Annotated in this window: 52 protein-coding genes and 1 pseudogene (2 of these 53 cut by a window edge); 30 read left to right on the forward strand and 23 right to left on the reverse strand. The window is 61.6% G+C overall.

What is annotated here, in order from left to right; translation table 11 throughout:
• The 8 genes from HKK54_RS23750 to HKK54_RS23785 all read left to right on the forward strand — a co-directional run.
• Positions 1 to 6 carry the end of a transporter substrate-binding domain-containing protein gene (locus HKK54_RS23750; RefSeq protein WP_010173359.1) on the forward strand. 843 nt of this gene lie to the left of the window's left edge, so 6 of the gene's 849 nt are visible here — the last part of the coding sequence; its start codon lies beyond the left edge, outside the window; the stop codon is at positions 4 to 6.
• A 52-nt stretch (positions 7 to 58) separates the two neighbouring features.
• Positions 59 to 721, forward strand: a complete 663-nt coding sequence (locus HKK54_RS23755) for an amino acid ABC transporter permease (protein ID WP_003207993.1) — start codon at positions 59 to 61, stop codon at positions 719 to 721.
• A gap of 9 nt (positions 722 to 730) precedes the next feature.
• Positions 731 to 1,393, forward strand: a complete 663-nt coding sequence (locus HKK54_RS23760; protein ID WP_010173357.1) for an amino acid ABC transporter permease — start codon at positions 731 to 733, stop codon at positions 1,391 to 1,393.
• Positions 1,390 to 2,175 (forward strand): amino acid ABC transporter ATP-binding protein, encoded by a 786-nt coding sequence (locus HKK54_RS23765; RefSeq protein WP_169388036.1) that lies wholly within the window; start codon positions 1,390 to 1,392, stop codon positions 2,173 to 2,175. Before HKK54_RS23760 ends, HKK54_RS23765 begins: the two co-directional genes overlap by 4 nt.
• A gap of 24 nt (positions 2,176 to 2,199) precedes the next feature.
• A complete protein-coding gene (locus HKK54_RS23770) occupies positions 2,200 to 2,589 on the forward strand; it encodes a RidA family protein (protein WP_003208000.1) in 390 nt (129 codons plus the stop codon).
• A 176-nt stretch (positions 2,590 to 2,765) separates the two neighbouring features.
• Positions 2,766 to 3,530 carry an IclR family transcriptional regulator gene (locus HKK54_RS23775; RefSeq protein WP_003208002.1) on the forward strand — a complete coding sequence of 255 codons (765 nt, stop codon included), beginning with the start codon at positions 2,766 to 2,768 and terminating at the stop codon, positions 3,528 to 3,530.
• A 9-nt stretch (positions 3,531 to 3,539) separates the two neighbouring features.
• Positions 3,540 to 4,748 (forward strand): amino acid deaminase, encoded by a 1,209-nt coding sequence (locus tag HKK54_RS23780; RefSeq protein WP_169388037.1) that lies wholly within the window; start codon positions 3,540 to 3,542, stop codon positions 4,746 to 4,748.
• Between the two features lie 129 nt (positions 4,749 to 4,877).
• A complete protein-coding gene (locus tag HKK54_RS23785; protein WP_010173348.1) occupies positions 4,878 to 5,786 on the forward strand; it encodes a sugar kinase in 909 nt (302 codons plus the stop codon).
• Between the two features lie 114 nt (positions 5,787 to 5,900).
• Here the strand turns inward: HKK54_RS23785 and HKK54_RS23790 are convergent.
• The 15 genes and pseudogenes from HKK54_RS23790 to HKK54_RS23860 all read right to left on the reverse strand — a co-directional run.
• Positions 5,901 to 6,191, reverse strand: a pseudogene (locus tag HKK54_RS23790) (peptidylprolyl isomerase); the annotation flags it as partial.
• A gap of 27 nt (positions 6,192 to 6,218) precedes the next feature.
• Positions 6,219 to 8,756: a PAS domain-containing hybrid sensor histidine kinase/response regulator gene (locus HKK54_RS23795; protein ID WP_029616021.1), complete on the reverse strand. Its 2,538-nt coding sequence runs from the start codon at positions 8,754 to 8,756 to the stop codon at positions 6,219 to 6,221.
• Between the two features lie 135 nt (positions 8,757 to 8,891).
• On the reverse strand, positions 8,892 to 10,850 hold the full coding sequence (locus tag HKK54_RS23800; RefSeq protein WP_010173342.1) for an acetoacetate--CoA ligase: 1,959 nt from the start codon (positions 10,848 to 10,850) through the stop codon (positions 8,892 to 8,894).
• A gap of 194 nt (positions 10,851 to 11,044) precedes the next feature.
• Positions 11,045 to 11,818: a 3-hydroxybutyrate dehydrogenase gene (locus HKK54_RS23805; RefSeq protein WP_169388038.1), complete on the reverse strand. Its 774-nt coding sequence runs from the start codon at positions 11,816 to 11,818 to the stop codon at positions 11,045 to 11,047.
• 7 nt (positions 11,819 to 11,825) lie between these two features.
• Positions 11,826 to 13,217, reverse strand: a complete 1,392-nt coding sequence (locus tag HKK54_RS23810) for a GntP family permease (protein WP_010173338.1) — start codon at positions 13,215 to 13,217, stop codon at positions 11,826 to 11,828.
• 330 nt (positions 13,218 to 13,547) lie between these two features.
• Positions 13,548 to 14,945, reverse strand: coding sequence for a sigma-54 interaction domain-containing protein (locus tag HKK54_RS23815; protein ID WP_169388039.1), 1,398 nt, complete (start codon positions 14,943 to 14,945; stop codon positions 13,548 to 13,550).
• Positions 14,942 to 16,513, reverse strand: coding sequence for an ABC transporter ATP-binding protein (locus HKK54_RS23820; protein WP_169388040.1), 1,572 nt, complete (start codon positions 16,511 to 16,513; stop codon positions 14,942 to 14,944). Before HKK54_RS23820 ends, HKK54_RS23815 begins: the two co-directional genes overlap by 4 nt.
• An 11-nt stretch (positions 16,514 to 16,524) precedes the next feature.
• The gene (locus tag HKK54_RS23825) at positions 16,525 to 17,547 is read right to left on the reverse strand and encodes an ABC transporter permease (protein WP_010173332.1); all 1,023 of its coding nucleotides are present in this window, start codon (positions 17,545 to 17,547) and stop codon (positions 16,525 to 16,527) included.
• A complete protein-coding gene (locus HKK54_RS23830; protein WP_003208021.1) occupies positions 17,547 to 18,608 on the reverse strand; it encodes a microcin C ABC transporter permease YejB in 1,062 nt (353 codons plus the stop codon). Before HKK54_RS23830 ends, HKK54_RS23825 begins: the two co-directional genes overlap by 1 nt.
• Complete coding sequence (locus HKK54_RS23835) at positions 18,608 to 20,467, reverse strand: extracellular solute-binding protein (RefSeq protein WP_169388041.1); 1,860 nt, start codon at positions 20,465 to 20,467, stop codon at positions 18,608 to 18,610. The genes HKK54_RS23830 and HKK54_RS23835 overlap by 1 nt, the downstream gene beginning before the upstream one ends.
• Positions 20,468 to 20,607: 140 nt before the next feature.
• Complete coding sequence (locus HKK54_RS23840; protein WP_003208024.1) at positions 20,608 to 20,889, reverse strand: peptidylprolyl isomerase; 282 nt, start codon at positions 20,887 to 20,889, stop codon at positions 20,608 to 20,610.
• Positions 20,890 to 20,977: 88 nt separating this feature from the next.
• Entirely contained in the window at positions 20,978 to 21,835 is an 858-nt protein-coding gene (locus HKK54_RS23845) for a response regulator transcription factor (protein WP_169388042.1), read from the reverse strand.
• Positions 21,836 to 21,891: 56 nt separating this feature from the next.
• A complete protein-coding gene (locus tag HKK54_RS23850) occupies positions 21,892 to 23,310 on the reverse strand; it encodes an aminotransferase (protein ID WP_169388043.1) in 1,419 nt (472 codons plus the stop codon).
• 25 nt (positions 23,311 to 23,335) lie between these two features.
• The gene (locus tag HKK54_RS23855; protein ID WP_169388044.1) at positions 23,336 to 24,436 is read right to left on the reverse strand and encodes a polyamine ABC transporter substrate-binding protein; all 1,101 of its coding nucleotides are present in this window, start codon (positions 24,434 to 24,436) and stop codon (positions 23,336 to 23,338) included.
• A gap of 103 nt (positions 24,437 to 24,539) precedes the next feature.
• The gene (locus HKK54_RS23860) at positions 24,540 to 25,034 is read right to left on the reverse strand and encodes a DUF1543 domain-containing protein (protein ID WP_010173319.1); all 495 of its coding nucleotides are present in this window, start codon (positions 25,032 to 25,034) and stop codon (positions 24,540 to 24,542) included.
• Positions 25,035 to 25,142: 108 nt separating this feature from the next.
• Here HKK54_RS23860 and HKK54_RS23865 point away from each other — a divergent pair, with 108 nt between their 5' ends.
• Positions 25,143 to 25,964 (forward strand): aldo/keto reductase, encoded by an 822-nt coding sequence (locus tag HKK54_RS23865; RefSeq protein WP_010173318.1) that lies wholly within the window; start codon positions 25,143 to 25,145, stop codon positions 25,962 to 25,964.
• Positions 25,965 to 26,019: 55 nt separating this feature from the next.
• On the opposite strand, the gene HKK54_RS23870 is transcribed toward HKK54_RS23865, so the two are convergent.
• Positions 26,020 to 26,535, reverse strand: a complete 516-nt coding sequence (locus HKK54_RS23870) for an Hcp family type VI secretion system effector (RefSeq protein WP_003208034.1) — start codon at positions 26,533 to 26,535, stop codon at positions 26,020 to 26,022.
• Positions 26,536 to 27,012: 477 nt separating this feature from the next.
• Between HKK54_RS23870 and tssA the strand changes: the two genes are divergently transcribed.
• From tssA to HKK54_RS23950, 16 genes are all read left to right on the forward strand, one after another.
• Positions 27,013 to 28,566, forward strand: coding sequence for a type VI secretion system protein TssA (gene tssA / locus HKK54_RS23875; protein ID WP_169388045.1), 1,554 nt, complete (start codon positions 27,013 to 27,015; stop codon positions 28,564 to 28,566).
• Between the two features lie 32 nt (positions 28,567 to 28,598).
• Complete coding sequence (gene tssB, locus HKK54_RS23880) at positions 28,599 to 29,096, forward strand: type VI secretion system contractile sheath small subunit (RefSeq protein WP_169388046.1); 498 nt, start codon at positions 28,599 to 28,601, stop codon at positions 29,094 to 29,096.
• Positions 29,097 to 29,123: 27 nt separating this feature from the next.
• The gene (gene tssC, locus HKK54_RS23885) at positions 29,124 to 30,599 is read left to right on the forward strand and encodes a type VI secretion system contractile sheath large subunit (protein WP_010173310.1); all 1,476 of its coding nucleotides are present in this window, start codon (positions 29,124 to 29,126) and stop codon (positions 30,597 to 30,599) included.
• Positions 30,596 to 31,021, forward strand: coding sequence for a type VI secretion system baseplate subunit TssE (gene tssE / locus HKK54_RS23890; RefSeq protein WP_029616020.1), 426 nt, complete (start codon positions 30,596 to 30,598; stop codon positions 31,019 to 31,021). Before tssC ends, tssE begins: the two co-directional genes overlap by 4 nt.
• Positions 31,011 to 32,786: a type VI secretion system baseplate subunit TssF gene (tssF, locus tag HKK54_RS23895; protein WP_169388047.1), complete on the forward strand. Its 1,776-nt coding sequence runs from the start codon at positions 31,011 to 31,013 to the stop codon at positions 32,784 to 32,786. The genes tssE and tssF overlap by 11 nt, the downstream gene beginning before the upstream one ends.
• The gene (gene tssG, locus HKK54_RS23900) at positions 32,750 to 33,757 is read left to right on the forward strand and encodes a type VI secretion system baseplate subunit TssG (RefSeq protein ID WP_169388048.1); all 1,008 of its coding nucleotides are present in this window, start codon (positions 32,750 to 32,752) and stop codon (positions 33,755 to 33,757) included. Before tssF ends, tssG begins: the two co-directional genes overlap by 37 nt.
• A 12-nt stretch (positions 33,758 to 33,769) precedes the next feature.
• Positions 33,770 to 36,334 carry a type VI secretion system ATPase TssH gene (gene tssH, locus HKK54_RS23905; protein ID WP_169388049.1) on the forward strand — a complete coding sequence of 855 codons (2,565 nt, stop codon included), beginning with the start codon at positions 33,770 to 33,772 and terminating at the stop codon, positions 36,332 to 36,334.
• Positions 36,334 to 37,866 carry a sigma-54 interaction domain-containing protein gene (locus HKK54_RS23910; RefSeq protein WP_169388050.1) on the forward strand — a complete coding sequence of 511 codons (1,533 nt, stop codon included), beginning with the start codon at positions 36,334 to 36,336 and terminating at the stop codon, positions 37,864 to 37,866. Before tssH ends, HKK54_RS23910 begins: the two co-directional genes overlap by 1 nt.
• 68 nt (positions 37,867 to 37,934) lie before the next feature.
• Entirely contained in the window at positions 37,935 to 38,066 is a 132-nt protein-coding gene (locus tag HKK54_RS23915; RefSeq protein ID WP_010173304.1) for a hypothetical protein, read from the forward strand.
• Between the two features lie 18 nt (positions 38,067 to 38,084).
• Positions 38,085 to 39,266: a type VI secretion system-associated FHA domain protein TagH gene (gene tagH, locus HKK54_RS23920; protein WP_169388051.1), complete on the forward strand. Its 1,182-nt coding sequence runs from the start codon at positions 38,085 to 38,087 to the stop codon at positions 39,264 to 39,266.
• A 5-nt stretch (positions 39,267 to 39,271) separates the two neighbouring features.
• Entirely contained in the window at positions 39,272 to 39,754 is a 483-nt protein-coding gene (gene tssJ, locus HKK54_RS23925; RefSeq protein ID WP_010173302.1) for a type VI secretion system lipoprotein TssJ, read from the forward strand.
• Position 39,755: 1 nt separating this feature from the next.
• A complete protein-coding gene (tssK, locus tag HKK54_RS23930; RefSeq protein ID WP_169388052.1) occupies positions 39,756 to 41,084 on the forward strand; it encodes a type VI secretion system baseplate subunit TssK in 1,329 nt (442 codons plus the stop codon).
• Positions 41,085 to 41,088: 4 nt separating this feature from the next.
• On the forward strand, positions 41,089 to 41,949 hold the full coding sequence (icmH, locus tag HKK54_RS23935) for a type IVB secretion system protein IcmH/DotU (protein ID WP_169388053.1): 861 nt from the start codon (positions 41,089 to 41,091) through the stop codon (positions 41,947 to 41,949).
• Between the two features lie 15 nt (positions 41,950 to 41,964).
• Positions 41,965 to 45,354 carry a type VI secretion system membrane subunit TssM gene (gene tssM, locus HKK54_RS23940; RefSeq protein WP_169388054.1) on the forward strand — a complete coding sequence of 1,130 codons (3,390 nt, stop codon included), beginning with the start codon at positions 41,965 to 41,967 and terminating at the stop codon, positions 45,352 to 45,354.
• Positions 45,351 to 46,079: a PP2C family protein-serine/threonine phosphatase gene (locus tag HKK54_RS23945; RefSeq protein ID WP_169388055.1), complete on the forward strand. Its 729-nt coding sequence runs from the start codon at positions 45,351 to 45,353 to the stop codon at positions 46,077 to 46,079. Before tssM ends, HKK54_RS23945 begins: the two co-directional genes overlap by 4 nt.
• A complete protein-coding gene (locus tag HKK54_RS23950) occupies positions 46,076 to 46,954 on the forward strand; it encodes a serine/threonine-protein kinase (protein WP_169388056.1) in 879 nt (292 codons plus the stop codon). Before HKK54_RS23945 ends, HKK54_RS23950 begins: the two co-directional genes overlap by 4 nt.
• On the opposite strand, the gene HKK54_RS23955 is transcribed toward HKK54_RS23950, so the two are convergent.
• Together HKK54_RS23955 and HKK54_RS23960 are read right to left on the reverse strand one after the other, a co-directional pair.
• Positions 46,951 to 47,280: a DUF6388 family protein gene (locus tag HKK54_RS23955; RefSeq protein ID WP_010173290.1), complete on the reverse strand. Its 330-nt coding sequence runs from the start codon at positions 47,278 to 47,280 to the stop codon at positions 46,951 to 46,953. The genes HKK54_RS23950 and HKK54_RS23955 overlap by 4 nt on opposite strands.
• A gap of 24 nt (positions 47,281 to 47,304) precedes the next feature.
• Positions 47,305 to 48,621: a serine hydrolase domain-containing protein gene (locus tag HKK54_RS23960; RefSeq protein ID WP_169388057.1), complete on the reverse strand. Its 1,317-nt coding sequence runs from the start codon at positions 48,619 to 48,621 to the stop codon at positions 47,305 to 47,307.
• A gap of 233 nt (positions 48,622 to 48,854) precedes the next feature.
• Here HKK54_RS23960 and HKK54_RS23965 point away from each other — a divergent pair, with 233 nt between their 5' ends.
• Complete coding sequence (locus HKK54_RS23965) at positions 48,855 to 50,948, forward strand: PTS sugar transporter subunit IIC/EAL domain-containing protein (RefSeq protein WP_169388058.1); 2,094 nt, start codon at positions 48,855 to 48,857, stop codon at positions 50,946 to 50,948.
• Here the strand turns inward: HKK54_RS23965 and HKK54_RS23970 are convergent.
• A complete protein-coding gene (locus HKK54_RS23970; RefSeq protein ID WP_169388059.1) occupies positions 50,926 to 51,792 on the reverse strand; it encodes a LysR family transcriptional regulator in 867 nt (288 codons plus the stop codon). The genes HKK54_RS23965 and HKK54_RS23970 overlap by 23 nt on opposite strands.
• Before the next feature lie 92 nt (positions 51,793 to 51,884).
• On the opposite strand from HKK54_RS23970, the gene HKK54_RS23975 reads away from it, so the two are divergent.
• Entirely contained in the window at positions 51,885 to 52,439 is a 555-nt protein-coding gene (locus tag HKK54_RS23975; RefSeq protein WP_010173282.1) for a DUF4865 family protein, read from the forward strand.
• A 40-nt stretch (positions 52,440 to 52,479) separates the two neighbouring features.
• Here HKK54_RS23975 and HKK54_RS23980 read toward each other — a convergent pair whose 3' ends face one another.
• Positions 52,480 to 53,208 (reverse strand): CbtA family protein, encoded by a 729-nt coding sequence (locus HKK54_RS23980; RefSeq protein WP_169388060.1) that lies wholly within the window; start codon positions 53,206 to 53,208, stop codon positions 52,480 to 52,482.
• Positions 53,209 to 53,223: 15 nt separating this feature from the next.
• Complete coding sequence (locus HKK54_RS23985; RefSeq protein WP_169388061.1) at positions 53,224 to 53,436, reverse strand: CbtB domain-containing protein; 213 nt, start codon at positions 53,434 to 53,436, stop codon at positions 53,224 to 53,226.
• A gap of 198 nt (positions 53,437 to 53,634) precedes the next feature.
• On the opposite strand from HKK54_RS23985, the gene HKK54_RS23990 reads away from it, so the two are divergent.
• From HKK54_RS23990 to HKK54_RS24000, 3 genes are read left to right on the forward strand one after another with little or no spacing between them, the layout of a single operon-like run.
• Entirely contained in the window at positions 53,635 to 54,198 is a 564-nt protein-coding gene (locus tag HKK54_RS23990) for a histidine phosphatase family protein (RefSeq protein WP_169388062.1), read from the forward strand.
• 58 nt (positions 54,199 to 54,256) lie between these two features.
• Positions 54,257 to 55,012, forward strand: coding sequence for a precorrin-6A synthase (deacetylating) (cobF, locus tag HKK54_RS23995; RefSeq protein WP_010173273.1), 756 nt, complete (start codon positions 54,257 to 54,259; stop codon positions 55,010 to 55,012).
• 12 nt (positions 55,013 to 55,024) lie between these two features.
• Positions 55,025 to 55,744: an alpha/beta hydrolase gene (locus tag HKK54_RS24000; protein WP_169388063.1), complete on the forward strand. Its 720-nt coding sequence runs from the start codon at positions 55,025 to 55,027 to the stop codon at positions 55,742 to 55,744.
• Between the two features lie 10 nt (positions 55,745 to 55,754).
• Here the strand turns inward: HKK54_RS24000 and HKK54_RS24005 are convergent, their stop codons facing one another.
• Together HKK54_RS24005 and HKK54_RS24010 are read right to left on the reverse strand one after the other, a co-directional pair.
• The gene (locus tag HKK54_RS24005; RefSeq protein ID WP_169388064.1) at positions 55,755 to 56,333 is read right to left on the reverse strand and encodes a hypothetical protein; all 579 of its coding nucleotides are present in this window, start codon (positions 56,331 to 56,333) and stop codon (positions 55,755 to 55,757) included.
• Positions 56,334 to 56,405: 72 nt separating this feature from the next.
• On the reverse strand, positions 56,406 to 56,924 hold the final stretch of the coding sequence (locus tag HKK54_RS24010) for a monovalent cation:proton antiporter-2 (CPA2) family protein (RefSeq protein WP_169388065.1). The gene runs 1,290 nt beyond the window's last position; 519 of the gene's 1,809 nt are visible here — the last part of the coding sequence; its start codon lies off the right edge, out of view — the gene reads right to left on this strand; it ends in the stop codon at positions 56,406 to 56,408.

A 56,924-nucleotide genomic window follows, 5' to 3' on the forward strand; every position in this document is an offset into this window, starting at 1 on the left:
AAGTAATTCGTAAACACTGGGGCGTCGCTGACGGCGCCCCAATCAGGTACTGCCGACCATGAACTATCAGTTGAACTTTGCCGCTGTGTGGCGCGACTTCCCCAGCTTGCTGGCGGGGCTCGGCCTCGGCCTTGAACTGGCACTGCTGTCCATCGCCATCGGTTGCGTGATCGGCCTGTTGATGGCGTTTGCCATGCTGTCCAAACACCGCGCGCTACGCATCGTGGCCTCGGTGTATGTGACGGTGATCCGCAACACCCCGATCCTGGTGCTGATCCTGTTGATCTACTTCGCCTTGCCGAGCCTGGGTATCCGGCTGGACAAGATCCCCTCGTTCATCATCACGCTGTCGCTGTACGCCGGTGCCTACCTGACCGAAGTATTCCGCGCAGGCCTCTTGAACATTCCCAAGGGGTTGCGTGAAGCGGGCCTGGCCATCGGCCTGGGCGAATGGCGCATCCGCGCGTACATCACCGTGCCGGTGATGCTGCGCAACGTGCTGCCGGCGCTGTCGAACAACTTCATCTCGCTGTTCAAGGACACCTCCCTGGCGGCCGCGATCGCGGTGCCGGAGCTGACCTATTACGCCCGCAAGATCAACGTCGAAAGCTACCGGGTGATTGAAACCTGGATGGTCACGACCGCGCTCTACGTGGCTGCCTGTTACCTCATTGCCATGCTGCTCCGTTACCTGGAACAGCGTTTGGCGATTCGCCGCTAAGGAGCGCCCATGTACGAATCCCCCAGCTGGCTGCATGAGTTGTGGATCGCCCGGGAAACCCTCTGGGCGGGGTTCCAGACCAGCGTCTATTGCTCGGCCCTGGCCATTATCTTCGGCACCCTGATCGGCATCGTTGCCGGGTTGATCCTGACCTACGGCAAATTCTGGATGCGCGCGCCGTTTCGCCTGTACGTCGACCTGATCCGCGGTACGCCGGTGTTTGTGCTGGTGTTGGCATGCTTCTACATGCTGCCGGCGCTTGGCTGGCAGATCACCGCGTTCCAGGCCGGTGCCGTGGGCCTGACGCTGTTCTGCGGTTCTCACGTGTCCGAGATTGTGCGCGGTGCGCTGCAAGCCATTCCCAAAGGGCAACTGGAAGCGGGCAAGGCCATCGGCCTGACGTTCTACCAGTCCCTGGGCTATGTGCTGCTGCCTCAGGCGTTGCGGCAGATCCTGCCGACCTGGGTCAACTCGTCCACGGAAATCGTCAAGGCTTCCACCTTGCTGTCGGTGATCGGCGTGGCCGAATTGCTGCTCAGCACCCAACAGGTCATCGCCCGGACGTTCATGACCCTGGAGTTCTACCTGTTCGCAGGCTTTATGTTTTTTGTCATCAACTACGCCATCGAATTGTTGGGGCGTTACATTGAAAAGCGGGTGGCGTTGCCATGAACCAACTCTCAAAAGAAAGCCAGCCACTGCTGAACATTCGCGGCCTGCGTAAACAGTACGGCCCGGTGGAAGTGCTCAAGGGCGTCGACCTGAGCATGCAGCGCGGCAACGTCGTGACGTTGATCGGCTCCAGCGGTTCGGGCAAGACCACGCTGCTGCGTTGCGTCAACCTGCTGGAAGAATTCCAGGGCGGCCAGATCACCCTCGACGGCGAATCCATTGGCTACAGCGACGTCGGCGGCAAGCGCGTGCGCCATCCGGAACGGGTGATTTCCCAGCACCGCGCGATGACGGGCATGGCGTTCCAGCAGTTCAACCTGTTCCCGCATTTGACCGCGTTGCAGAACGTCACCCTGGGCCTGCTCAAGGTCAAGAAGATGGGCAAGGACGAGGCGGTGGCGCTGGCGGAAAAATGGCTGGACCGTGTCGGCCTGCTGGAGCGGCGCAATCACTTCCCGGGCCAATTGTCGGGCGGCCAGCAACAGCGCGTGGCGATTGCCCGGGCGATTGCGATGAACCCAAGCCTGATGCTGTTCGACGAAGTCACCTCGGCCCTCGACCCGGAACTGGTGGGCGAAGTGCTCAGCGTGATCAAGGGGTTGGCGGAGGAGGGCATGACCATGTTGCTGGTCACCCACGAAATGCGCTTTGCCTATGAAGTCTCGGACAAGATCGTCTTCATGAACCAGGGCCGAATTGAAGAACAGGGGCCGCCGAAAGACATCTTCGAACGTCCGCAATCGCCGCGACTGGCGGAATTTCTCAAGAACATTCGTTTTTAATTCACTCGTTTCAGGAGATCCATTATGAGCATTACTCGTTACGGCACCGGCGCCACCGCAGGCGGTGGCCAGCCTCGTCCTTTCGCCCGCGCGGTGGAAGCGGACGGCTGGTTGTACGTGTCGGGCCAGGTGCCGGCGGTGGATGGTGAAATCATCACCGGCGGGATCGTCGAGCAGACGCACCAGACCATGCGCAACGTGGTGGCGATTCTCGAAGAAGCCGGCTACGCGCTGGAAGATGTGGTGCGCGTGGGTGTGTGGCTGGAAGACCCACGGGATTTCTGGAGTTTCAATAAAGTGTTCGGCGAATACTTCAACCCGGAACATGCTCCGGCGCGGGCGTGTGTGCAGGCGAACATGATGGTCGACTGCAAGGTGGAGATCGATTGCGTGGCCTACAAGAAAAAAGGCTAAATGCTGCGCCACACCTTTGACCTGTGGTGGTGCCTTTGTGGCGAGGGGGCTTGTCCCCCGTTGGGCTGCGAAGCGGCCCCAAAAAAGCGGGAGCGCTGCGCACTCCAACGGGGGACAAGCCCCCTCGCCACAGAGTTCTTTACGTGCCTTTAAATTTGACGGGACCCGAAACTGCCATGACCGAAGACACCATCAAACGCCGCGCCAAAGGCCTCGACCGGGCGTTCGATATCCTCGATTTCCTCAAGGAAATCGGCCAACCCCTGCGCCCGAATGATATCGCCAGCGGCATTGGCAGCCCCAAGTCCACGGTCTACGAACTGGTGGCCTCGTTGCTGGAGCGGCGCATCCTCGAAACCGTGGGCAAGGACGGTCACGTCTACCTCGGCCGTCAACTGTACTTCCTCGGCCAGGCCCACCTGCGTCATTTCGACCTGACTCGCGAAGCCGACCACGCCCTGCAGGAAATCGTCAGCCAGACCCACGAAACCGCCCAGATGTGCCTGCTCAACGGGCGCAAATACACCGTGGCCCTGATGCGCGAAGGCGAGCGGCATTTCCGCATTTCCTCCGACATCGGCGAGAACGCCCCAATCCCCTGGACCGCCTCCGGCCGCCTGCTGTTGGGCCACCTGAGCGACCAGCAAATCATCGACCTGATTGACTACGACGATTTCATCCTCCCGGACGGTCAGCGTCTGCCTCTGGAAACCTTCCTCGGGCAAATTCGTCAGGCCACCCTCGACGGATTTTTCTCCTTCGACAGCGTTGCCGACACCTTTACCCATTGCTTTGCCGCCCCGGTGCGGGACGCCCAAGGCATCAGCATTGCGACCCTGTGCATCGTGGCCCCACGGGCCGATGCCATCAAAAACTACAACGACTATCGCCGGGTGCTGATCGACAGCGCGAACAACCTGGCCCGTCGCATCAACGAATAGGAAACCCTTATGTCTGCCTTCAATGCCGTTGAAAAAGGCGCCGCCGAAGTCGGTGCGCATCTGGTGCGTGACGTCAGCCTGCCGGCCCTGGTGCTGCACCGTGATGCCCTGGAACACAACATCCGCTGGATGCAGGCATTCGTCAGCAACAGCGGCGCGCAACTGGCGCCCCACGGCAAGACCAGCATGATGCCGGCCCTGTTCCAGCGTCAGATCGAACAGGGCGCCTGGGGCATCACCCTGGCCAACGCCGTGCAGACCCGCGCCGCGTATGCCGGTGGTGTTCGCCGGGTATTGATGGCCAACCAACTGGTGGGCGCGCCGAACATGGCGCTGATTGCCGACCTGCTGGCCGACCCGGAATTCGACTTCCACTGCATGGTCGACCACCCGGACAACGTCGCCGACCTGGGCGCATTCTTCGCCGCTCGTGGCCTGCGCCTGAACGTGATGATCGAATACGGTGTGGTCGGCGGGCGTTGCGGTTGCCGCAGCGAACAGGAGGTGCTCGACCTGGCCAGGGCGATCAAGGCCCAGCCTGCGCTGGCCCTCACCGGCATTGAAGGCTACGAAGGGGTGATCCACGGCGAACACGCTATCAGCGGCATCCGCGAATTCGCCGCTTCCCTGGTGCGCCTGGCCGTCGACCTGCAAAACAGCGGCGCCTTCGACCTCGGCAAGCCGATCATCACCGCCTCGGGCTCGGCCTGGTACGACCTGATCGCCGAGTCCTTCGAAGCCCAGAACGCCGCCGGCCGCTTCCTCAGCGTATTGCGCCCGGGCAGCTACGTGGCCCACGACCACGGCATCTACAAAGAAGCGCAATGCTGCGTACTCGACCGTCGCAGCGACCTCAACGAAGGCCTGCGCCCCGCGCTGGAAGTCTGGGCCCATGTACAGTCGTTGCCGGAGCCTGGTTTTGCCGTGATCGCCCTCGGCAAGCGCGATGTTGCCTACGACGCTGGCCTGCCGGTGCCGCTCAAACGCTACAAGGCCGGCGTGTTGCCGGCGGTGGGGGATGACGTGACCGCGTGCAAGGTCACCGCCGTGATGGACCAGCATGCATTCATGGTGGTGGCGCCGGGGGTCGAGTTGCGTATTGGCGACATCATCTCCTTTGGTACTTCCCACCCGTGCCTGACGTTCGACAAGTGGCAAGTGGGTAATTTGGTGGATGAGCAGCTGCAAGTGATCGAAAGCCTGCATACCTGCTTCTAGACCGAGTCGCGCCCATCGCAGGCAAGCCAGCTCCCACATCGACCGTGTTCCTTCAGGTACAACACGGTCAACTGTGGGAGCCGGGCTTGCCCGCGATGAGGCCCTCAAGTACATCGAGAGACCCCAGGCATGAACACAAAACCCCGCATCGCCCTCATCGGCGAATGCATGATCGAACTGCAACACCGCGCCGACGGCAGCCTGCAACAAAGCTTCGGCGGCGACACCCTGAACGCCGCCGTCTACCTGCGCCGCGAACTGGGTGAGCCGAGCACCGTCGACTACGTCACCGCCCTGGGCGATGACAGCTTCAGCGACGCCATGTGCAAGCACTGGGCTGAGGAAGGCCTGGGCGTGGGTATGGTCCAGCGCTTGCCCGGGCGCTTGCCGGGTTTGTACTGCATCCAGACCGACGCCAAGGGCGAGCGCAAATTCCTCTACTGGCGCAACGAAGCGGCGGTACGCGACTGCTTCACCACACCGGCGGCCGAGCCGATTCTGGCCGCGTTGCCGGGGTATGACGTGGTGTATTTCAGCGGCATCACCCTGGCGGTGTTGGGCGAGGTGGGCCGTGAGCGGCTGCTGGAAACCCTGATCGAAACCCGTAAGCGCGGGGGAAAAGTGGTGTTCGACAACAACTACCGGCCACGTTTATGGGCCAGTCTAGAAGCGGCGCGTGCGGCGTATCACACGGTGTTGGCCGAGGTGGATATCGCCCTGTTGACCGAAGATGACGAGCGGGCGTTGTTTGGCTATGAGGACAGCGAACAGGTATTTGCGGCGTACCCGACGATTGCCGAGGTGGTGCTCAAGCGGGGCGCGGATGCTTGCCTGATTCGTTGTGAGGATGAGCGATTCGAGGTGCCGGCGTTGGTGGTGGAGAAGGTGGTCGACACCACGGCGGCGGGGGATTCATTCAGTGCGGCGTACCTGGCCAGCCGGCTCAAGGGCGGCTCGCCGCAGGATGCAGCCTTGGCCGGGCATCGCCTGGCGAGCCGGGTCATTCAAGTACCGGGTGCACTGATTCCCCGAGACTAACGCCATCTATTGTGGTGAGGGAGCTTGCTCCCGCTGGAGTGCGAAGCGCTCCCGGCTTTTTTGGGGCCGCTACGCAGCCCAGCGGGAGCAAGCTCCCTCGCCACAACAAGCCCCTCAATCCCGGTAAAACACCTGCACCAGGTGATACCCGAACTTGCTCTTGATCGGTCCGTGAACCACCTTCACGGGCTTTTTGAAGATCACCGCATCAATCACCCCCACCATCTGACCCGGCCGCACTTCACCCAGATCACCGCCGCGCTTGGCGGAAGGGCAGGTGGAGTACTTCTTGGCCAACACATCAAACGCTTCGCCCTTGGCAATACGCTGCTTGAGCTGTTCGGCTTCCTCGCTGGTTTTCACCAGAATGTGACGGGCTTGGGCTTTCATTGATCGGTCCTGATGTGAAACGGCGCGCGATTATGCCTGAAGTCAGGCCTCTGAGCTGATCATGCTGCGGATTTTGTTAGCCAGCAGGTCAATCGAAAACGGCTTGGCCACCATGTCCATGCCTTCCTCCAGGAACCCTTGGCGCTCGGCGGCTTTCTCGGCGTAACCGGTCATGAACAGCACTTTGAGTTCGGGCCGGTGCTGCCGTGCAATCTCCGCCAGTTGCCGGCCATTCATCCCGGGCAGGCCCACGTCGGTCACCAGCAAGTCCACGCGCAGATCGGATTCCAGTAACGGCAACGCCGCCCGTGCATCCGCCGCCTGATGGGCGGTGTAGCCCAGTTCATCCAGTACATTCACCACCAGCATCCGCACTGCCGGGTCGTCCTCGACCACCACCACCGCTTCACCCGCCAGCGCCACCGGGGCTTCGGCCTGGCTGGCGGGCGCGGTTCTTTCCAGCGCGGTGCCATGCAGGCGCGGCAGGTACAGGCGCACGCAGGTGCCCTGGCCAGGCTGGCTTTCAATGGTGACGTGGCCGCCGGACTGCTGGGCAAAGCCATAGATCATCGACAACCCAAGGCCGGTGCCCTGGCCGATGGGTTTGGTGGTGAAGAACGGGTCGAAGGCCTTGGCGAGGATCTTGGCGGTCATGCCGGCGCCGTTGTCGCTCACGCCGAGCATCACATAGTCGCCGGCCTTGACCGGCTCCAGGGTGGTGATGTCGGTGCCGTCGAGGTAGCTGTTGGCGGTCTCGATGCACAATTGCCCGCCGTCGGGCATTGCATCGCGGGCGTTTATCACCAGGTTAAGCAGGGCGTTTTCCAGCTGGCTGGCGTCGGTGTTCACCGGCCACACGTCGGCGCCGAGGTTCACCTTGAGTTCGATGTGCGCGCCCTTGGTGCGGCGGAACAAGTCTTCCAGGGACGCCACCAATTGGTTTGGGTCCACCGGCTTGCGGTCCAGCGACTGGCGGCGAGAGAAGGCCAGCAGGCGGTGGGTCAGCGCGGCGGCGCGATGGGCCGAGGACACGGCGGCGTCGGTGAAGCGACCGATCTCGTCGCTGCGCCCGGCGGCGATGTAGCGTTGCATCAAGTCCAGGCTGCCGATGATCCCGGTGAGCATGTTGTTGAAGTCATGGGCGATGCCGCCGGTGAGCTGGCCGACCGCTTCCATCTTCTGGGCATGGCGCAGGGCGTCTTCGGCACGCTCGCGCTCGAACATCTCGTTTTGCAGGCGCTGGTTGGCTTCGGCCAGGGCCTGGGTGCGCTGGCTGACGCGCTCTTCGAGGTTTTCGTTCAGATGGCGCAGGGCTTCTTCGGTGAGCTTGCGCTCGGTCTCGTCGATCACAAAAATGTAGAAACCGTTGACCGATCCGTCAGCGCTGAAACGCGGCAGGTATTTCATCAGCGCGTGGCGCGGCCGCCCGTCATGGTGCGGCGTGACGGTGACAAAACTGCAGGCCTTGCCCTTGAGCGCCGCTTCGATTTTGTCGACGCGCCCGGCATAGACTTCATCCCCCAGCACCTCGCGGATGGACTTGCCGTACAGCTCCTGCGGGGTCATGCCGTACCAGTCCAGGTAGGCGCTGTTGTTCAGGCGAAAGCGCTGCTCATGGTCGACATAGCCGATCAGCACCGGCATGGCGTTGATGATCAACTGCAGCTCGGTCTGGCTTTGGCGCAGGGCCTGTTCGGTGTGCTTGCGTTCCGTCAGGTCGAGAGCGGCGCCGAGAAAGCGCGCCGGGCGGCCATGGTGGTCCTTGTAGCAGCGACCCCGGGCAAACACCCAGCGCACTTCGCCACCGGCTTGCAGCAGGCGATATTCCTCGGCGTATTCGGTGCCGTGGGTGATGCAATGCTTGATGCTGCGGGCCACCATGCCACGGTCTTCGGGGTGCACGCCTTGCAGGTAGTCGCTGATGGGCAGCAGGCCGGCATCGCAGGGGTCTACACCGTGCAACTGGGCGAAATGCGCGTCGGCGATAAACCGGTCTTCGCCGATGTCCCAGTCCCAGGTGCCCACGGCGTCGGTGGCGGCCAGGGCCAGTTGCAGGCGCTGCTCGGTGTTGCGCTGGGCCTTGAGGCTGTTTTCGGTACGCTGCTGGAGTTCCAGGGCGATGCGCCGGCGCTCGTTGGTTTCGATCGCGGTGATCAGGATCCCGGCGACCTGGCCGCGTTCGTCACGAATCGGGCTGTAGGTCAGGTCGAGCCAGATCTCGGTGTCACGGTGGTTGCGTTGCAGCACGAAACGCTGTTCGGTGAAGGTGCGCACCTGGCCCGTGAGGACGGCGCTGTAGATCGGGTCGGTGAACGGCTTGAGTTCCGGCCAGATCAGGTCGGCGGGCTGGCCGAAGGCAGCCGGGTGCTTGTTGCCGGCCAGCAGGGCGAAGCCGTCGTTGTAAATCTGGGTGAGTTCGGCGCCCCACAGCAACAGCATCGGCATCGGCGAATGAATCACGATGTCGACGGCTGTACGGAGGCTTTGCGGCCAATCAATGGCGTCACCGAGGGGGCTTCGTGCCCAGTCCAGCCGCGCAATCAGTGCCGCGGCCTCGCTGCCGGTGGGTGATACGTTCATGTAAATGCCCTGCGCGTAACGCTTGAAGAATGACAAAAGCCGATTATCCCGCGAGCGGGGATCGGCTTTCCACCCTCGAAAAATAGCATGCTTGAGGGCTTTGTCTTCAAATGAGTGCTTAAGGGCTAAAACGTTTCATCTTTCTGCCAGCTCCCGACGGTCACGGAATTGCTCCAGGGCTTCGGGGTTCGCCAGTGCGTCGGTGTTCTTGACCGCCTCGCCGTGCACCACATTGCGCACCGCCAATTCAACGATCTTGCCGCTGATGGTGCGCGGGATATCCGTCACCGCCAGAATCTTCGCCGGCACATGGCGTGGCGTGGTGTTGGCGCGGATCACCTGGCGGATCTGCTGCTCGAGGGCGTCATCCAGTTCGATGCCATCGTTGAGGCGCACAAACAACACCACCCGCACGTCGTCCTGCCAGCGTTGGCCGATGGCCAGGCTTTCCAGGACCTGGGGTACCTTTTCTACCTGGCGATAAATCTCCGCGGTGCCGATGCGCACGCCGCCGGGGTTGAGCACGGCGTCTGAACGACCATGGATCAGCAGGCTGCCATTGGGCCGTTGTTCGGCGTAGTCGCCCTGGGCCCACACGCCGGGGAACTGGCTGAAATACGAGGCCCGCAGTTTTTTCTGATCAGGGTCATTCCAGAGGCCGATGGGCATCGCCGGGAAGTGTCGGGTGCACACCAACTCGCCTTTTTCGCCCACCAGCGGGTGGCCCTGGTCGTCCCACACTTCGATGGCCATCGCCAGGCTCTTGCACTGCATCTCGCCACGGCGCACCGGCAGCACCGGGTTGCCGATCACAAAGCAGGAGACGATGTCGGTACCGCCCGACATCGACGACAGGCACAGTTCGGGCTTGATCTCGCGGTACACGTAATCGTAGCTCTGGGGCGACAGCGGCGAGCCCGTGGAGATCAAGCCCTTGAGGCTGCCCAGGTCATGGCTCAGGCGCGGTTGCAGCCCGGCTTTTTCCAGGGTCGCGAGGAATTTCGGGCTGGTGCCGAATACGCTGATTTTCTCCTGATCGATCAGGTCCATCAGGCGTTCCGGCCCGGGGTGAAACGGTGAACCGTCATAGAGCACCGCCGTGGCACCGATGGCCAACACCGACACCAGCCAGTTCCACATCATCCAGCCGCAGGTGGTGTAGTAGAACAGGCAGTCGTCCCGGGACAGGTCGGCGTGCAGGCCGTGTTCCTTGAGGTGGGTGAGCAGCACGCCGCCGGTGCCGTGGATGATGCACTTGGGCACGCCGGTGGTGCCGCTGGAATACAGGATGTACAGCGGGTGGTCGAAAGGCACGGCGACGAAGTCGGGCTCGCCGCCGGGGGTGTAGAAGTCGCTCCAGAGTGCGACGCTGGCTTGGGTTTGATAGTCCTCGGGGCGCGCTTGCGGGCGGGCATACGGCACGATGATCAGTTGTTGCAGGGACGGCAGCCGTTCGAGGATTTCATTGAGCTTGCTGCTTTGGTCGATGACCTTACCGGCGTAGCGGTAGCCGGCGCAGGTGATCAGCACCTTGGGTTCGATCTGGCCGAAGCGGTCGATCACGCCCTGGGTGCCGAAGTCGGGTGAAGAGCACGACCAGATGGCCCCGAGGCTGGTCGTGGCGAGCATGCCCACCAGGGTTTGCCAGGTGTTGGGCATGCACGCGGCCACCCGGTCACCCACGCCCACACCGGCGGCCCGCAGGCTGCGTTGCAGGCCGGCGACGTGGCGGGCCAGTTCGGCGTAGCTCAGTTGCTCGCGCTGGCCGTCTTCGCCGAGGGCGACCACGGCGGGGTGATCATCGCGGCGGCGCAGCAAGTGTTCGGCAAAGTTCAGGGTGGCGCCGGGAAACCACTGAGCGCTGGGCATCTCGGCGTCTTCAATCAGCACTGCGCTGGGCGGTGTACGGAACTGCACATCGAAGAACTCGACAATCGCCCGCCAGAAGTCCGGGCGCTGGTCGATGCTCCACTGGTGCAGGGCCGGGTAATCGCTGATCTGCAAGGCATGGCGATCATTGATGAAGCGCCGGAACTGGTCCATCCGGGTGGCATGGATGCGTTCGGGGGAGGGTTGCCAGAGTATTTCGGACATTATTGGCCTCTTGTTATGTGTCGACCGCAAAGATGCTCTAAATGTGGCGAGGGAGCTTGCTCCCGTTGGGTGGCGAAGCCGCCCCAGCAATGCTCATGCGGTCTTTCAGATAAAGCGCGGTTGCAGGTTTTGGGGCTGCTGCGCAGCCCAACGGGAGCAAGCTCCCTCGCCACAAAAGCGTCACTGATGAATACTTATTGGGCCAGCCAGCCACCGTCGATATTCCACGCCGCGCCGCGCACCTGGCTGCCGGCTTCGCTGCACAGGAACAGTACCAGTTCCCCCAGTTGTGGCGGTGTCACGAATTCCAGCGACGGCTGCTTCTCCGCCAGCAAATCATGCTGCGCCTGTTGCGGGTCCACCCCGGTCGCGATGCGATCATCAATCTGCTTCTGCACCAGCGGCGTCAACACCCAACCCGGGCAAATGGCATTGCAGGTGACATTACTCTGGGCCGTTTCCAGGCCCACCACTTTGGTCAGGCCGATCACCCCGTGCTTGGCCGCCACATAGGCCGCCTTGCCCACCGAACCCACCAGACCATGTACCGAAGCGATATTCACGATCCGTCCCCAGCCCCTGGCCTTCATGCCCGGCAGGCTCAGGCGCGTGCTGTGGAACACCGACGACAGGTTGATCGCAATGATCGAATCCCAGCGCTCCACCGGAAACTCATCCACTGGCGCCACGTGCTGGATCCCGGCGTTGTTCACCAGGATGTCGATGCCGCCAAACTCGCGCTCGGCGTAGGCGATCATCTCGGCGATCTGCGCCGGGTCGCTGACGTCGGCAGGGTGATGCCCGACTTTTCCGCCGAAGGCCTGCACCTGGGCGATCACCGCGCTGGCGTCGCCGAAACCGTTGAGGATCAGGTTGGCGCCGGCCTTGGCCAGGCTCAGGGCAATGCCCAGGCCGATGCCGCTGGTGGAGCCGGTGACCAGGGCGGTCTTGCCGTTCAATGTCGTCATATCAACCTCACACAATGCCGGTGGCGTAGAAAGTACCAATCACCACGAACACCGCGAGGGTCTTGATGATCGTGATGCCGAAAATATCTTTATAGGCTTCGCGGTGGGTCAGCCCGGTCACCGCCAGCAGCGTGATCACGGCGCCGTTGTGGGGCAGGGTGTCCATGCCGCCGCTGGCCATGGCCGCGACCCGGTGCAGTACTTCAAGGGGGATATTGGCCGCATGGGCCGCTGAAATAAAGCTCTCCGACATGGCCGCCAGCGCGATGCTCATGCCGCCCGAGGCAGAACCGGTGATGCCGGCCAGCAGGGTCACGGTAATCGCTTCGTTGACCAGCGGGTTGGGGATGCCCTTGAGCCAGTCCGCCAGCACCAGGAAGCCCGGCAAGGAGGCGATCACCGCACCAAACCCATATTCCGACGCGGTGTTCATCGCCGCCAGCAGGGCACCGCTGACCGCGCTCTTGCTGCCCTCGGCGAGCTTGCTGCGAATCGCCGAGAAACCGAACACCAGCACCACGATAATCCCCACCAGCAAGGCCGCCTGCACCGCCCAGATCGCCGTCAGTTTGGCGACTTCGGTTTGTACCGGCGCGCTCATGCCCGGCAGACTGAGGGTGTGGGTCTTGCCGTACCACAGCGGAATCCAGTGGGTGAACAGCAGGTTCATGATGCCCACCAGCAACAGCGGCGACAGGGCGATCCACGGGTTGGGCAGCTTGATATCTTCGGCGGTTTCCGGCTCGTTGCGCAGGTTGGTGCCATAGCCTTCACCGGCGCGCTGGGCCTTGTTGCGCTGGCGGGCCAGGTACAGCATGCCGACGCAGAACACGAAGATCGTGCCGATCAATCCCAGCCACGGCGCGGCCCAGGCGGTGGTGTTGAAGAAGGTGCTGGGGATGATGTTCTGGATCTGCGGCGTGCCGGGCAGGGCGTCCATGGTGAACGAGAACGCACCGAGGGCGATGGTCGCCGGCAACAGCCGCTTGGGGATATTGCTTTGGCGGAACATCTCGGCGGCAAACGGGTACACCGCGAACACCACCACGAACAGCGACACGCCGCCGTAGGTCAGCAGGGCGCACACCAGCACGATCACCAGCATCGCCTGGCGGGTGCCGAGCAACTGGATCGCCGCGGCGACGATGGAGCGCGAGAAGCCGGAAATCTCGATCAGCTTGCCGAACACCGCGCCGAGCAGGAACACCGGAAAATACAGTTTGAGGAAGCCGACCATTTTCTCCATGAACACCCCGGTAAAAGCGGGAGCGACGGCAGAAGGGTCGGTGAGCAGCACGGCGCCGAGGGCGGCGATGGGGGCAAACAGGATGACGCTGTAGCCGCGGTAAGCGGCCAGCATCAGCAACGCCAGGGCTGCGAGGGCAATGATCACACTCATGGTGTGTCTCCATCTGATTGTTATTTTTGTGGGGGTGAGGCTGTGGGGAGGGGCTATAGCGAGATGTGTGCCAAGTGGTTAACTTGTTGAAATATAAGGGTAATATTGTATTTTGATGAGTGGATTCCGGAATTTGTCTCTGAATTGAGACTGGCGCTGATCAAATGTGGGAGCTGGCTTGCTGTGGTGAGGGGGCTTGTCCCCCGTCGGGTTCACCACAGATTGATGGGGCTGCTTCGCAGCCCAGCGCGGGGCAAGCCCGCTCGCCACAGCAAGCTCGCTCCCACATTGGATTTTCTCTGTATTTGGAATTGTGTCTCTTTTTGGAGATTAGGCGATGCCCAAGGCAACCATCTTCTTGTACAAGGTCGACCGGCCAAGCCCCAGCCGCTTCGCCGCCTCCACCACATTCCCCTCACAGGCCTTCAACGCCGCCCCAATCACCTGCCGATCAAACCGCTCCCGGGCCGCGCTGAAACGCTCGCCCTCAACCGTCTCTACCGAACTGTGCTCTACCGGGCTGAACGTCCCGATGGCTGCGCGAATTTCGCTGGCATTCAACACCAGGTCATCACTCAACAACGCCGCCCGTTCCAGCACATTGCGCAGTTCGCGGATATTCCCCGGCCACGCATGCTGTGCCAATAACGCCAGGGCCTCACGATCCAGCTCATGCTGGCTGCGCAATTCCTCCAGAATCGCCTCGCTCAGCGCCGGCAAGTCGTCCAGCCGCGCGCGCAATGGCGGCACCTGGATCGGCAGCACATTCAGCCGGTAATACAGGTCCGCCCGGAACTCACCGCGCTTGATCGCCGCTTCCAGGTCCATCGACGTGGCGGCAATCACCCGCACATCGCTGTGGATCATCTCGTTGGAGCCCACCGGCTCGAACTCTTTCTCCTGCAACACCCGCAGCAATTTGCTTTGCAGCGGCAGGGGCATGTCGCCGATCTCATCAAGGAACAGCGTGCCGCCCTGGGCAATTTGCAGCTTGCCGGGACGGCCCTTGCGGTCGGCGCCGGTAAACGCGCCCGGTGCGGTGCCGAAGAATTCAGCTTCCAGCAAATCATGAGGAATGGCCGCGCTGTTGATGCTGACAAACGCCTTGTGTGCCCGGGGCGAGGCGCCGTGAATCGCCTGGGCCAGCAGCTCCTTGCCGGTGCCGGTTTCCCCCAGCAGCAACACCGGCGATTCCGCACTCGCACTGCGCCGCGCCCGGCGTTTGACTTCCAGGCTGGCCGCGCTGGTGCCGATAAAGTGCGCGAAGTTGTACTTGCTCTGCCGCGACCTCAGCAGCGAACGGGTAGACGCCAGTTCCTGCTGCATGCTCAGGTAGCGCTCGATCAGCGGCGACAGGTTGCGCAGCTCATCAAACAGTGCAAACCCGATCGCTCCGATCACCTTGCCCGCATCGTCATGGATCGGCAGGCGCATCACCACCAGCGGGCCTTTGGGGGTGTCCTGGATGTCCAGCAAAATCGGCTGGTCATTGCGCACCACCTGGCGCAGCAGGCTGTTGGAAATCACCTGCTCGCAGGGTTGGCCGATGGCGTCGTCGGCGTTTTTCAGGCCGAAGCGCTTGGCGTAGCGCTCGTTCATCCAGACGATATTCGCGTCGCCGTCGACGATCACGGTGCCTTCGCTGGACTGCTCGATGATCTCGAACAACGACTGGATCGCCAGGCCACGAACGTATTGGTAATCCTTGAGGCTGCCGGTGGTGCTCATGGGTGCGCCGCCGCGAGGAGTTCCCGGGTGTAGGGGTGTTGAGGCGCGGCAAACACTTCATCGCTCGGCCCGCGTTCCACCACCTTGCCGTCCTTGATCACGATCATGTCGTGGGCCAGGGCCCGCACTACGGCGAGGTCATGGCTGATAAACAGGTAGGTCAGGCCGTATTTTTCCTGCAGCTCAAGCAGCAATGCGACCACCTGTTTCTGCACGGTACGGTCCAGCGCCGAGGTGGGTTCGTCCAGCAGGATCAACGCCGGCTTGAGCATCAGCGCGCGGGCAATGGCGATGCGCTGGCGCTGGCCGCCGGAGAATTCATGGGGGTAGCGATGCCGGCTGGCGGGGTCCAGGCCCACATCTTCCAGCACGCGGATCACCTGGGCTTCGCGGTCCTTGAGGCTGCACGGGGCATGCACTTCCAGGCCTTCGCTGATGATCTGCGCCACCGACATCCGTGGGCTGAGGCTGCCGAACGGGTCCTGGAACACCACCTGCATCTGCTTGCGCCACGGCTGCATCTGCTTTTGCGTCAGGCCTTCGAGGGCCTCGCCCTGGAAGCGAATCGCGCCGCTGGAATCCAGCAGCCGCAAAATCGCCTGGCCCAGGGTGGATTTGCCCGAGCCGGACTCGCCGACAATGCCCAAGGTTTTGCCGCGCTGCACCGTCAGGCTGATGCCATCCACGGCTTGCAGGTACTGCTTGCGCCGGAACAGTCCGCCGCCCAGCGGGAACTGCACGCTCAAGTCATCCACCTGCAACACCGTGTCGCGCACCTCGTGATTCAAGACGATGCCTGCCGGTTCTGCATCCAACAGCAGGCGGCTGTAAGGGTGCTTGGGGGCGCAAAACAGGGTTTCGCAATCCGCCTGCTCGACAATCTCCCCGGCCTTCATCACGCACACCCGCTGGGCAATGCTGCGCACCAGGTTGAGGTCGTGGCTGATCAGCAGCAGCGACATGCCCAGGCGCTGTTGCAGGGACTTGAGCAGCAGCAGGATCTTGCGCTGCACCGTCACGTCCAGTGCGGTGGTCGGCTCGTCGGCGATCAACAGTTCCGGCTCGCAGGCCAGGGCCATGGCGATCATCACCCGCTGGCGCTGGCCGCCGGAGAGTTGATGGGGGTAGGCCTTGAGGCGCTCCCGGGGCTTCTGGATGCCCACCAGTTCGAGTAACTCAAGGATCCGCGCCTGGGCTTGCTTGCCGCCCAGGCCCTTGTGCAGCAGCAGGGTTTCGCCGATCTGCTTCTCGATGCTGTGCAGCGGGTTCAGGGAGGTCATTGGCTCCTGGAAGATCATCGCAATCCGGTTGCCCCGCAGTTTTTGCAGGGTGGCGGGCGAGGCGCCGAGCAGTTCCTGGCCGCGATAACGTATCGAACCGGAGGTCTCGGTGCCGGCTTCGGGCAGCAGTTGCAGGATCGAATGGGCAGTCACCGACTTGCCCGAACCCGACTCGCCCACCAGCGCCAGGCACTCGCCGGGGCGTACATCCAGGCACAGCTTGCGCACCACGGTCTGGCCGTTGAAGGCGACGCTCAGGTCGCGAATCTCGATCAGGTTTTCAGTCATCTCAACGGCCTTCATGAGCGTGGGTCGAAGGCGTCACGCAACGCCTCGCCGATAAACACCAGCAACGACAGGATCAGCGCCAGGGTGAAAAATGCAGTCAGCCCCAGCCACGGCGCTTGCAGGTTCTGCTTGCCCTGGGCGATCAGTTCACCCAAGGAGGCGCTGCCGGCGGGCATGCCGAAGCCGAGGAAATCCAGGGCGCTCAAGGTGGAAATCGCCCCGGTCAAAATGAACGGCAAGTAGCTCAGGGTGGCGGTCATCGCGTTCGGCAGGATATGCCGGCGGATGATCTTGCCGTCCCCCAGGCCCAGTGCCCGCGCGGCCTTGACGTACTCCAGGTTGCGCCCCCGCAGGAACTCGGCGCGCACCACGTCCACCAGGGCCAGCCACGAAAACAGCGCCATGATGCCCAGCAACCACCAGAAATTGGGTTCGACAAACCCCGACAGAATGATCAGCAAGTACAGCACCGGCAGCCCGGACCACACTTCCAGGATGCGTTGCCCGAGCAGGTCGACCCAGCCACCGTAGTAACCCTGCAAGGCCCCGGCGGCGATGCCGATGGCGGCGCTGATGGCGGTGAGGGCCAGGGCAAACAGGATCGACACCCGGGCGCCGAAGATCACCCGCGCCAGCACGTCGCGGGACTGGTCGTCGGTGCCCAGCCAGTTCACGCTGGAGGGCGGGCTGGGGGCGGGGCGGGTCAGTTCATAGTTGGGGGTGTCGTCGCTGAACGGGATCGGCGGGAACAGCATCCAGCCGCCGTCCTTCTTGATCAGGTTCTGCACGTATTCACTGCGGTAATCCGCCTGGAACGGCAGCTGCCCGCCGAACGCCTGCTCGGTGTAGCGTTTGAACACCGGGAAATACAGCTCGTCCTGGTAGCTGAGCACCAGGGGTTTGTCGTTGGCGATCAGTTCGCCGCCGAGGGTCAGGATAAACAGGCCGATAAACAGCCACAGCGACCACCAGCCGCGCCGGTTTTTCTTGAAGCGTTCAAAGCGCCGGCGGGCCACGGGAGAGAGCTTGAGCATCAGGCGTTCCTCGCGGCGAAGTCGATACGCGGGTCCACCAGGGTGTAGCAGAGGTCACCGATGAGTTTTATCAAGAGGCCAAACAACGTGAAGATAAACAATGAACCGAATACCACCGGATAGTCCCGTGAAACCGCCGCTTCGTAGCTCATGCGGCCCAGGCCATCGAGGGAGAAAATCACCTCGATCAGCAGCGAACCGGCAAAGAACACGGCGATAAACGCCTGGGGAATCCCCGAGATCACCAGCAGCATGGCGTTGCGAAACACATGTCCGTACAGCACCCGGCGTTCGCTCAAGCCTTTGGCCCGGGCGGTGACCACGTACTGGCGGGTGATCTCATTGAGGAACGAGTTTTTGGTGAGGATGGTCAAGGTGGCGAAACCGCCGATCACCAGGGCGCTGACCGGTAATACCAGGTGCCAGAAGTAATCGGCGATCTTGCCCACGGTGCTCAACTGGTCGAAGTTTTCCGAGACCAGCCCGCGCACCGGGAACCAGTTCAGCGAGGTGCCGCCGGCGAATACCACGATCAGGAACATCGCAAACAGGAACGCCGGCATCGCATAGCCAATCACGATGGCGGTGCTGCTCCACACATCAAAACTGCTGCCATGGCGCACCGCCTTGCGAATCCCCAGCGGGATCGACACCAGGTAGGTGATCAAGGTGGCCCACAGCCCGAGGGAAATGGTCACCGGCATCTTTTCGAGGATCAGGTCGGTCACGCTTTTACCGCGAAAGAAACTATTGCCGAAGTCCAGCTGGGCGTAGCTCTTGAGCATCAGCCACAGGCGTTCCGGCGCGGGTTTGTCGAAGCCGTATTGTTTTTCGATGTCCTTGATCAGTTTCGGGTCCAGGCCACGGCTGGCCCGTGAACCACTGCTGAGGCTTTCGGCAGACGAGCCGCCGACACCACCGCCCCCGATGCCTTGCAGGTGGGCGATCGCCTGTTCCACCGGCCCGCCGGGCGCGGCCTGCACGATAACGAAGTTCACCAGCAGGATAATCACCAGGGTCGGAATGATCAGCAGCAAGCGCCGCACGATATAGGCAAACATCAGCGGGCTCCCGGGCGTTTGGTCAGTTCGGCTTTCATCTGTTCATTGGTCAGCGGCGTGGGGCTGATTTCCCACCAGGTTTCCAGGGCTTCGTCCGTCTTGGCTTCCACCGCCGGGCGGCCGAAGCGGTTCCACCACGCGGCGGAGGTGCCCGGCGGGTAGTAGTTGGGAATCCACAGGTAATTCCATTGCAGTACGCGGTCCAGGGCGTGCGCGTAACTGAGCATCTGCGACTGGGTGTTGGCCTTGACCAGGCCGTTGATCAGGCTGTCGACGGCCGGGTCTTTCAGCACCATGTAGTTGTTGGCGCCGGTATCAAACGCAGCGGCGGAACCGAAGTAGTTGTACAGCTCCATCCCTGGCGAAGTGGTGACCGGGAAGCCGGTGACGATCATGTCGTAGTCCCGGGCCATCAGGCGGTTGACGTATTGCGAGGAGTCGATACGGCGGATGTTCAGGGTGATGCCGATCTGCGCCAGGTTGCGTTTGTACGGCAACAACAGGCGTTCCATGCCGTTCTGGGCATTGAGGAAGGTGAACTCCAGCGGTTCGCCGGCGGCGTTTACCAGTTTGTCGCCGTCGGGCTTCCAGCCGGCCTGCTCCAGCAGCGCCAGGGCTTGCAGTTGCTTGTCGCGGATCATCCCGGTGGCATCGGTGGTCGGCGCCTTGAATACTTGGGTAAACACTTCGTCGGGAATCTGCCCGCGCAGGGGTTCAAGAATTGCCAGCTCCTGGGCGTCCGGCAGTTGGGTCGCTGCCAGCGGGCTGTTGGAGAAGAAGCTCTGCTGGCGGATGTACATATTGCGCATCATCTGCCGGTTGGCCCATTCGAAGTCCCATAGCATGGCCAGGGCCTGGCGCACGCGGCGGTCCTTGAACATCGGTTTTTGCACGTTGAACACGTAGCCCTGGGCCGGTTGCGGTGCTTCCTTGGCCAGGTGCGCGCGTTGCAGGCGGCCATCGTCAAGGGCCGGGCCGTTGTAGCCGATGGAGTAGCCGGTGGCGGAGAATTCGCGGTTGAAGTCGTAGGCACCGCCCCGCAGTACCTGGCGCGCCACTTCGGTGTCGCCGAAGTATTCGAGGCTCAGGTGATCGAAGTTGTACAGGCCACGGCTGATGGGCAGGTCTTTGCCCCACCAGTTCGGGTCGCGCTTGAAGGTGATGGTGTTGCCGGCATCCACCTTGCTGATGGTGTAGGGGCCGCTGCCGAGGGGAATCTCGTAGCCGCCGCCGTTGGCGAAGTCGCGGGTCTTCCACCAGTGCTCGGGAAATACCGGCAGGGTGGCGACGTCCAGGGGCAGGGTGCGGTTTTCATTGCTTGCGAAATCGAATCGCACCTGGCGCGGGCCTTCGACTTCCACGTGTTTGACGTCGGCGAACAGCGTGCGGTAACGCAGGCTGCCCTGGGTCATCAGCAGGTCGAAGCTGTAGCGCACGTCTTCGGCGGTGATCGGCTGGCCATCGGCGAAGCGCGCCTTGGGGTTCAGGTAAAAACGCAGGGACAGACCGTCGTCTGACCGCTCCATCTTTTCCGCCACCAGGCCGTAGACCGTATAGGGCTCGTCCAGCGAGCGCAGGGCCAGGGGCGAATACAGCCAACCGTCGACCTGGCTCACGCCGATGCCTTTGTCGCCGTAGGGCAGCACATGGTCGTAGCGGCCAATCTCGATCGCCGATCGCCGCAGGCTGCCGCCCTTGGGGGCATTCGGGTTGACATAGTCGAAGTGGGTGAAGCCGGGTTGGTATTTGGCCGGTTCGCCGTACACGGTCAGCGCCGATTGCGGCGCGGCGATCACGGCGGTGCTGGCCAGCAGCAGGGCCAGGGTGGAGCAAAACAGGGTAGAAAAAGCGACTCGCATTATCAGCCTTGGGCGCCGGGTGAAGAGGTAAAGGGATTTGTACGCTAAGCGCGTACGCATCGCCAGTCATCACACTGTCACAGATGCACAACGGCCCACCAAAGGGCGGGCCGTTGTTTCAAGCATTAGCGCGGACCGGATCAGTCCTGGCGGCTGGTCACTTCCAGCAGGTGATAACCGAACTGGGTTTTCACCGGGCCTTGCACAGTGTTGACCGGGGCGCTGAATACGACGGTGTCGAATTCTTTAACCATTTGGCCCGGGCCGAACGAACCCAGGTCGCCGCCTTGACGGCTGGACGGGCAGGACGAGTTGGCTTTGGCAACTTCGGCGAAATCGGCGCCGCCTTCGATTTGTGCTTTCAGTTCGTTGCACTTGTCTTCGGTGGCAACGAGGATGTGACGGGCGGTGGCTTTGGCCATGAGGGGTATCTCCTTGGGTAAAAATGCTGAGCGTACCGGATTCAGGTGGTTATTTCCTGGCAAAGTTCCCCCGGGTTGCCCGGACGGCTCAGGATCGGGCCATCACACCGCTGTGGGTCAGCCAATCGATAAACAGCGCAAACAGCTCAGCCTGGGAGTTGATCTCAAGCTTGGTATACAAATGCTTGCGGTGCATGCGCACGGTTTCCGGGGAGATGCCCAGCATCTGCGCGGTGGATTTCACCGAGTGTCCGCGCAGGATCAGGTGGGCAATTTCCCGCTCGCGCACCGTCAATACGCCGCTGCCAAAATGCATGAACGCGGCTTCAATCTGCTGATGCACCTGGGTCTGGGTGAAGGCTTCGTCGCTGATCACCTTGCACAACCCGCCCGTGGTGCCGAAGCGGCGCAGCAGTTCACGCACGATGGGTTGGGCGGTTCGCAGCAGCGCCAGTTGTTCGTCACTGAACTGGCCGGCACTCAGGCCCTGGAACATGCACAGGGAGATTTTGCTGTTGGGGCACAGGTCGACGATGTAGTAGCTCTCCTGGGCGCCGCCGCTGCGCAGGTAGTAGGTCTTGTAGTACTCGCTGCTGAAGAAGTCGTCCGGGGCGATTTGTGCCAGGTGGTAGAAACCTTCGGCCAGGCCCTTGTCCACTGCGAGGCAGAACGGGTCCAGCAGGTAGCCCCGGGAAAAGTAGCGGTTGATGATTTCTTCGTAGTGCGGCCGGGGGATGCCTTGCTGGTAGAGCAAGTGCGGCGCCTGGCCCTGGCGCTCCAGGCTGATCATCATCGATTCGATGGGGGTCAGGGCGCTGAGGGCGCAGGCCAGGTGTTCAAGGAATGACGCCTCGTCAACGCTGACGAAGGCGTGGGCCAACGCGCCATTCCAGGCTTCAAGCACCTGGAAGGATGGGGCAGGGCAGTGATCGGCATTTTGGCTCATGCCGGCCAGTCTACCCGCCGGCCACGGCCCCGGCAAAAGCACCGAGGCGGCGGGGTTCATCGGCCTTGATACTCGCCGCTTTGGCGCAGCTCTTCGGCGGTGTCGAGAATGCACTGGCGCAGGATCTCCACCACTTGATCCACCTGGGCATGGGTGATGATCAACGGCGGCGACATCACATTCAGGTGACCGATGGGCCGTACCAGCAAGCCTTTGGCCTGGGCCCGCAGGTGGATTTTCTCGCCGATGTTCACCGCGTCCGGCAGCAGCGCCTTGGTGTGTTTGTCGGCGACAAACTCGATGCAGGCCATCAAACGCTGGCAACGCACGTCACCCACCAGCGGCAGACTGGCCAGGGTTTGCAGGCGCTGTTCCAGGTACACGCCGACGTCTTCGACATGGGCCAGCAGGTTTTCCCGCTCGATGATCTCGATGTTCTTCAGCGCCGCCACGCAACTCACCGGATGGCCGCTGTAGGTGAAACCGTGGGTAAAGCAGCGGCCCTTGCCCGGCTCGCCGATCACTTGCCAGATGCGGTCCGAGAAAATACACGCGCCCAGGGGCAGGTAGCCGGAGGTCAGGCCCTTGGCGGTGGTGATGATGTCTGGCTGCATGTCGAACACCTCCTGGGAGGCGAAAAATTTTCCCAGCCGGCCGAAGGACGTCACTACTTCATCCGCCACGTAAAGCAGGTCATAACGTTGGCAGATTTCCCACATGCGCCGGTGGTAACCCTTCGGCGGAATGATCACGCCGCCCGAGCCCATGATCGGTTCGGCAAAGAACGCCGCCACCTTGTCGGCGCCAATCGTGAGGATCTTGTCTTCGAACTCATCCACCAGGAAATCGAGAAATTGCGCCTCGCTCATGCCCGCAGGCGCCCGGTAGTAGTTGGGGCACGAAATGTGGTGGAACAGGTCGCTCATGAAATCGAATTCCGGCGCGCGGTCGGCGGCCTTGTTGCCGATGGACATCGTCAGGAACGTGGAGCCGTGGTACGCGCTGAACCGCGAGATGATGTGCTTCTTCTCGTGCTTGCCGCGACTGTTCTGATAGAACTGCACCAGGCGGTAGGCGGTATCGACCGCCGTGGACCCGCCGGTGGTCAGGAATACATGGTCAAGGTCGCCGGGGGCCAGGCTGGCAAGCTTGGCGCACAGTTCGATGGCGGTGACGTTGGCCATGTCGCAAAACGGGTTGGAGTACGCCAACTGGCGAACCTGATTGGCGATGGCGTCGGCCATTTCCTCGCGCCCCAGGCCGATATTCGTGCACCACATGCCACCGACCGCATCCAGGTAGCGGTTGCCGGCGGTGTCGTAGATGTAGGCGCCGTCGCCGGCCGCGATGTTCAGCGAGCCTTGTTCGCGGTGCTCGTCGAACATGTGGAAGCCGTGCATGTAATGGGCCTTGTCGGCGGCGTCCAGTTGGTCGTGGTCGAACTGGGCGAAAAAAGCAGGATTTGGCAGAGTCATGGCATTTACCTTCAATGGCTGGGTTTCACTTGCCGGTCTTCACGGCATTCCAGGTACGGGTGATCAGGCGCACGGCGGCTTGGGACTGGCTTTTCTGGGTGAACAAGCGCTGCATCGTTGCCGCGTCCGGGTAGATGGCCGGGTTGTCGCGAATGTCTGCGTTGACCAGGGGCTTGGAGGCCAGGTTGCTGTTGGCGTAGTGAATGGTGTTGCTGACGCCGGCGATGACCTCGGGCTGCAGGAGGAACTCGATGAACTTGTGGGCATTTGCCACATGGGGTGCATCAGCCGGGATGTAGAAGTTATCGAACCAGATCAGCGAGCCTTCCTTGGGGATGAAGTAACCCAGGTTGACCTTGGCCCCGGCTTCCGCCGCCCGGGCCTGGGACGTGGCGTAATCGCCGGACCAGGTGGTGGCCATGCACAGCTCACCGTTGGCCAGGCCGTTGATAAAACCGCTGGAGTCGAATTTACGGATGTAGGGCCGTACGGCCATCAACACATCCTGGGCGGCCTTGAGGTCTTTGGGCGCCACGCTGTTGGGGTCCAGGCCGAGGTAGGTCAGGGCCAGCGGGATCATGTCGGTGGGAGAGTCGATGAAGGTGATGCCGCAGTCGGCGAAACGCGAAATGATCTTGGGGTCGAAGATCATCGCCAGGGAGCCGATGGGGGCGTCCGGCATGCGTTCCTTGATCTTGTCGATGTTGTAGGTCACGCCATTGCTGCCCCAGGTGTAGGGCGCGGAATAGGTCACGCCCGGGTCATGGGTTTCCAGGCTTTTCAGCACTTGAGGGTCGAGGTTATTCCAGTCGGGTAGCAGCGCTTTGTTGAGGGGCTGGAACGCCTTGGCCTTGATCAGCAGCGGTACCAGTGACGCGTTGAGCACCACCAGGTCATAACCCGAGCGCCCGGAGAGCAATTTGCCCTGTACGGTTTCGTAGGAATCATAGGTGTCGTAGATCACCTTGATGCCGGTGGCTTTTTCGAAGTCGGCGAGGGTGTGTTCCCCGATGTAATCGGCCCAGTTGTAGATGCGCAAGGTGTTGCCCGGGTCGTCAGCGGCCTGGCTGAGGGACGTTGATGCAAGCAAGACAGCGCTTAACAGGGCGATAACGGCTTTATGCATGGCGGACCCACCTTGAAGTTGTGCTTGTTGTCAGGCCGAGGGGCTGATTGCACTTTCAGGCAGGTAGCGGGTGGGCGCCATACCCCGTTCGGGTAGGAGGCCGTCAGGGCAAGACGATGTAGTCGTTTTGCGTGATGATCGGGCGGTGTGCGCCGGGTTCCAGATGGATATAACGCCCGTCTACCAGGTCGACGGGCAGGCAATCGTCGATATCCAGCACGCCGTCGGTATGGGACTGCGTCCAGTGGCTGAGCATCTGCTGTTTACCCTGTGCTGCAGCTTCCTTGGCCGTGCGGGCAACCACCAGCAGGTAGTGGTGGGCTTCGCCAAAGCTATTGGCTTCATAACCGCCCAGGTTGATGAAGTACAGGCGCGGTGCCCCGGCGTTAGGCGCCAGGTGGCTGAGCTGGACTTTCCAGCCGTCAATCCCGTCGACCGTCATCCAGGAATCGATATGCACACCTTTCTGGCTGCCGAACCAGCCATCGCGCAGTTGCGGATAGGCGGCTTCCAGGGTGTCGGCAACGGCAAACACTACGTCGTGCACTTCGATTTTCGCCCGGGGATGCTTGCCCCCGAGCATGACCACAAACAGCATTGCACGTCCTTTCTAAGGCTAGGATGGAAAGTGCCACCATCCTTCGATTGAACCCTTTTGTCCAGTCAGTGCCACACTGTTAATTCGCGAATTCATCAGGAGGTTGTCATGCGTACCATTGATCTGGCCGGCGTTCCCGTCCCTGTCATCGGCCAGGGGACCTGGCGCATGGGCGAAAATCCCGACCAACGCAGCGCAGAGGTATCCGCGTTGCAACTGGGCATTGATGAGGGCATGACCCTGATCGATACCGCTGAAATGTACGGCGAAGGCGGCGCCGAAGAAGTCGTCGGCGAGGCGATTCGCGGCAGGCGCGACCAGGTCGTCCTGGTCAGCAAGGTGTACCCGCACAATGCCAGCCGCAAAGGTGTTCCGCAGGCCTGCGAGGCCAGTCTCCAGCGCCTGGGCACCGACTACATCGATCTGTATCTGCTGCATTGGCGTGGGCAGTATCCCCTTGAAGAAACGGTGGAAGCCTTCGAGCGCTTGCGTGAGGCCGGCAAGATCGGTCGGTGGGGCGTGTCCAACTTTGATGTGGCCGACCTGCAGGAACTGGCGTCCCCGGCCTGTGCCACCAATCAGGTGCTCTACAACATCGAAGAGCGCGGTATCGAATTCGACCTGCTGCCCTGGTGGCAGCAACACAATTTGCCCTTGATGGCCTACTGTCCCATCGCCCAGGGTGGCGAGCTGTTGGCCAGCCCGACCCTCAAACAAATTGCCCGTCGCCACGAGGTCACACCCGCCCAGGTTTCCCTGGCTTGGGTCTTGCGCCAGGACGGTGTGATCGCGATTCCCAAGGCTGTGACGCCCGAGCATGTGCGGCTCAATGCTGCGGCGGCAAAGCTTGTGCTGGATGAGCACGACCTGGACGCGATTGACCGGGTTTTCGGTGCGCCCAAACGCAAGCATCCGTTGGCGATGGTCTAGTGCCCGACAGAAACGGCGCCGTCCATGGCGTTGCCGTTTCTGTTTCGGGTTGTGCTTAGCCAGCTACCGGGCTGCGCCAATCATCAGAGCCCGAGGTGCCGGACACTTCGTGGGTCCAGACGATTTTCCGGTAAGTGAAATACACATCCTCCAGGTGCGTGAAGTGCGCGTTGTTCGGGTCCTGGCAGTTAGGCATCCGTGACTGGATGTCTACCAGGATCGCGTCCTCCAACTCGATGGTGAAGTAGTGCTCCTGCGTGCCGGCTGAAGAGGTGCGGTACCACTCAAGGCGGCACTTGACCATTTCCCCGGAGGTCAGGGCGCTGAACAGCAGCGGCGAAGACTTATCGAACACCTTGCTGATCATCAGGGGTTTGTGCACGCGCTGACCGGTCGGCTGGCCGGATTGCGGGTCTCGGGGAATGATCACCTGATGCTGGAATGCTTCCACCAGGATCTGGTCTTCGTGGCCTTCCTGATAAATGTTGCCGACCGAGTCCTGGGTGAATGTGCCTGCCGTGATCAAGCCTTGCTTGGTGCCGGTGATGGAGAGATACGCGGGTGTTGGCATGACGGTTTTCCTTGCCTGATAAATGAGGTCGCCCCAGCCGACTGATTTGCCGGCTGGGTAATGCTCGATATCAAGAAGCGTGCCGGAAAGTTAAGGAGGTAATGAAAACAGGGAGTTAAGATTTTATCGGGTCTTGTTTCGACGGAGAGTGCTGATTTGTAGCTGGCTTTAATTGTATTTATTTGCGCATAGGTGCGCAGTTAGTTGCTCATGTCGATACGGGGTTCCGTACGGAGAGTCTGCTTGATTAATGGTGTTAGTTGTTGTTTTGGCTGCGCAAATTGTTGCGCGTCGTCGAATTATATATTTTCGTAGGAAATTCCTTAACCATCGTTTCGTGGCTTGAACATTGCTTTTTGCACGGATAAGGTTCGTGCTCTTCCCGCCGGGAAGGCGAACTTTAAACAGTGTTCTGGTGTGCGTTTTAATTGCCATTAGTTCGCTGAATATATCCAGGGAAGTAAAGTGCGGCCAATGATGGTTTATTCAGACAGGCTTTCCGATTATTACCTCGAACTTGCGCAGGCACCCAACTCGAAAGCGAGTTTTGCGGGCGTCGATATGCGTTTTTCGACCGAGTATGAGGCACTAGAAACCGAGCTCGGCAAGGCGCATTCCCTTCACGGTAACAGTCAGCCTGACTGGCAGTGGGTGGTGGAAAAAAGTGAGGCCCTGTTACGTCATCAATCCAAGGACTTGCGGGTTGCCGTCTGGTTGATCTGGGCATTGCATGAGCGCGAGTCCTTCGCCGGCCTTCTCGCCGGCCTCGGATTGTTGCGCTACCTCTGTGAGCATCATTGGGCGGTCGTATATCCAGGCAAGCTGCGCACCCGCAGCGCCGCATTTGGCTGGCTGGTGCCGCGCCTTGGGCAGGTGCTTGCGCAAAATCTTTCGTTCAAGGACCAGCGCCCCCTGTTCCATTGCATGCTCGAACATCTGGTTCGGCTGGATGAACTATGGACCGAACATCTTTCTGAAGACGCGCCGCTGTTACTGCCGGTTCGCAGGCAGCTGTCGGACAGGCTGCAGCAGGTCACCGAGAGTGATCCCCTTCCAGGCGGCACGGCCGCGGTGATCGCCCAGATCAAGCAGGTGGCCACTCAGCTGCTGGCGCCCGAGCCGGTCGTGGATAACGAAAAGGACGCTCATAAGCTGCTGCGCACGCTGCAGGAGAGTGCCCGGTCTCTGTCGGCCTGGTGGCAGCGCCAGAATGCCACGGACCTGCGCGCGCTGCGCCTGAACCGAACCTTGACCTGGCTGACGATCACCAGCCTCCCGGATTGCAACAGCGAGCAGGTCACGCCTTTGCGAGGCCCTGCGCCGGACAAGCTCAAACGTTACCAGGAGCGCTTCGCCCAGGGGCAGCACGCCGACCTGTTGTTGGAGCTTGAGGCCAGCCTGGCGTGCGCACCTTTCTGGTTTGACGGTTTGTACCGGGTGTGGGAGTGCCTGCAGGCACTTCAGGCCGATCTGGCCATGACCGAGCTGGAAGTGCACTTCGCCCTGTTGCTCCAGCGACTGCCGGGGCTCCTGCAGCTGCGCTTCCACGATGGAACACCCTTTGCCGACTCCGTTACCCGAGGCTGGATCAACACCCAGGTTGCCCGCCATTTGCAAGCCACGGTGACCCCCAGGTCGGTGCCTGATGCCCTGGCAGCGCCCTGGGACAAAGCGTTGCACGACGTTATGCCCGTATTGCGCAAGGACGGGTTCAAGGCGGCTGTTCGGTCGCTCAAGCAAGGCATGCAAAGCGCTGCAGGTGAGCGTGCCCGTTTTCATTGGCGACTTGGCCTGGCCCGGTTGTGTGTCCTGGCGGGCAAGCATGACCTTGCCAAAGTCCAACTCGACCATCTGGACCACGAACTGCAGCAATCAGGCTTGCAGCGCTGGGAGCCCGAGCTGGCGGTTGAAGTGCTGCAACTCTTGTATGGCTGTTGTGATGTGTTGCCGCAAAGCCATTCCGTGCGTGAGCGCAAGGAAGAAGTCCATCGCAGGCTGTGCCACTTCGATCTTGAAGCGGTACTTGAATAGGCTTTCGAGCCACCCGAAAAAGGAGAAACACCATGGCGAAAGAAGGTTCGGTAGCCCCCAAGGAACGCATCAATATCACGTTCAAACCCGCCGTCGGCACCGCGCAGGAAGAGGTCGAGCTGCCGTTGAAACTGCTGGTGCTCGGCGACTTCACCCAGCGTGAAGACCTGCGCAAGCTCGAAGATCGCAAGCCCATCGGTATCGACAAGAACAGCTTTGACGAAGTGCTGGCCAAGCAAGCCTTGAGCCTGACGTTAAACGTTGCCAATCGGCTCCAGGACGCTGCCGAATCTGATGAGTTGGCGATCCAGGTCAGGATCAATGCGATGAAGGACTTCAACCCTGCACACCTGATTGAGCAAATTCCCGAGCTGAAAAAGCTCATGGAATTGCGTGATGCACTTGTTGCGCTCAAGGGACCGCTGGGCAACACCCCCAGCTTTCGAAAAGCCATTGAAGACGCCCTCGGCGATGACGAGTCCCGCACCCGGGTCTTGGCTGAACTGGGGCTGGACAGCTCCGCCGTATGACTCTTTCAGTAAAAGGACACTGACGCCATGACAACCCGCCAAAGCCCGCTGCACGCTCCCACAACAGATGAATACAGCATTCTCGACAACATCATTGCCCAAACCCGCCTCAGTGCCGACGACGAGGCCTATGGCATCGCGAAACGCGGGGTTTCGGCATTTATCGAGGAGCTGATCAAACCACAGAACAGGGGCGAGCCGGTCAAAAAGCGCCTGGTTGACCGGATGATCGCCGAGATAGACGCAAGGCTCAGCCAGCAAATGGATGAAATTCTTCACCACCCGGAATTCCAGGCCTTGGAGTCATCCTGGCGCGGCCTGCAGTTGCTGGTTGACCGCACCAACTTCCGTGAAAACATCAAGATCGAATTGCTGAGCGTTTCCCGCCAGGACTTGCTGGATGACTTTGAGGACTCACCTGAGGTAACTCAGTCCGGGCTCTACAAGCATATCTACAGTGCCGAATACGGTCAGTTCGGCGGTCAGCCCGTAGGGGCAATCATCGCCAATTATTTCCTGTCGCCCAGTGCTCCCGACGTCAGGCTGATGCAGTACGTCTCCAGCGTGGCCTGCATGGCCCATGCACCGTTCATTGCGGCAGCTGGCCCGGGGTTCTTCGGCCTGGAGAGCTTCACCGGCCTGCCTGACCTCAAGGACCTGAAAGACCATTTCGAGGGGCCGCAGTTTGCCAAATGGCAGAGTTTTCGCCAGAGCGAAGATGCCCGTTACGTCGGTCTCACCGTACCGCGCTTTCTACTGCGTACGCCTTACGATCCCGTGGATTGCCCGGTCAAGACGTTCGCCTACCAGGAAAATGTGGTCAACAGCCACGAGCACTATCTGTGGGGCAACACCGCGTTTGCCTTTGCTACGCGCCTGACGGACAGCTTCGCCCGCTTTCGCTGGTGCCCGAACATTATCGGCCCGCAAAGTGGGGGCGCAGTGGAGGACTTGCCGCTGCACCACTTTCACAGCATGGGCGAGATCGAAACCAAGATTCCTACCGAGGTGCTGGTATCCGACCGACGTGAATACGAATTGGCGCAAGAGGGTTTCATTGCCCTGACCATGCGCAAGGGCAGCGACAATGCGGCGTTCTTTTCTGCAAGCTCGGTGCAGAAGCCCAAGTCCTTTGGAATCAGTGCGGAGGGCAAGGTTGCCGAACTGAATTACCGGCTGGGCACCCAGTTGCCCTACATGATGATCGTCAATCGCCTGGCTCATTACCTCAAGGTTTTGCAGCGTGAGCAGCTGGGATCGTGGAAGGAACGTACCGACCTGGAGCTGGAACTCAACAAGTGGATTCGCCAATACGTAGCTGACCAGGATAACCCCAGTGCCGAAGTGCGTGGACGGCGCCCGCTCAGGGCGGCGCGCATTGTGGTCAGCGATGTTGACGGGGAGCCCGGCTGGTACCGCGTCAACCTGAGCGTTCGCCCGCATTTCAAGTACATGGGGGCGGACTTCACGTTGTCGCTCGTCGGCAAGCTCGATAAAGAATGAGCCGCAGCCACGTGATCCTCCAAAACCGTAGCCTTTTCGAACGCCTGGAGTCCGGCGCGAGTCGCCGTCCGCAGGACAGCGTCGTGGAGTCCGTGGCCAGCCATTTGGCGAAAATGCTCAGCACCCGTGTGGGTAGCGTGCAGACGCTACCGGATTACGGGTTGCCTGACCTGAACGACATGCGCTTCAGCCTGCATGACGCGTTGAGCCAGGCACGCTTTCTCATTGAGCGTTTTATCCAGTCCTATGAACCACGGCTGAAGGATGTACGTGTCAAGGCATTGCCCCAGGACCGTGATCCGTTGGTGCTGGCTTTTTCCATCGAGGGCGTCATGGAAATAGATGGCGTGAAGCAAACAGTCGCCTTCTGCGCAAACCTGGCCCATGGTGCACAGGTTGAGGTCACGCCTGATGTCCTTTAACCGCTACTACCAAAGCGAGCTGGGTGCACTGCGACAGTTGGGGCGGCGCTTCTGCGAGCGCAACCCGGCACTTGCGCCGTTTCTTTGGGACGCCGGCCAGGACCCGGATGTAGAGCGCTTGCTGGAAGGCTTTGCATTCCTCACCGGTCGCTTGCGTCAGAAGCTTGATGACCAGTTGCCGGAGCTGAGTCACTCGTTGATGCATTTGCTGTGGCCCAACTATATGCGGCCGCTGCCTTCGTTCAGCATGCTGCAGTTCGATCCCCTCAATCGGGCGGGGCCTGCCATCCACGTCGAGCGGGACACCCCGGTGGAAAGTGTTGCGATCAACGGTGAGCGTTGCCGTTTTCGTACCTGTTACCCGACGCAGGTTTTACCGCTGCAACTGGCCGCCCTGGAATACTCGGTAAAGGGCGAGGGCACGCTGCTGTGCCTTCGCCTGGAAATGACAGCCGAGGGCGACTTCGGCGAGTTGGCACTGGGCTGCCTGCGTCTGCATCTTGCGGGGGAGCAACCTGTCAGCCAGGCGCTATACCTGGGCCTTTTGCGGCACTTGGATGGGTTCGAGTTGCAACCGTTGGGCCGTGATGGACGGCCGGTAATCGGCAGCGACGGTGAGGCTGTGTCGCTGCGTCTGTCCAGTAGCCAGATCAGTCCAGTGGGCTTTTCCGAGGATGAGGCACTGATCCCTTATCCGTTGAATACCTTCCGTGGCTATCGCCATTTGCAGGAGTACTTCGCCTTTCCCGATAAATACCTGTTTGTCGATGTGGGCGGCCTTGACGTGTTGAACAGGTTGCCCATTGACGTGCTCAAACAGGTCCATGGGCTGGTGCTGCGCTTCAACCTGCGTGGCCGCGGCCTTGAGCGACTGACGCCGACCCTGGACAACGTGAAGCTCTACTGCACGCCCATCGTCAATCTGTTCAAGCACGATGGCGTGCCGATTCGTTTGGATGGCAAGCAGGACGAATACCTGTTGTTGCCTGGCGAATACACCCGGGGAAACTGCGGTGTGTTTTCAGTCGACAAAGTCACGGGATGGCGGCCGGGGGGGCTGGGGTACCAGGAATATGTGCCCTTCGAGTCGTTTGAACACGATTTTGGCGGCGCCTCGCCCAGCTATGGCGTTCGCCAGCGGCCATCGCTGCACCATACCGGCCTGGATACCTGGCTGAGTTTCGACCCGCGCCGGGAACATGATCAGGAAACCCTGTCGGTTGAGCTGACCTGCACCAACCACAACCTGCCACGCCAACTGCAGGTAGGGGACATCAACCAGGCTTGCGAGCAGACACCCGAGTTTGTTTCGTTCCGCAACATCACGGCGGCAACCCCGAGTTTTGCGCCGCCCCTGGACAGCGACTTCCTGTGGCGACTGATCAGCAATATGTCGCTCAACTATTTGTCGCTGACCGATATCAACGCCCTGAGAGTGATCCTCGAAACCTACGACCTGCCGCGCTATTACGACCGCCAGGTGGAGAAGGTCAGCCAGAGAAGGCTTGGCGCACTTCAATCGATCAGCCATCAGCCTGTGGACCGGCTGCACCGGGGCCTGCCATTTCGCGGCTTGCGTGTTGACCTCACCATCGATCCCGAGGGCTACCTGGGGGAGGGCGACGTGTTTGTCTTTGCTTCGGTACTGAATGAGTTCTTCGCGCTCTACGCCAGCCTCAACTCGTACCACGAACTGCGAGTCATCAGCACACAAGGAGATGTGTACCTATGGCCACCCCGGATGGGCCAGCAGCCCCTGCTTTAAACGCATTATCCCGAGTGATTCGCGAGTACTCGGTGTTTCAGGCGGTGGCGCAGATCATCGAGCGCTTGCGCGAGGCGCACCCCTCGCTGGACGAAGAGGGGTTGTACGACCAATTGGAGTTCCAGGCCAATCCAGGCTTTGGGTTTCCCGGCAACGATATTGACCGTGTGGAGTTTTTTGTCGAGCACGGCCATTTGCGGGCACGGGTTCGTCTCAACGTGCTGGGCCTGTTTGGTACAGGGTCGCCGCTGCCGGCGTTCTATGGCGAGCAAGCCTTTGCCGAGGTCTCGGGCGGCAATACGACGCGTGATTTCCTGGATCTCTTTCACCATCGCCTGCACCGGCTGATAGTGCCGATCTGGCGAAAATATCGTTATCAGGCGAGTTTTCAAACCGGCGCCAGCGATCCATTTTCCGAGCAGATGTTTGCGTTGGTGGGCCTGGGCGGCAGCGTGATTCGCAGCACCGCTCGACTGAACTGGAAGCGCCTGTTGCCCTACCTCGGACTGCTGAGTCTGCGGGCGCACTCTGCCGCGCTGATCGAGACCGTGCTGCGTTATTACTTCAAGCACAGCCGGCTGGTTATAGAACAGTGGGTCAAGCGCACGGTAGTGATTGCCCACGAGCAGCGCAATGACCTTGGCCGCAGCTATAGCTCGTTGGGTTCCGATCTGGTGCTGGGGGATTCCATCCTCGACCGCAGTGGCATGTTCAGGGTTCATGTGCTGGCACTCGACTGGGAGCGTTTTCACGAGTTTTTGCCCACCGGGGCGGGTTATGAGCCGCTGTGTGCGCTGGTGCGTTTCGCCGCCCGGGACCCCTTGGAATACGACGTTCGGCTGGTGTTGGCAGAGAGTGAGGTACGGCCATTGCACATCGGTGAACACAACGTCTGCCGCTTGGGCTGGACCAGTTGGCTGGGGCATGAGCGGGCTGACGGCATGGTCACCCTGGCCAGTAAATCTCATTAGGGACGGATGAATATGATGAATGTGGATCTGCAACAACTTATCCAGGCATTGACGGCGCCCACACGGCGCGATCTGGAACGCTGCGCCGAACGATGTGTGACCCGCGGTGGCGGCGAGGTCTTGGTGGAAGACCTGCTGTTGACCCTCCTGGAGCATCCCGAGGGCCTGTTGAAGCGTGCGCTGCAGGACGCGGGCGTGGATGCCGGCGAACTGCACGCCGTGCTGCAACCAAGGATCGACCAGAGCGCCTCCCGAAATCCGGTGTTTTCACCTGCGTTGGTGCAATGGTTGCAGCAAGCAGTGCTGGTTGCCCGCCTGGAGTTGGGCCGAAGCGAAGTGGAGCACGGTGCCTTGTTGCTGGCGTTGTTACGCAACCCGTTGCAGCACGCGGGCAGCCGATACCAGGTGGTGTTGAGCAAGCTTGATGTGCAGCGTGTGCTCGGTTTTGTCTTGAGTGAAAGCCCGCAGACACCTTCACCTGAAGGCGGGCATTCATTGCTGGAGCGTTTTACCCATGACCTGACTCGCCAGGCTCGGGACGGAAAACTCGACCCGGTACTTTGTCGCGATAACGAAATCCGGCAAATGATCGATACCCTCGCGCGGCGGCGCAAGAACAACCCCATCCTCGTAGGCGAAGCGGGTGTGGGGAAAACCGCGATAGTCGAGGGCCTGGCTCTGCAGATCGTGAGTGGGCAAGTGCCAGAGGTGCTCAGGAACGTGCGTCTGCTCACGTTGGACATGGGCTTGCTGCAAGCCGGCGCCAGTATCAAGGGCGAGTTCGAGCGACGCTTGAAAGGCTTGATCGACGAGGTCGGTGCCTCTTTGCAACCGATCGTCCTGTTTATCGACGAAGCCCATACCCTGGTGGGCGCAGGCGGCCAGCCGGGCGGTTCCGATGCTGCCAACCTGCTCAAGCCGGCGCTGGCCCGTGGCGAGTTACGCACCATCGCCGCCACGACCTGGTCGGAGTACAAGAAATACTTCGAGAAAGACCCTGCGTTGGCGCGGCGTTTCCAACCGGTACTCGTGCGCGAGCCGATGATTGAGGATGCGGTGACGATTTTGCGTGGGCTGGCCCCGGTATATGAGGCCAGTCACGGCGTTTACGTGCGCGATGATGCCGTGGTCGCCGCCGCGCAGTTGAGTGCCCGTTACCTGACGGGCCGCCAGTTGCCGGACAAGGCTGTGGACGTATTGGACACCGCTTGTGCCCGGGTGCGTATCAGCCTGGTGACGGCACCGGACGAACTGCAACGTCTGCGCGCCGAGCTGGCCGAAGGCACGCGTCAGCAGGCCGCCGTGCGCCGGGATGCCGACGCAGGATTGACCATCGATGAACCGGCGTTGCAGCAACTCACACGGCGACTGGAAGAAGTAAAGGTCGCACAGTTACAGCTTGAACAACGCTGGGCCTGCCAGCGCGACCTGGCCGAGAAGGTGCTCTCGCTGCGCCAGCAACTGGCCGAATCCCGCGGCAGAGGCGAACGGATTGAGGCCCTTGAACAGAGCCTCGCTGAAAACCGGCAAGCGTTGCAGGCTGCGCAGCACGGGCAACGATTGGTCAGCTTCGAAGTGTGCCCGCGGTTGGTGGCACAGGTGATCAGTGCCTGGACCGGTATCCCGCAGGAACAGCTTGCCCGTGAACACAGTGCGAAGGTCCTGAACGTTGCCGAGGATCTGCATGGCCGCATTCTCGGGCAGGCGTACGCGGTGCAGGTCCTGGATCGTTGCCTGCGCGCTGTCGCGGCCGGCGTGAACAGGCCTGATGCGCCGGTAGGTGTATTCCTGCTGGTGGGCCCCAGCGGCGTGGGCAAGACAGAAACTGCACACGTTCTGGCCGACCTGTTGTATGGCGGCGAGCGTTTTGTCACCACGATCAATATGTCGGAGTACCAGGAGAAACATTCCTTGTCCCGGTTGATCGGTGCACCGCCGGGTTACGTCGGCTACGGGGAGGGTGGGGTACTGACTGAGGCCGTGCGACAGAAGCCCTATTCCGTTGTGCTGCTCGATGAGGTCGAGAAGGCCGACCCGGATGTGTTGAACCTGTTTTATCAGGTGTTCGACAAAGGGGCGGCCAATGACGGCGAAGGGCGTGAAATCGATTTTCGCAACACGCTGATCCTGATGACTTCCAACCTGGGCAGCGAACGTATTACCGAGCTGTGCACCGACGGGCAACGACCGGATATCGAGGTGCTGCATACCGCAATCCGGCCGGCCCTGAATGCTCATTTCAAACCGGCATTGTTGGCTCGTATGCGTGTAGTCCCGTATTACCCGGTTGCGGGCGCAGTGCTGCATCAGTTGGTTGAAACCAAGCTTCAACGCCTGGGGCATCGATTGCTTCAACGCAAGCTGACATTCAGTCACACGGAGGCGTTGGTCACCCACATGGCCGAGCGCTGCAGCCACAGTGAGAGTGGCGCGAGGTTTGTCGATCAATGGATCGAGGCGAACCTGTTGCCACAGGTGGTGGACCGACTGCTGGAGGCGATGGCCGCTGGCAAGTCCCTGGAGTTTGCCCACGCCAGGCTGGATCCCAACGGCACTGTTGTCTGTGAGTTCAGCTGATGACGGACGACCTGTTTACCCACCTGCCAGGCCCGCTGGATTACGCTGCTGCCTTGCTGGGGTGTTTCGCCCGGTTAGGTATCGTTGGCGACGAATCGACATTGGCCGAGGATTTTGCGGCAGCCGTCGCGCAGTTAAGTGCGTGCGAACTCAGCCAGTTGTACCTGCTGGATCAGGCCACCGGCCGCCTCGATCTGGCTGCCCAGTATTTTCCGGAACGGCCACCACCCGGTGACGGTGCGAACCCGGCAACGGACTTCAAGAACGAGCAACTGTTGCAGTACGTTCTGGGACAGAACCGCGTACTCAACCTCATTGAGCTGGACAACAGTGTGTATGACACGGGGTTTCTGCCGGCCGCCACATTGCCTTGGCAATCCCTGTTGTGCGTGCCATTGCCGGGGCATGGCAAACAGGTGTCCGGGGTGTTGTTGTGCGCCAGTCAGCGAGCGATGGAGCTGGCTGGCTACGGTGCCTCCCTCGGGCAATTGGGGTGCTTTGTCGTGAACCAGTTGGCCATGTTGCGGCGAATGCGCCGGGGCAGCGGCGCTTTGAAGGTGGTGCGCAGTACCCCTGTCGCCAGCGCCTACGGCTTGATCGGTAACAGCACGGCGATGGACGAAACGTGTCGCTTGATTGGCAAGGTGGTGCACAGCCCCTACACCGTTTTGTTGCGGGGAGAGACCGGCACTGGAAAAGAGGTGGTCGCACGGGCCATTCATGCTGCCGGGCCGCGCAGCAACAAGGCATTTGTGGTGCAAAACTGCGCCGCGTTTCCCGAAGGCTTGCTGGAGAGCGAGTTGTTCGGCTACCGCAAGGGTGCTTTCACGGGGGCTGAAAGAGATTACGCCGGTCTGTTTGACACCGCCCACGGCGGCACGCTGCTACTCGACGAAATCGGTGACATGCCGCTGTCACTGCAGGCCAAGTTACTGCGGGTGCTGCAGGAAGGCGAGATCCGGCCGTTGGGCGCCAATACGGCCCACAAGGTCGATGTACGGATCCTCGCGGCGACCCACCGGGACCTCACTGGCATGGTGGCTGAGGGCAGCTTTCGCGAGGATCTTTATTACCGCTTGGCGCAGTTCCCTATCGAGTTGCCGGCGCTGCGCCAGCGAGACGGTGGCGTGCTGCAACTGGCCCGGCATTTCGCCGATAAGGCCTGCGCGATGCTGGGTCGGGCGCCGGTAGGCTGGTCGAGTGCGGCCCTGGACCAACTGTCCAGCCACAGCTTCCCCGGCAATGTTCGCGAGCTTAAATGCATGGTGGAGCGAGCAGTGCTGCTTTGTGATGACGACGTCATCCTGCCCACGCATTTGTCGCTGTCGTCCGGCCTCGCTGCGCCAGCGGTTGACGCGACGTTTCGCCAGCGGATGGAGCGGGTCGAGCGCGTTGTTTTGATCGACTGCCTGCGCAAGAACCGCGGCAATCGCACCCGCACTGCCCGTGAGCTGGGTCTCGCGCGGCGCACGCTGCTTTACCGCCTTGCACGCCTGGACATTCCCTTTGGCGACGCCAGGGGAGAGTGCTGAATGGTGCCCCCTTCAAATCCTGCAATGGCCCGCCTGAAAGCGGGACCCACCCCAATGGGAGATACCTCATGGCTGTTTGTCAGTGGCAAGCCCTGGTGCTTGTGTTGTTTGTGCTGGGTGGCTGTAACACCAATCACGTCTTTGACGACGGTGACTACCGCCCGCTGGGTGACCCGCAGCCCATCAGTCGTGGCCGTTGAGCGCAGGGGAGTCCAGCCATGCAACTAGTGTTTGAGGTGTGTCCTGTGGGGCAAGCAGGCTCAGCGCCGGCCCTGCGCAAAACCTTTGACCGTGTTGGCGGTGTCATAGGCCGGGGAGCCAGTTGTGACTGGACGCTTCCTGACCCCAGCCGCCAGGTTTCCAGCCGTCACGCGGTGGTTAGCTATCGTGACGGCCGGTACTTTCTGACGGACGTCAGCAGTAATGGAACCCGCCTGGCAGGCAGCGGTGAGCGTTTGCAGGAGGGACTGGAACGACCAATAGACGACGGCACGGTCTTTCAATTAGGGCCGCTGAATATCCGCGCATGGCTGGTCAGTCCGGCGACGGCGTCAGGCCAGGACGGATTGCACACGCTGATACCCGATGATGCATTTCTTGACCTGGATCCGGTGCGGGCACTGGCCTGCGAACGGCAGCGGGAAGACGAGTCGCAGGAGTTGGCCGCTCTGGTCATGACGTCCCATGAGGCATTGCAGTGGACAGATCATGCAGCCGCGGACAGGGATCATCTGACGGTTCCTGAACTTTTGGAGCCGGGGCACAACGCTGCCATGAGCGTGGAGGCGCCGCAGCCAAGCCAGGGTTCAGAGCCATTTTGGTCGGCGTTTGCGCAGGCACTTGGAATCGATCTGGACACCCTGGATGGGCCGGGAAGAGAGGTGCTGGCGATCAAGGCGGCCGGGTTGCTCAGGCAAATGACTGAAGGGTTGCAACAGAACCTGGGCACCCGCAACGAACTCAAGCATGAGCTGAAACTGGCACCCACCCACACGGCGCTCCAAAGTCCCAATCCTTTCAGAGACAGCTCTGACGCCAGTGAGGCCTTGGGGTTGCTGCTGGGCACCGGGCAGTTGGGGCAGGTGCCGGCCGAGAGGGTGGTCATGCGCGCCTACCGCGACATGCAGGCTCACCAGGTGGCTTTACTGGTGGCCTGCCGCGCAGCCGTGCGCGGGGCTCTGGCGGCCTTTGCACCGGGGCATCTGCTCCTGTGCTTCGAGCGTCAGGCGAAGCCTGCGCTGATTCCCCGGAGTAGCACCCACTGGCGGGCGTATCAACGCCATTACCAGGCGCTGATCGAGGACGAACATCTCAGTGAGCGCCTGCTGGGCAGTGACTTCAGCAAGGCCTACGAGGAGCAGATTCGTCTGATCTCAACCCTTCACCGTTATCCAGGATGATCGTCATGTCCCGAGTCACCGCTGCATTGTTGTGCGCCGTAATCGGCTTGTTGGGGGGGTGTTCTCTGTCGCCCTTTTCGAAGTTGACCAAGCTGGACCTGACACTGACGGCCAGCGAGCGGGTCAACCCGGATATCCATGGCCGGCCATCGCCGATCGTGGTGCGGCTGATGGAGCTTCGACACCCAGTGGCTTTCGAACATGCGGACTTTTTCAGCCTTTACGGCCATGGAGCGCAGGCGCTGCCCAAAGACCTGGTGAACCTCGAAGAGCTCGAGTTGCGCCCCGGCGATCACACCACCCTCAAACTCAGTCTGGAGCCGGGCAGTCGCTATGTCGGCGTGCTGGCGGCTTACCGTGATTTGCCCCACGCGCAATGGCGCTATGTGTTGCCGGTGACGGTGCAGCAATTGACGCGCGCCGAGCTGGTGCTTGATCAAACCGGTATTCGGTCAGCGAGCCCACACTCGGCCAGGGCGGGGGACTGACATGCACAGTCAAAAAGTCATCTGGCAGGAAGGCATGTTGCTGCGCCCTCAGCATTTTCAGCAAAACGATCGGTATCACGATCAGCAACTCAAGCGTCGCACCCAGTTGTTGTGCCGCCATGCCTGGGGTTTCCTGGCCCTGGACATCGATGTGCAGTACCTCAATATGGGCAAGATCGTTGTCAGCCAGGCCAGTGGCGTATTGCCGGATGGCAGCCTGTTCGAGCTGGGCGGGGCCATGGAGTCACTGGTGCTGGAGGTGCCGGCAAATACCGGAAAACAGGCGGTGTACCTGGCGTTGCCGCTGACCACGAGTAATTGTGTGGAAGCCCGTCTACCCGAACAGCTCGACGTAGTGGCGCGCTACAAGACCCTTGCGGTAGACGTCAGTGACTCCAACGCCGGGGAAGACTCTCGCCGTCAGGTCAATTGCGGGCAGCTGGATTTTCGCCTGCTGCTGGGGGAGCAGCACAGCGACCAACATTACGTGAAACTCAAGGTTGCGCAGGTGCTCAGTTGCACCGAGGAGGGCATCCGCCTGGATGCCGATTTTATTCCGACCTTCATTCACCTGCAGGGCTCCGGGTACCTGTTGTCTTGCCTCAAGGAGGTGATCAGCCTGCTCGCTTACCGGGGAGACGCCATCGCCGGGCGGATTCGCGCCAACGGCTCTGCCGCCGGCGCGGAGGTCGGTGACTTCCTGATGTTGCAATTGATTAATCGCACCGAACTGGTTTTGCGTCACTACCTGAGCCTGAGCCAGGTCAGCCCTGAAACGTTGTATCGAACACTGCTGTCGGTCCTGGGTGAGCTGGCGACGTTTGCCAGCGACAGCAAGCGTGCGCACTTCGAGGGGCATTACCGGCACAGTGATCAGGGCGCCAGTTTTCGTGGGTTGATGGAGCCGATTCGCAGCCTGTTGTCGAGGGTGCTTGAACAGCATGCCGTTGAGCTTGGGCTGCAACCTCGCCAGTACGGGGTATTGGTGTGCCCGGTAAGCGACCTCAACCTGTTGGGCTCGGCGACTTTCATTCTGACCGCCAGTGCACATTGTGACGCCGAGGAACTGCGCCACCGGCTTCCGGCGCACCTCAAGGTTGGCCCTGTGGAGCGGATTCGCGAGCTGGTCAACCTGCATTTGGCGGGCATCAAGGTCAAACCGCTGCCGGTGGCTCCCCGGCAGATCCCGTTCCATGCCGAAAAAAACTATTTCTTGCTTGAACTCGATGCCCGCGACATCGAGCAGTTGAAGCATTCGGGAGGGTTTGCCTTCCACGTCAGCGGCGAATTTGCCGAACTGGAACTGAAATTCTGGGCCATCAGGAACTGAGACCATGGACAGGGAATACCCGCAGGATGAAAAAACCGTACTGCTCGATCGACAGGGGCGCGGCCCGGCGCAAGGGCCGATAACCGACTTCGCTTCGCCGCCCCGTTTCGAACACCTGGAAGACCGGATGATTTACGCCGCCCGATTGCAGGGCGCGGAGCACTTCAACGTTGGCCTGAATGGTTTGGTAGCGTCTGCCTGGGAGTTGTTGTCCGAGGTGGTGAAGCTCAAGCGCAGCAACGCCGAGGAAAGCCTGCGGGCACTCAACGAACGGTTGTCATCCGCGGTCACGCTTTTCGAGACCAGGGCTCGACATGACGGAGCGCAGGGCAGCGAGGTCATGGCGGCGCGGTATGTGCTGTGCAGTGTGATCGACGAGGCTGTGGTCACTACCTCATGGGGCAGCCAGAGCGATTGGTCGAAGATGAGCCTGCTGAGCAGCTTTCACAACGAAACCTTTGGCGGCGAGAAGTTTTTCCAACTGCTTGAGCGGATGTCGAGAGACCCCGTCAAGCACCTGGCGATGCTGGAGCTGATGTACCTGTGCCTGTCACTCGGCTTTGAGGGCAAGTACCGGGTGATGGAGCGTGGGTTGTTGCAGCTTGAACAGGTTCGGGACGCGCTCTATCGGCAGATCCGGCATGTACGGGGCGACTCGCCTCCTGCATGCGCGCCGCCGCCCAGGACGGGGCAGCCACGTCAGAGGCGGCTGAGGGTGGTGCCTGCCACCTGGGTCGCTGTGGGTGTCGTGGCCTGCCTGTTGACCCTGTATTCGGGGTTTGCCTGGGTGCTCGGCCAGCAGCGCGAGACGGCGCTGCAACCGTATCAACTATTGGCGCCGGATATTACCCGGACGCCCCTCTAACGCAGGGAGCAACTCATGAACGCATTCTTCCGGAACGCGGGCACCGTGCTGGGCAGGATTTGGGTCTGGAGCCTGTTGCTGGTGCTCGCGGTCGCGATGATCGTGTGGTTCTTCGGGCCATTGCTGGCGGTCGATGATTATCGATTCTGGCAAACGGCAGCGGCGCGCCTGCTGACGATCAGCGCGCTGTTTTTGCTATGGGGCCTGGGGGTGGTGTATGCCAATTGGCGCAGCACGGCCCGGCAAGGAACCGTCGACAATGTTGAACTGCGCCCGCGTAAAGGGCTGGTCGAGAGCGAGCAGCGGCATCTGCGCGGTCTTTTCAACGACGCGCTGTACACCCTGAAAAACTCGAGCATTTACGGCGAGCACAGCCCGCGTTGGCGCAATGCGTTGCCGTGGTACCTGCTGATCGGCAAGGAAGGCAGCGGCAAATCCCGAATGTTGGCCGCCAGTGGATTGCAATTGCTCCCGGATCGGGGCGGGTCGATGGCGACGACAGACGTCGGTGGCACCGGTTACGGTGAGTGGCATTTCACCGAAGACGGGGTGTTGCTCGACACTGCTGGCCGCTACCTCACCCAGCCCGACGGCAGTGTGGATGGCGCAGGCTGGTCGACCCTGCTGGGCCTGCTCAAGGCGCGTCGCCGAACGCGCCCGCTGAATGGCGTGGTGGTGGCGCTGTCCATGGACACACTGCTCCATGGCAGCGAGCGTGATCTGGAGAAGGAGGCGCGGGCGGTCCAAAGTCGGCTGCAGGAAATCCGGCACACGTTGCATGTGGATTTGCCGATCTATCTGGTGGTGACCCAGGCCGACCGTCTGCCGGGGTTTGCGGAGTTCTTCGAGCATCCACTGGGGGAGGGCAGTGACGCGGTGCTCGGCGAATATATCGTCCCGGGCAAAGCCGGTATTGAAAATGGCCAAGTCCGCCAGGCGTTCGAAGCGCTGCTGCGGCGTTTGAGCGGTGAGCTTGTACAGCGTCTGCACCAGGAGCGTAACAGCGACCTGCGTGGCCGGATGCTCGATTTCCCTCATCAGGCGGCCCGGATTGGTGAGCGTCTCAGCCTGTATATCGAAGTGGCCTTTTGCGGCCCGCGTTATCAGCGCACCAACGGATTTCGTGGCTTCTACTTCACCAGTGCGGGCGGTAGCCCACACGCGCTGGAACCTCGGCCGCGTTTTATCCAGGGCCTGTTCAGCCGGGTGATTCTGGCTGAAGCGGATCTGGCGGGCCTCGACAGCCTGGAGCGGCGTCGGATTCGCTGGCGCCAGGGGCTGATGGCGCTGAGTGCGTTAGTGGTTGTCGGGACGGCGGGACTGCTTTGGACCCACAGTTACGCTTTCAATCATCAACGTCTGGAGCAACTGCAGGGTCTGGTGCACCCACCCACGACCGCGCCGCCCGGCCTGGACGCTACCCTGGCACTCTTGCCTCTGCTGGACAGCCGCCTGGCGGCCACACAGGTTTTCCCTGCCCAGGGTGAGGCCAGGCTGGCTGAGCGGATGGGTTTGTACCAGGGCAATATCACCCGCCCGGTACTGGAACAGGCCTATGAGCAGGCGTTGGGTCAGTCACTGCTGTCTCAGGTCAGCGAGATGCTGCAAGAGCAGGTTCGGGGCAGCCTGGACGATCGTGAGCGGTTGGTGGACAACCTTCGTGCGTACCTGATGCTCAACCTGCGAGAACGCCGGGATGTCGGCTGGCTGCGTGAGCGGGTGGCGGGGCATTGGTCGGTACGGTTTGCCGGCGAGCCCTCTGTGCAAAGTCGTTTGAATGGGCACTTCGCCCGCTTGCTTGAACAGCCCTTCGTGCAACCGCTCGATGATGAACTGGTGGCCCATGCACGGCACGTGTTGCGGGGCGAGTCACTGGTCGATGTGGTGTACCGCGTGCTGCGGGAACAAGCTCGCGACCTTGAACCTTTGCGCCTTGCCCACGGGCGGGTATTTGACGGCGGCGACCGTCCCATTCCGGGGTTTTATACCCGCAAGTACTTGCGGCATTTCGAAGAGCAGGGCGCGCGACTGGTGAACGCCATTGTTCAGGACAACTGGGTACTGGGAGAGGGCGCCGACCTGAGCGTCATGGACTTGCAACGGTTGATGGTGGAACTCGAACAGCGCTACTTCAGTGAGTATGCGGATGCCTGGGGCGAGGCGCTTGGGCAGATTAGCCTGCGTGAAACTGACAGTTCCCGGCAAGGTGCCGAGCAGCTCGCCAGTTTGACGTCGGCCCAGTCACCGTTGTTGCAGTTGTTGCAACAGGTGCGTGACAACACGCGCTTACCGTCGGCCAGTGAGCGGCTGGACGAGCTGGCTGCCAAACTGCCGGGCGCTGTGGCAGAGCGGGTACAGACCGCTGCCGGGCTGGCCAATACGTTACCCGATACCGCCCGGCGTGCCATGCAACGCCGCTTCGAGCCCTTGCACCAATTGCTGGACAGCCAGCAAAACCCGGGCACCGAGTTGACCGGGATGCTGCAGGCACTCAACGACTTGCACCTGCAGTTGGCGGCCTTGAATCGCGAAGGTTCGCCGGAGCAGGTCGCCTTCGAGATGGTCAAGCGGCGGATCCAGGGGCAGCAGGATGCCCTGGGTAACCTGCGTAACGTCGCCGCACGTTTGCCGTTGCCGCTGGCGGGCTGGTTCGAAAGCCTGGCCGACGAACATTGGCGACGTCTGCTCGACCAGGCCTATCGCCATGTGAACCAGCGTTATCAGAGCGAGGTGTATGGGTTTTACGCCAAGGCGATCAAGCAGCGTTTTCCGTTCGATGCCCATGCCAGCAGCGACGTTTCCCTCAACGATTTTCAGGAGTTCTTCAAGCCGGAAGGGGTGATGGCGCGGTTTTTCGACAGCTACCTGAGGCCGTTTGTCAGCGGTGAGGCAGGGCGCTACAGGCTGCGTAGCCTGGATGGGCGCAGCTTGCCGATGTCACGGGTATTGCTCGACCAGCAAGCGAAGGTGCAGGTGATCAGGCGCGGTTTTTTTGCGGATGAGCCGGGTGACTTGCAGGTTCGTTTCACACTGGCGCCCTACAGCCTGGACTCGTCGGTGAGCCGCGCGGTGTTGCGTTTCGGTGATCAGCAGATGGAGTACCGACACGGGCCGATTGTACCCATGGCGATGCAATGGCCAACCGAGGTTGAAAATGGTCGCAGCAGCCTGGTGCTGGAGCGGGCCAGTGAGCGGGCGTTGGGCCTCGAAAAAAATACCGGGGCCTGGTCCCTGTTCCGTCTGTTCGACCTGATGCAGAGTGAACCCTCCAGCGGGCAGGATGTGCTGGTCCTCAAGGCGGACCTTGCGGGCTTGCGCGCCAACTACCTGCTGACCAGCCGACGTACGCCCAATCCGTTTCAGATGGCGCAGTGGCGTACTTTCCGCCTGCCGGAGCAGTTGTGAGCCGGCCTCTCGACCGCTGGCACAGCGCAGGCCGAACGGACCGTGGAAAGGTCCGGCTGCGCAATGAGGATGCCTTTCTCGATTGCCCACGGAACGGGTGCTGGGCCGTCGCGGACGGGATGGGCGGGCATCAGGCGGGGGATATTGCCAGCCAGATGGTGGTCGATAGCCTGGCGTCGTTGCCAGGCCAGGGCAGCCTGGACGAACGTGTCGAGGCAACCCGCCGTTGCCTGCAATGGCTCAACCGGCGGCTGGGCGAGGAGTTAACCTTGGCCGGCCAGGGCGCCGACTGCATCATGGGCAGCACGGTAGTGGCGTTGCTGCTTCAGGGCGACCGCGCCGCGTGTGTCTGGGCGGGTGACAGCCGTTGCTACCTGTGGCGCGGGCAGACGTTGTACCAGCTGTCGCGGGATCATTCGCTCTTCGAGCAGTTGGTTGATCAGCGAGTGAGCCTGGAACAGGCCAGGGCTCATCCTGATGCACGGGCCTTGACCCGGGCCATCGGCTCGCGGGCTCCTCTGAATCCGCAGGTATTGGAACTCGGGACCATGGCGGGGGATGTTTTTCTGCTGTGCAGTGATGGCCTGTACCAGGCGCTTAGCCATTACGAGTTGGGCCAGGCATTGAGCCTGGGAAGCCCGCAGCAGGCGCTGGACCAACTGTTCGCCGGTGTATTACGGGGGGCCGCCGCTGACAACCTGACCGCTGTGGTGGTGCAGTCGTGAGCGACGTGACCCACTTTGCCTTTGCCGGGGCACAGGCAACCCCGCCGCGTGACGGCACACCCGAATTGCTGGCCGGGCGCTACCTTATCGAACGTGTGCTGGGGGCTGGCGGCATGGGGGTGGTCTATCGCGCACGGGACCTGCTGCACGAAGAGTTTGGCGAGCCGCGCTCCAGTGTGGCGATCAAGGTGCTGGGTGAAGCCATCCGCGAGTCTGCAGATGCCCATGTGCTGCTTTACAGCGAGTTCGCCCTGACCCGTAGCCTGCGGCATGAGCAAGTGGTGCGTGTGTTTTCGTTTGAAGTGGACGCTCCCTGCCAGATCGCCTTCTTCACTATGGAGTTGCTCCAGGGCATGACCCTGGATCGGTTGCTGCTGGAGTGTCCTGGTGGCTTGCCCTGGCGAGAGCTGCAAAGCATCGCTGTGCAGTTACTGGATGCGCTGCGCCATAGCCATCAGCACGGCGTACTGCACGGGGATGTGAAGCCCGGCAATATCATGGTGGGCGATGGCGGCTTGCGTTTGTTTGATTTCGGCCTGGGCCAGGCTTGCGGGCAGGCTTCAACGGGGTCGCCCGGCTTGAGTCGCAGTCGTTTCAACGCCTGGACGCCCGCATACGCCGCGCCGGAGTTGCTGGCCGGCGGAGCGTTGTCGGCCAGTGCCGACCTGTATGCCGCGGCGTGTGTGCTGTATGAGTTGGCACACGGCCGACGCCAGCCCGCTGAACGTCCGCCCCGGCCCCGGCAATTACCCCGCCGTTGCTGGCCGGCATTACGCACGGCGTTGGCGGTCGACCCCGAACGCCGGGCCATCACCCTTGATGAGTTACACGAGGTGCTTGGCGATACCCGCGAGGGACTGAGCCGCTGGTTCTAGCCGGGCAGGTCATGCAGTTGGCAATATTCCGTCCAACTCAGGCCTGCCATTTGCGCCACTTCCTTGTGCACCTCAAGGCGCTGGGCCTCGAACTCCGCAGGGGAGTGCGCCGTCAGTTTCAGCGTCAGCTCCCACGCAAACAAGCCTTGCTGCTCGGCTTCAGCCTCAAACGCTTCATGCAGGCGCTCGGCGCGGTACTGCTCGATGGTTTCCCCCTTGGCCTGGGCCGCCAGGGGGTTCAACGTATTCAGTTCTGCGGCCAGGGCCGGGTGCTCGTTCAGGAATCGGTCCAGGGCTAGCTGGTGGTTTTCGCCGGGTTGGGACAAAGGTTTACTCCAGGATAAGAGAGGTCAGTCTGGTTGGGTCATCAAAAAAGCCGCCATGGCCGCATAGGCCGGCAAGGTCACCCCGTCATTGGCCGCATTGCCCGCCACAGGATGTGATGCGTAGCGAACAATCACCATTTCAGCCTTGGGGTCAATGTAGATGCTCTGGCCATGTACCCCACGGGCCATGAAGGCACCGTCCGGATTGTGTGTCACCCACCACATGTTGCGATAGCTCCAGCCCTTCAATTGAGCGTAGCCGGCTTGGGCGAACGCCTGCTTGTCGCCGCCCTGGCGAATATCCTTCACCACGCTTTCGGGCACGATTTGCTGGCCATTGAAGCGCCCGCCATTGCGCAGCATCTCGGCAAACCGGGCGAGGTCCCGCAGCCCGGTGTTCAGGCCGCCACCGGCAAACGGTGTGCCGATGGAGTCGACGGTGAAGTAGGCGTCCTGTTCGGCGCCGAGCCGGCTCCAGATGCGTTCGCTGAGCAGTTGCGCCACGTTGCGGCCGGTCGCGCGGGCGATCACCCAGCCCAGCACGTCGGTATTGACGGTCTTGTAGCCGAAGGCGCGGCCATGTTCGCCACGTTGTTTCACGGTTTGCAGGAATTCGTAGTAGCTGCGCGGCCCGGTGTAATCCTTGGGTTTGGGCAGCGGGTTGCCGGCCTGGGCGTGGGCCCAGACTTCGGCGTTGGGGTCGGCGTAATCTTCGCTGTAGTCCAGGGCAGTGGTCATGTCCAACACCTGGCGCAGGGTGGCGCTGCCAAACGCGGAATGTCCCAGTTCGGGCACGTAGTCGACGATGTTTTTTTGTGGATCAAGGGTGCCATCGGCCACCAGCATTGCGCCCAGGGTGCCGATCACCGATTTGGTGACTGACATGGCCGCGTGTTGGCCGTCGTCCTTGAGCACCCCGAAGTAGCGCTCATACACCACCGTGCCGCGATGCATCACCACGATGCCATCGGTGTAGGTGGCGTCCAGGGTCTGGCGCCACGTCAGTGGCTGGGCGGCACCGACGGGCTGTACGGGCAGTGCGTCGAGCCCGGGGTCGAGTTTGCGCGGCAACGCCAGCGGCGCCCCCAGCCCTCGGGAGACATTCACCGTGGGCATCAATTGGCGAAAGTGGGCGACACTCCAGCGCATGGCCGGGAAGCGGAAATAGCTGCCGTCTTCAAAGCGCAGGGTGCGGTCTGCCGGCGGTGGTGCGCCGACCATCCATTGCAGCCGGGCCGGGTCGCTGGCCTGGGCATCCGGGAAGGTCGGGGTGGCGGCGCCGGCCAACGGGCTGATCAGGCCGAGCAGCGCGCAGGCCATGAGGGGAGAGAATCGCAGCATCAGTCGAGTCCGTTCGAAGAAAGCGTCGTTTTTTACGACAATCAATGCGCCGAAGGATGGGCCAACCCGAGGCAATCGACAAGCAGCAGGCCCATACGGCGATTCTGAATAATTGCCCCTGGGGAGGCAAAAACCTTTCGCTCGCGGTGTCAGGACGTGTAGCGTTACCCCGTGATCAGGCTACAGCCAGGTGTTATTTTTCGACCCTGGCACCAGCGACCGAGGGACAGGTGATGGCGCAAACGCTGTTCAAGCTTTTCTTCACCCAGCGGCTGGCAGCCTTGGCCAGCACCGAGTCGTTGCGGGCCATACGCGAGGGGCTGTTGTGGATCCTGCCATGCCTGCTGGTATCGGCGGGTTTCCTGATCCTGTCCGAATGCGCCCGGGTGCTGGGTTTCGACCCGCAGGTGGTGGCCTTCCTGGCGGGCCTTCACAACAAGATCAGTTCGGTGATCCCGTTGCTGGTGGCCGCTTCCATCGGTTACATGCTCGCGATTCAATACCGCCTGCCGCAGTTGCCGGTAGCGTTCCTCTGCCTGGCCCATGTAGTGATCGCCACGTTTGTGTTGCGGGATTTCCCTCGCGCCTCCGCGACCTTTGTGTTGTTTATCGCGATTGCCTCGCCGCTGCTCAATGTGCCGGTTATCGCCTGGCTGCACCGGCGGCGCTGGACCCGGTTGGTCAACGAAGACCTGGTGGGCCACAACCTCAAGGGCACCATCAATATGGTGGTGCCGGGGGCGATTACGGCGCTCGGGCTGGTGATCGTGCTGTCCTTGCTGTTGCAGATTCCCCAGGTGGCGCAACTTCAGGGCCCGCAGGTGCTTGACGCATTGCAGTCGCCCTATGGCACCGGCTTGTTTGTGACCCTGATGAATTCGCTGCTGTGGTTTTTTGGCATCCATGGCGTCTACGCCATGCAGCCGTTGTTTGATGTGTTGGACCAAGCCGTGGCGCTCAACAATGCGGCGATGGCGGCGGGTGAACCGATCAAATATGTGTTGAACGGCGGCTTGCTGGGCAGCTTCGCGTTTATCGGTGGCTCCGGCGGTGCGTTGAGCCTGCTGCTGGCGATCCTGGTGTTTTCCAGGAGCCAGTCCATGCGATTGGTGGCGATAGCCAGCCTGCCGCTGTCGTTGTTCAATGTCAGTGAAGTGCTGTTGTTTGGCCTGCCGATTATCCTCAACCCACGCCTGTTCATTCCCTTCCTGCTGGTGCCGGCGTTCAACGCGATGCTGGCGATCACGGTGGTGCAACTGGGCTGGGTGTCGCCGGCGGTGGTCAGTGTGCCGTTTACTGCGCCGGTGTTGCTCAACGCTTACCTGAGTACCCATGGCGACCTGGCGGCGGTCGTGCTGCAGGTGTTGTTGCTGGGGGTTGGCACGCTGATTTACGCGCCCTATGTGCGGGCGATTCATCGTCAGGCCACGGAAGGTGGCACGGTGTATTTGAAGTCGCTGGACATGACCTTTCGCGGCCTGGAAGAAAAAGGCCGCTTGCTGGAACTGGACCCGGTGATGGCCTCCCATAAGGCCCAGGCGCGCCGGGTCAGCGAGTTGAGCCATATCCAGCAGATCTGCGACTATGAGTTTTACCTCGAATTCCAGCCGCAGGTTTCGACCCGGACCGGGCTCTGCACCGGTTGCGAGGCGTTGATGCGTGCCCGGGATGCCGAGGGTACGGTGCATTCGCCCTGGGAATTCCTGCAATGGCTGGCCCACGCCAGGCTGATGCCCGACGTGGATGTGTGGGTGGCGTCCCAGGCGGTGCGCCAGTACCAGAAGTGGCAGAAGGTCGGCTTCGGGTTGCCGATGACGATCAATATTTCCAGCGCCACCCTCACCACTCCGGCTTACGGTGACCGGCTGGTGGAGATACTGGCCCAGGCCCACGGTCAGGTGTCGGTGGAAATCACCGAGGATGCGTTGGTGGGGGATATCCAGGGCACGCGGCAGATGATCGAGAAGCTGCAGGCGATTGGCGCCAAGGTGTACATCGATGACTTCGGCACCGGGTTTTCGGCGTTGAGCTATCTGCACCAGTTTCCGGTGGATTTCATCAAGATCGACCGCAGTTTTGTGGTGGCCCAGCATGATCCAAAGGGCGCCCAGGTGTTGACCGGGATGTTGCGGTTTTGTGAGGCGCTGAACCTCGGCGTGGTGGTCGAAGGTGTGGAAACGGCCGAGCAGTTGGCGTTTTTGCAGTCGGGCTCGGAGTTGATCATCCAGGGCTGGTATTTCAGCAAGGCGTTGCCGGGGGATGAACTGGAGCAGTTCGTGCGCGGGCGGTACACCCAGATGCAGTCTAGCGCTCCAGAACCCCTCTGAAGGTTGCACTCAAGGCCCGCAATGTCTCGCGGGAGCGGCCATCACTGATCCGGCTGTGCAGCACGATTTCACTGACGGGCAATGCCGGTAATCCATACTGTTCACTCACCTCCACAGCGCCCGCCGGCGCCACCCGCCGGGCCAGCGCCGCCACACCCAGGCCGGCGCTGACTGCTGCCCCCACGGCCATGACCCCACCGCCGACAAACACTTCGGTCCAGTCAATGCGCGCCTCATCCAGTGCTCGTACTGCCAGGTGCCGCACGCCGCAGGGCGAGGCCATGGTTGCCATGCGCAACGGTGTGCCCGGCGTGTGCTGCCAGGTGGGGGCGGCAAACCAGCCAAAACGTTCCACCACCAACACTTCAGCGTCCTGGCGATCGCCTTCGTTGCGCACGATCACGGCGTCCAGTTCGTTGCGGTCAAACGCCGTGACCAGGTCCCGGGAGGAGGCAATCCGCACCTCCAGAATCACCAGCGGGTCATACGCCGCCAGGCGGCTGAGCCACAGCGGCAGGTCCGGCCCGGCCACATGGTCGCTGATGCCGATCACCAGCCGTCGCGGTGCACCGTTGCCCATGTCGCCCAAGGCGCGCTCATGCGCATTGAGCAGCGCACGGGCGGCCACGATGAACTGCTCGCCCTGGGGCGACAGCTTCACGTGCCGGGGCGTACGCACCAACAGGCGGTAACCGAGGCGGTCTTCCAGGCGCTTGAGCTTGAGGCTGATGGCTGCCTGTGAGGTGTCCAGGGCCTGGGCCGCGCGGGTGAAGCTGGCGAAATCGGCCACCAGTACAAAGGCGTGCACCGTGTCGATATCCAGGGGCTTGAGTGCGTCGGTCATTTCAAATCCTTATCACACTTATATCTGGTGATATCTTGATGAAATCATGGCTGGTGCGCAAGCTGGCCACTCATCTGAACAGGAGCGCCATGATGTTTGCCAAACAGTATTCACACCGCTTGCCAGCCGATTACGACATGGGTGTCATCCGTGAGCGGGCCGCCCGCCTGGGGCCGTTGTGGGATCACGCCGAGGGTTTGCTGTTCAAGGCGTTTATCGCCCAGACTCGGGGGCAGGGGCCGGGCGTGGGCAACCTGTATTCGTCGGTCTATCTCTGGTCAGACCCGTTGCAGGCCGCGGACTTTCTGCTCGGCGAGCGTTTTCAGAAAGTCCTCGACAGTTTTGGCCAGCCACACATTGAGTCCTGGCTGCCGCTGGATGTGCAGCGTGGGCCGGCGCACAACGCCTTGAGTCTGTATCGGGAGGAATGGGCGCTGGCGCCGGGGGCGGACCGTGGGCAAGTCCTGGCCGCCGAAAAGGCCCGCAATCAGCAGATCGCAGACAGCGGCGATAACTTCGCGGTGTTCCTCGCGCTCGATGTACAGGCGTGGAAACTGGTGCGGATCACCTTGTCGGGCAAGGCGCTGGATGTGAGCCATCCGGGCAGTGGCTACGAGGTGTTTTACCTGGCACGGCCAGGGGTGTGATTGCCGGTAGCCGCCGATCCGTCGGCGGCTACCGGTGCCATCAGGAGTTGAGACGCGCCTGAGGCTGGCTCAACTTGCGCTCGGCCACGGCGCCGAACACCAGGCCCAGGGTGGTCCACAGCACCAGTTGAATCCCCAGGGAGGCCACGCGGAATTTCCACAGCAACACCGCCGAGAACTGCTCCGGCACTTCATTGATGGTCGGGAACACACTGCCGGCCACCGACACGATCACGACGTACAGCGCCACACCCAGAATGGCGCCGGCCCACACGCCACGGCTGGCAATCAGCTTGCGTGCGGCGTTGATCGCAATCACGGCGGCCGCCACCGACACCAGCAGCATCAGGAAGAACAGTTTGGTACGTTGCGCAATGGTCGCCGGGTCGCCCACCGACGGCGGGTTGGCCGGGTACTTCAGCCCCGGCGCCACGATGATCGTCACAAACGCCGCCAACGCCAGCAGCGCCGCCAGGCCACGGGGGCCAACCCGGCCAATGCGGCCAAGGGAGTAGGCGAACACCAGGGCGAAAATGCCGCCCAGGGAGACGCTGTACACCACCACACCGGTGAACAGGCCGAAGGTGCTTTGTACGTCGCGACTCACCAGCTCTTCTTCCGGCGCGTCGCCGTGCATCTGTGCCATCTGATCTTCGAAGGCGATGGCCTTGTCGATCTGCGGTTCACCAAAGGTCTTGGCGAAACCAAACGCCAGGATCCCGGCCAGCAAGCCCACCAGCATCCCGCGAACGAGTAAATGCCCTGTCATGTCGTCACGCTCCAATCAATGGCAGGGGAAACCCAGCAGGTGACGACCGTCATGCACAAACTCATGCACGTACATGCCTTTGAACACGGCGGTTGCGCCTTGCTCGGCGCCAACGAAGTAAATCGCCAGCAACAGCAGCAGGCCGCCGAAGATCGCCCAGGGCAGGATTTCGCCCAGGGGAATGGACGGGATGGAAACGTCGGAATCAGTTGCAGCGGTATAAGCCATGAAAACCTCCAGGGATGACGCGTCCCGAAATGGATAGCGAGTTGGCTGAAACAGGGTCTGGCTTACGGCTATCAGGCCGAATACAGTGGCGCGACCGCGCCGGCATTGAACCGGCTTCCTGTTGCAGAATTTTTGAAACATATTGAAACAACTTCGCAAGTCTACGCTGACTGCACCTTAAAACCAGAGCGATTTGTCATGCAGGCTACCCGTTTGACCCTTATTGCCCACGCCAGCACCCGCGCCCAGAAACGGGCACGCTTTGCGCTGGATGAGTCGGTGGAGATGGACTGGCAGCAGGCGCCGTTGTCCCTCGCGCAGCGCTTCAAGCGTGCGCCCCAGGTGCTGTGTGGACCGGAGGCGCGAACCCGGCAGACGGCGACGCTGTTTGCCGCCGATGCGTCGGTTGAAACAGCCTTGCGCGATTGCGATTTCGGCCGCTGGCAAGGGCTTGCCATTGATGAAGTCCAGCAGGCCGAACCCGAGGCGCTGCAGGCCTGGTTAACCGACAGCACCTCGGCGCCCCACGGCGGCGAATCAGTGGCGCAGCTGTGTGAACGGGTAGGGCAGTGGTTGCAGTCCCTTGAGCAAACGCCGGGGCATGTGCTGGCCGTGACCCATCCGTTTGTCATCCGCGCAGCGCTGTTGCACGTGATGCAATGCCCGCCGTCGCAGTTCAACCTGATCGACGTCGAGCCGCTGTCATCCACCGAGTTGCGTTTCAACGGCCGTTGGCGCCTGCGCCTGGAAACTCACGCCTGACGCCCCGAACATGGCAAAATCCGCTCCCCGCACCGAGAACACCCATGAAGACTTTCCCATGAAACGCATCCTGATCATCGGCATTGGCGCCGGCAACCCCGACTACATCACGATGCAGGCGGTCAAGGCGCTCAACCGCACCGACGTGTTTTTCCTGATGGACAAGGGCCAGAGCAAGGACAAGCTGATCGACCTGCGCCGGGAAATCTGCGAGACCTACATCACCGATCATGCCTACCGCTTTGTCGAGGCCGATTGCCCCGAGCGGGTGCGCGGTGATATCGACTACACCACCGCCGTCAAGGACCTGAACCGCGACAAGCAGCAGACCTTCGAGCGGATGATCAATGAAGAAATGGCTGACGGCGAAGTCGGCGCCTTCCTGGCCTGGGGCGACCCGGCGCTGTACGACAGCACCATCCGTATCCTGCAGGCGATTCTGGCCAGTGGCAGTTGTGTGTTCGAGTTTGAGGTGATCCCCGGGATTACCAGCGTCCAGGCCCTGGCAGCGCAGCACAAAGTGCCGTTGAACCGCATCGGCCGCTCCATCGAAATCACCACCGGGCGCCGGTTGGCGGCGGGGCAGGCGAGTGATGCCGACACCCTGGTTGTCATGCTGGATGCCGAAGATTCCTACCGCACCGTGGCCGACCAGGACCTGGATATCTACTGGGGCGCCTACCTGGGCACCCCGGACGAAATCCTGATCAGCGGCAAAGTGGCCGAGGTGGCCGAAGAAATCGAACGGGTGCGCAAGGCGGCGCGCCAGGCCAATGGCTGGATCATGGATACTTATTTGTTGCGCAAACCCTGAAGGTTGATGCCCATGCTCAAACTGATCGCCCTCACCTTGGCGCTGTTTACCAGCGCTGCCCATGCCGAAGCTGAATTGCACACGGACTTGCCGCTGCCGTATCTGGAGCAGACCCAAAGCGATGCGCGCAACGAGCCGCTGGTGATCTTCCTGCATGGTTATGGCAGTGACGAGGCGGACTTGTTCGGGCTCAAGGACCGCTTGCCGTCGACCTGGACCTACCTGTCTGCGCGGGCACCGATGCCGGTAGAGGGCGGTGGTTATCGCTGGTTTCGCAAGAAGCCGGGCGATGGCGATTTTGATGGCGAGACCGCCGATTTGCAGAGCAGCGCCAAGCTGATCGAAGACTTCGTCGCCCAGGCCACCACCAAGTACCACACCCAACCTGAGCGGGTGTTTCTGGTGGGCTTCAGCCAGGGGGCGATCATGTCCTACGAGGTGGGGCTGCGGCATCCCGAAAACCTGCGCGGGATTGCGGCGTTGAGTGGCAGCGTGTTGCCGGTGCTCAAGGCAGAGCTAAAGCCGGACGAGCGACTGGGCAAACTGGCGATTTTCATCGGCCACGGAACCCTGGACCAGGCGCTGCCTTACTACTCGGCTACGCGGGCCAATGAGGCGTTGCGGGGGATTGGCCTCACGCCGGAATTCCACGGCTACCCGGGAATGATTCATACCGTCGGTGAGGCGGAATTGCTGGACTTGAAGCAGTGGCTGGAAAACAGCCTGCGCTGAGTCCCGCGATTCATTTACCGCCGATAATCTGCTTCACCAACAGTGCATGGCCTTTCTCGTCATCCGCCCGGGAAATGGCCTGCACCACCAACTGGTGGCTGCCGGAGCCCGTGAGGAATGTGGAGCTCAGGGTCTTGCCGCCGCCCATGGTCGCGGTGCTGTCAACCTGGCGCAGGGCCAGGCCCTTGACGGTGAGTTTCTTCTCGGCGCCTTTCTTGAAGTCTGGCAGGGCAGCGCTTTGCTCCTTGACGAAATCCGCCACGGCACCGTCGAGGAACTGCGGGTCATTGTCCTTGATCAGGCCGGTGGCGCTCGGTTTTTCGACGACAAAGATCACGCTTTTAGTGGCCTGGTCGCTGTACATCGTACCGGTGGCGCCTGCGGTGCCGTGCTCGGCATCACCGGCCGGCAGTGGGTCGGCCAGGTAGGACGTGGGCAGGTTGAAGCTGAACTTGCCGTCCAGGGTGGAGATGGTCTGGGTGGCGGTTTTCTGCGCGGCCGGCTTGCTGGCGGCGAGGACTTGGCTGGCGCCGAAGCCGGCGGCCAGCGCGAGGGCCAAGAGGGCTGCGGTCTTGCTGAGGGTGGCCATGAAGCTCTCCAGGGATGAACGAAATTGCGCCGTATTCTGTCAGAATTTTCGCAAGATCGTTCATCTCGGTCCTTACACCTTGTCGGACTCCTCCTCGAGTCGGTCCATCTCAAACAACCGCGCCAATTCCGTCCGGGCTTCCTGGGCCGACTGCATCACCTTGGCCGCGTCGTCATACACCGCGTGTTGCGCTGCCAGCAGCTGCAGGTCATGGTTTTTGAAGCGGCTGATGCGCGCGTCGGCCTGGGCTTGGGTCAAGCCAAGGCCCACCAGGGTGCGGCGGCTCATTTCCAGGCTGGAGTAAAACGTCTCGCGCACCGGTGACGCGTCTAGGTCCACCAGGCGGTGCACGTGCTGGCGGTTACGGGCGCGGGCGATGATTTTCATGTGCGGGTAGAGGTTGCGCACCAGTTCGGCGGTCTTGATGTTGATTTCGGGGTCGTCCATGGCGATTACGAAAAACTCGGCCTGGTCGACCTTCGCCGCGTGGAGGATTTCCGGGCGCTGGGGGTCGCCATAGAACACCGGCATGCCGCCGAAACTGCGGGTCAGCTCGATGGTTTCCACCGAGGTATCAAGGGCGATAAACGA

This window comes from Pseudomonas sp. ADAK13 (assembly GCF_012935715.1).
Taxonomy (GTDB): domain Bacteria; phylum Pseudomonadota; class Gammaproteobacteria; order Pseudomonadales; family Pseudomonadaceae; genus Aquipseudomonas.

Coding starts and splice junctions, on each gene's coding strand:
- HKK54_RS23755 (WP_003207993.1), top strand. CDS start 59: ATGAACTATCAGTTGAACTTTGCCGCTGTGTGGCGCGACTTCCCCAGC.
- HKK54_RS23760 (WP_010173357.1), top strand. CDS start 731: ATGTACGAATCCCCCAGCTGGCTGCATGAGTTGTGGATCGCCCGGGAA.
- HKK54_RS23765 (WP_169388036.1), top strand. CDS start 1,390: ATGAACCAACTCTCAAAAGAAAGCCAGCCACTGCTGAACATTCGCGGC.
- HKK54_RS23770 (WP_003208000.1), top strand. CDS start 2,200: ATGAGCATTACTCGTTACGGCACCGGCGCCACCGCAGGCGGTGGCCAG.
- HKK54_RS23775 (WP_003208002.1), top strand. CDS start 2,766: ATGACCGAAGACACCATCAAACGCCGCGCCAAAGGCCTCGACCGGGCG.
- HKK54_RS23780 (WP_169388037.1), top strand. CDS start 3,540: ATGTCTGCCTTCAATGCCGTTGAAAAAGGCGCCGCCGAAGTCGGTGCG.
- HKK54_RS23785 (WP_010173348.1), top strand. CDS start 4,878: ATGAACACAAAACCCCGCATCGCCCTCATCGGCGAATGCATGATCGAA.
- HKK54_RS23795 (WP_029616021.1), bottom strand. CDS start 8,756: ATGAACGTATCACCCACCGGCAGCGAGGCCGCGGCACTGATTGCGCGG.
- HKK54_RS23800 (WP_010173342.1), bottom strand. CDS start 10,850: ATGTCCGAAATACTCTGGCAACCCTCCCCCGAACGCATCCATGCCACC.
- HKK54_RS23805 (WP_169388038.1), bottom strand. CDS start 11,818: ATGACGACATTGAACGGCAAGACCGCCCTGGTCACCGGCTCCACCAGC.
- HKK54_RS23810 (WP_010173338.1), bottom strand. CDS start 13,217: ATGAGTGTGATCATTGCCCTCGCAGCCCTGGCGTTGCTGATGCTGGCC.
- HKK54_RS23815 (WP_169388039.1), bottom strand. CDS start 14,945: ATGAGCACCACCGGCAGCCTCAAGGATTACCAATACGTTCGTGGCCTG.
- HKK54_RS23820 (WP_169388040.1), bottom strand. CDS start 16,513: ATGACTGAAAACCTGATCGAGATTCGCGACCTGAGCGTCGCCTTCAAC.
- HKK54_RS23825 (WP_010173332.1), bottom strand. CDS start 17,547: ATGCTCAAGCTCTCTCCCGTGGCCCGCCGGCGCTTTGAACGCTTCAAG.
- HKK54_RS23830 (WP_003208021.1), bottom strand. CDS start 18,608: ATGTTTGCCTATATCGTGCGGCGCTTGCTGCTGATCATTCCGACCCTG.
- HKK54_RS23835 (WP_169388041.1), bottom strand. CDS start 20,467: ATGCGAGTCGCTTTTTCTACCCTGTTTTGCTCCACCCTGGCCCTGCTG.
- HKK54_RS23840 (WP_003208024.1), bottom strand. CDS start 20,889: ATGGCCAAAGCCACCGCCCGTCACATCCTCGTTGCCACCGAAGACAAG.
- HKK54_RS23845 (WP_169388042.1), bottom strand. CDS start 21,835: ATGAGCCAAAATGCCGATCACTGCCCTGCCCCATCCTTCCAGGTGCTT.
- HKK54_RS23850 (WP_169388043.1), bottom strand. CDS start 23,310: ATGACTCTGCCAAATCCTGCTTTTTTCGCCCAGTTCGACCACGACCAA.
- HKK54_RS23855 (WP_169388044.1), bottom strand. CDS start 24,436: ATGCATAAAGCCGTTATCGCCCTGTTAAGCGCTGTCTTGCTTGCATCA.
- HKK54_RS23860 (WP_010173319.1), bottom strand. CDS start 25,034: ATGCTGTTTGTGGTCATGCTCGGGGGCAAGCATCCCCGGGCGAAAATC.
- HKK54_RS23865 (WP_010173318.1), top strand. CDS start 25,143: ATGCGTACCATTGATCTGGCCGGCGTTCCCGTCCCTGTCATCGGCCAG.
- HKK54_RS23870 (WP_003208034.1), bottom strand. CDS start 26,535: ATGCCAACACCCGCGTATCTCTCCATCACCGGCACCAAGCAAGGCTTG.
- tssA (WP_169388045.1), top strand. CDS start 27,013: ATGGTTTATTCAGACAGGCTTTCCGATTATTACCTCGAACTTGCGCAG.
- tssB (WP_169388046.1), top strand. CDS start 28,599: ATGGCGAAAGAAGGTTCGGTAGCCCCCAAGGAACGCATCAATATCACG.
- tssC (WP_010173310.1), top strand. CDS start 29,124: ATGACAACCCGCCAAAGCCCGCTGCACGCTCCCACAACAGATGAATAC.
- tssE (WP_029616020.1), top strand. CDS start 30,596: ATGAGCCGCAGCCACGTGATCCTCCAAAACCGTAGCCTTTTCGAACGC.
- tssF (WP_169388047.1), top strand. CDS start 31,011: ATGTCCTTTAACCGCTACTACCAAAGCGAGCTGGGTGCACTGCGACAG.
- tssG (WP_169388048.1), top strand. CDS start 32,750: ATGGCCACCCCGGATGGGCCAGCAGCCCCTGCTTTAAACGCATTATCC.
- tssH (WP_169388049.1), top strand. CDS start 33,770: ATGATGAATGTGGATCTGCAACAACTTATCCAGGCATTGACGGCGCCC.
- HKK54_RS23910 (WP_169388050.1), top strand. CDS start 36,334: ATGACGGACGACCTGTTTACCCACCTGCCAGGCCCGCTGGATTACGCT.
- HKK54_RS23915 (WP_010173304.1), top strand. CDS start 37,935: ATGGCTGTTTGTCAGTGGCAAGCCCTGGTGCTTGTGTTGTTTGTGCTG.
- tagH (WP_169388051.1), top strand. CDS start 38,085: ATGCAACTAGTGTTTGAGGTGTGTCCTGTGGGGCAAGCAGGCTCAGCG.
- tssJ (WP_010173302.1), top strand. CDS start 39,272: ATGTCCCGAGTCACCGCTGCATTGTTGTGCGCCGTAATCGGCTTGTTG.
- tssK (WP_169388052.1), top strand. CDS start 39,756: ATGCACAGTCAAAAAGTCATCTGGCAGGAAGGCATGTTGCTGCGCCCT.
- icmH (WP_169388053.1), top strand. CDS start 41,089: ATGGACAGGGAATACCCGCAGGATGAAAAAACCGTACTGCTCGATCGA.
- tssM (WP_169388054.1), top strand. CDS start 41,965: ATGAACGCATTCTTCCGGAACGCGGGCACCGTGCTGGGCAGGATTTGG.
- HKK54_RS23960 (WP_169388057.1), bottom strand. CDS start 48,621: ATGCTGCGATTCTCTCCCCTCATGGCCTGCGCGCTGCTCGGCCTGATC.
- HKK54_RS23965 (WP_169388058.1), top strand. CDS start 48,855: ATGGCGCAAACGCTGTTCAAGCTTTTCTTCACCCAGCGGCTGGCAGCC.
- HKK54_RS23970 (WP_169388059.1), bottom strand. CDS start 51,792: ATGACCGACGCACTCAAGCCCCTGGATATCGACACGGTGCACGCCTTT.
- HKK54_RS23975 (WP_010173282.1), top strand. CDS start 51,885: ATGTTTGCCAAACAGTATTCACACCGCTTGCCAGCCGATTACGACATG.
- HKK54_RS23980 (WP_169388060.1), bottom strand. CDS start 53,208: ATGACAGGGCATTTACTCGTTCGCGGGATGCTGGTGGGCTTGCTGGCC.
- HKK54_RS23985 (WP_169388061.1), bottom strand. CDS start 53,436: ATGGCTTATACCGCTGCAACTGATTCCGACGTTTCCATCCCGTCCATT.
- HKK54_RS23990 (WP_169388062.1), top strand. CDS start 53,635: ATGCAGGCTACCCGTTTGACCCTTATTGCCCACGCCAGCACCCGCGCC.
- cobF (WP_010173273.1), top strand. CDS start 54,257: ATGAAACGCATCCTGATCATCGGCATTGGCGCCGGCAACCCCGACTAC.
- HKK54_RS24000 (WP_169388063.1), top strand. CDS start 55,025: ATGCTCAAACTGATCGCCCTCACCTTGGCGCTGTTTACCAGCGCTGCC.
- HKK54_RS24005 (WP_169388064.1), bottom strand. CDS start 56,333: ATGGCCACCCTCAGCAAGACCGCAGCCCTCTTGGCCCTCGCGCTGGCC.